The 54,262-nt window shown below is 54.1% G+C and carries 66 protein-coding genes, 1 tRNA gene and 1 pseudogene (1 of these 68 only partly in view); 20 read left to right on the top strand and 48 right to left on the bottom strand.

What is annotated here, in order from left to right; all coding sequences use genetic code 11:
* Positions 1 to 206, bottom strand: partial view of a YfcZ/YiiS family protein gene (locus C1N56_RS06295; protein WP_282954625.1) — the 5' portion only. 91 nt of this gene lie to the left of the window's left edge; 206 of the gene's 297 nt are visible here — the first part of the coding sequence; the start codon lies at positions 204 to 206; its stop codon lies off the left edge, out of view.
* Between the two features lie 358 nt (positions 207 to 564).
* Between C1N56_RS06295 and fadL the strand changes: the two genes are divergently transcribed.
* A complete protein-coding gene (fadL, locus tag C1N56_RS06290; RefSeq protein ID WP_021509151.1) occupies positions 565 to 1,848 on the top strand; it encodes a long-chain fatty acid transporter FadL in 1,284 nt (427 codons plus the stop codon).
* 71 nt (positions 1,849 to 1,919) lie between these two features.
* Here the strand turns inward: fadL and mlaA are convergent, their stop codons facing one another.
* The 10 genes from mlaA to ccmA are packed head-to-tail and all read right to left on the bottom strand — an operon-like array spanning position 1,920 to position 9,679.
* On the bottom strand, positions 1,920 to 2,687 hold the full coding sequence (gene mlaA / locus C1N56_RS06285; protein WP_394517274.1) for a phospholipid-binding lipoprotein MlaA: 768 nt from the start codon (positions 2,685 to 2,687) through the stop codon (positions 1,920 to 1,922).
* A gap of 35 nt (positions 2,688 to 2,722) precedes the next feature.
* The gene (ccmI, locus tag C1N56_RS06280; RefSeq protein WP_021509149.1) at positions 2,723 to 3,934 is read right to left on the bottom strand and encodes a c-type cytochrome biogenesis protein CcmI; all 1,212 of its coding nucleotides are present in this window, start codon (positions 3,932 to 3,934) and stop codon (positions 2,723 to 2,725) included.
* Positions 3,934 to 4,389, bottom strand: a complete 456-nt coding sequence (locus C1N56_RS06275; protein ID WP_021509148.1) for a cytochrome c-type biogenesis protein — start codon at positions 4,387 to 4,389, stop codon at positions 3,934 to 3,936. Before C1N56_RS06275 ends, ccmI begins: the two co-directional genes overlap by 1 nt.
* Positions 4,386 to 4,943 (bottom strand): thiol:disulfide interchange protein DsbE, encoded by a 558-nt coding sequence (gene dsbE / locus C1N56_RS06270; RefSeq protein ID WP_288445139.1) that lies wholly within the window; start codon positions 4,941 to 4,943, stop codon positions 4,386 to 4,388. Before dsbE ends, C1N56_RS06275 begins: the two co-directional genes overlap by 4 nt.
* Positions 4,940 to 6,898, bottom strand: coding sequence for a heme lyase CcmF/NrfE family subunit (locus C1N56_RS06265; protein ID WP_394517273.1), 1,959 nt, complete (start codon positions 6,896 to 6,898; stop codon positions 4,940 to 4,942). Before C1N56_RS06265 ends, dsbE begins: the two co-directional genes overlap by 4 nt.
* Complete coding sequence (gene ccmE / locus C1N56_RS06260; protein WP_021509145.1) at positions 6,895 to 7,380, bottom strand: cytochrome c maturation protein CcmE; 486 nt, start codon at positions 7,378 to 7,380, stop codon at positions 6,895 to 6,897. Before ccmE ends, C1N56_RS06265 begins: the two co-directional genes overlap by 4 nt.
* Positions 7,377 to 7,610: a heme exporter protein CcmD gene (gene ccmD, locus C1N56_RS06255; protein ID WP_031280028.1), complete on the bottom strand. Its 234-nt coding sequence runs from the start codon at positions 7,608 to 7,610 to the stop codon at positions 7,377 to 7,379. Before ccmD ends, ccmE begins: the two co-directional genes overlap by 4 nt.
* Positions 7,607 to 8,347, bottom strand: coding sequence for a heme ABC transporter permease (locus C1N56_RS06250; RefSeq protein ID WP_058782040.1), 741 nt, complete (start codon positions 8,345 to 8,347; stop codon positions 7,607 to 7,609). The genes ccmD and C1N56_RS06250 overlap by 4 nt, the downstream gene beginning before the upstream one ends.
* A gap of 58 nt (positions 8,348 to 8,405) precedes the next feature.
* On the bottom strand, positions 8,406 to 9,065 hold the full coding sequence (gene ccmB / locus C1N56_RS06245) for a heme exporter protein CcmB (RefSeq protein WP_058758454.1): 660 nt from the start codon (positions 9,063 to 9,065) through the stop codon (positions 8,406 to 8,408).
* Positions 9,065 to 9,679 (bottom strand): cytochrome c biogenesis heme-transporting ATPase CcmA, encoded by a 615-nt coding sequence (gene ccmA, locus C1N56_RS06240; RefSeq protein WP_058758403.1) that lies wholly within the window; start codon positions 9,677 to 9,679, stop codon positions 9,065 to 9,067. The genes ccmB and ccmA overlap by 1 nt, the downstream gene beginning before the upstream one ends.
* Before the next feature lie 243 nt (positions 9,680 to 9,922).
* On the opposite strand from ccmA, the gene C1N56_RS06235 reads away from it, so the two are divergent.
* From C1N56_RS06235 to C1N56_RS06225, 3 genes are all read left to right on the top strand, one after another.
* Positions 9,923 to 10,855, top strand: a complete 933-nt coding sequence (locus tag C1N56_RS06235; RefSeq protein ID WP_058758402.1) for a formate/nitrite transporter family protein — start codon at positions 9,923 to 9,925, stop codon at positions 10,853 to 10,855.
* An 88-nt stretch (positions 10,856 to 10,943) separates the two neighbouring features.
* Positions 10,944 to 11,018: transfer RNA gene (locus tag C1N56_RS06230), tRNA-Arg, on the top strand.
* Positions 11,019 to 11,180: 162 nt separating this feature from the next.
* Positions 11,181 to 12,350 carry a tyrosine-type recombinase/integrase gene (locus C1N56_RS06225; RefSeq protein ID WP_394517272.1) on the top strand — a complete coding sequence of 390 codons (1,170 nt, stop codon included), beginning with the start codon at positions 11,181 to 11,183 and terminating at the stop codon, positions 12,348 to 12,350.
* Between the two features lie 3 nt (positions 12,351 to 12,353).
* Here C1N56_RS06225 and C1N56_RS06220 read toward each other — a convergent pair whose 3' ends face one another.
* From C1N56_RS06220 to C1N56_RS06190, 7 genes are all read right to left on the bottom strand, one after another.
* Positions 12,354 to 12,623, bottom strand: a complete 270-nt coding sequence (locus C1N56_RS06220; RefSeq protein WP_394517271.1) for a hypothetical protein — start codon at positions 12,621 to 12,623, stop codon at positions 12,354 to 12,356.
* A complete protein-coding gene (gene umuC, locus C1N56_RS06215) occupies positions 12,617 to 13,882 on the bottom strand; it encodes a translesion error-prone DNA polymerase V subunit UmuC (protein ID WP_394517270.1) in 1,266 nt (421 codons plus the stop codon). Before umuC ends, C1N56_RS06220 begins: the two co-directional genes overlap by 7 nt.
* The gene (locus C1N56_RS06210) at positions 13,882 to 14,121 is read right to left on the bottom strand and encodes a hypothetical protein (protein ID WP_058771615.1); all 240 of its coding nucleotides are present in this window, start codon (positions 14,119 to 14,121) and stop codon (positions 13,882 to 13,884) included. The genes umuC and C1N56_RS06210 overlap by 1 nt, the downstream gene beginning before the upstream one ends.
* 1,096 nt (positions 14,122 to 15,217) lie before the next feature.
* On the bottom strand, positions 15,218 to 18,646 hold the full coding sequence (locus C1N56_RS06205; RefSeq protein ID WP_394517269.1) for a phage tail protein: 3,429 nt from the start codon (positions 18,644 to 18,646) through the stop codon (positions 15,218 to 15,220).
* Positions 18,647 to 18,714: 68 nt separating this feature from the next.
* On the bottom strand, positions 18,715 to 19,449 hold the full coding sequence (locus tag C1N56_RS06200; protein ID WP_394517268.1) for a phage antirepressor KilAC domain-containing protein: 735 nt from the start codon (positions 19,447 to 19,449) through the stop codon (positions 18,715 to 18,717).
* A 72-nt stretch (positions 19,450 to 19,521) separates the two neighbouring features.
* Positions 19,522 to 20,253, bottom strand: coding sequence for a BRO-N domain-containing protein (locus C1N56_RS06195; protein WP_394517267.1), 732 nt, complete (start codon positions 20,251 to 20,253; stop codon positions 19,522 to 19,524).
* Positions 20,243 to 20,416, bottom strand: a complete 174-nt coding sequence (locus C1N56_RS06190) for an Arc family DNA-binding protein (RefSeq protein WP_394517266.1) — start codon at positions 20,414 to 20,416, stop codon at positions 20,243 to 20,245. The genes C1N56_RS06195 and C1N56_RS06190 overlap by 11 nt, the downstream gene beginning before the upstream one ends.
* Before the next feature lie 121 nt (positions 20,417 to 20,537).
* Here C1N56_RS06190 and C1N56_RS06185 point away from each other — a divergent pair, with 121 nt between their 5' ends.
* Entirely contained in the window at positions 20,538 to 20,852 is a 315-nt protein-coding gene (locus C1N56_RS06185) for an Arc family DNA-binding protein (RefSeq protein WP_394517457.1), read from the top strand.
* A gap of 40 nt (positions 20,853 to 20,892) precedes the next feature.
* Here C1N56_RS06185 and C1N56_RS06180 read toward each other — a convergent pair whose 3' ends face one another.
* The 20 genes and pseudogenes from C1N56_RS06180 to C1N56_RS06085 all read right to left on the bottom strand — a co-directional run bounded on the left by C1N56_RS06180 (position 20,893) and on the right by C1N56_RS06085 (position 36,168).
* The gene (locus C1N56_RS06180) at positions 20,893 to 21,546 is read right to left on the bottom strand and encodes a tail assembly protein (RefSeq protein WP_394517456.1); all 654 of its coding nucleotides are present in this window, start codon (positions 21,544 to 21,546) and stop codon (positions 20,893 to 20,895) included.
* A complete protein-coding gene (locus tag C1N56_RS06175; protein WP_394517265.1) occupies positions 21,533 to 21,892 on the bottom strand; it encodes a C40 family peptidase in 360 nt (119 codons plus the stop codon). Before C1N56_RS06175 ends, C1N56_RS06180 begins: the two co-directional genes overlap by 14 nt.
* Positions 21,889 to 22,590 (bottom strand): phage minor tail protein L, encoded by a 702-nt coding sequence (locus tag C1N56_RS06170; RefSeq protein WP_394517264.1) that lies wholly within the window; start codon positions 22,588 to 22,590, stop codon positions 21,889 to 21,891. The genes C1N56_RS06175 and C1N56_RS06170 overlap by 4 nt, the downstream gene beginning before the upstream one ends.
* A gap of 10 nt (positions 22,591 to 22,600) precedes the next feature.
* Positions 22,601 to 22,930 (bottom strand): phage tail protein, encoded by a 330-nt coding sequence (locus tag C1N56_RS06165; protein ID WP_394517263.1) that lies wholly within the window; start codon positions 22,928 to 22,930, stop codon positions 22,601 to 22,603.
* Positions 22,930 to 25,140: a phage tail tape measure protein gene (locus C1N56_RS06160; protein ID WP_394517262.1), complete on the bottom strand. Its 2,211-nt coding sequence runs from the start codon at positions 25,138 to 25,140 to the stop codon at positions 22,930 to 22,932. The genes C1N56_RS06165 and C1N56_RS06160 overlap by 1 nt, the downstream gene beginning before the upstream one ends.
* 346 nt (positions 25,141 to 25,486) lie before the next feature.
* Complete coding sequence (locus C1N56_RS06155) at positions 25,487 to 25,792, bottom strand: phage tail assembly protein T (RefSeq protein ID WP_264251262.1); 306 nt, start codon at positions 25,790 to 25,792, stop codon at positions 25,487 to 25,489.
* A gap of 8 nt (positions 25,793 to 25,800) precedes the next feature.
* Positions 25,801 to 26,196, bottom strand: coding sequence for a phage minor tail protein domain-containing protein (locus tag C1N56_RS06150; protein WP_394517261.1), 396 nt, complete (start codon positions 26,194 to 26,196; stop codon positions 25,801 to 25,803).
* 38 nt (positions 26,197 to 26,234) lie between these two features.
* Positions 26,235 to 26,720: pseudogene (locus C1N56_RS06145) on the bottom strand (phage tail tube protein); the annotation flags it as partial.
* 9 nt (positions 26,721 to 26,729) lie between these two features.
* Positions 26,730 to 27,128, bottom strand: coding sequence for a phage minor tail U family protein (locus C1N56_RS06140; RefSeq protein ID WP_264251254.1), 399 nt, complete (start codon positions 27,126 to 27,128; stop codon positions 26,730 to 26,732).
* Positions 27,125 to 27,685 (bottom strand): phage tail protein, encoded by a 561-nt coding sequence (locus tag C1N56_RS06135; RefSeq protein ID WP_394517260.1) that lies wholly within the window; start codon positions 27,683 to 27,685, stop codon positions 27,125 to 27,127. The genes C1N56_RS06140 and C1N56_RS06135 overlap by 4 nt, the downstream gene beginning before the upstream one ends.
* A complete protein-coding gene (locus C1N56_RS06130) occupies positions 27,648 to 27,935 on the bottom strand; it encodes an ATP-binding protein (protein ID WP_394517259.1) in 288 nt (95 codons plus the stop codon). The genes C1N56_RS06135 and C1N56_RS06130 overlap by 38 nt, the downstream gene beginning before the upstream one ends.
* 25 nt (positions 27,936 to 27,960) lie before the next feature.
* Positions 27,961 to 28,281, bottom strand: coding sequence for a DUF2190 family protein (locus C1N56_RS06125; RefSeq protein ID WP_264251247.1), 321 nt, complete (start codon positions 28,279 to 28,281; stop codon positions 27,961 to 27,963).
* Positions 28,282 to 28,353: 72 nt separating this feature from the next.
* The gene (locus C1N56_RS06120; RefSeq protein ID WP_394517455.1) at positions 28,354 to 30,357 is read right to left on the bottom strand and encodes a ClpP-like prohead protease/major capsid protein fusion protein; all 2,004 of its coding nucleotides are present in this window, start codon (positions 30,355 to 30,357) and stop codon (positions 28,354 to 28,356) included.
* Positions 30,358 to 30,370: 13 nt separating this feature from the next.
* Complete coding sequence (locus C1N56_RS06115) at positions 30,371 to 31,876, bottom strand: phage portal protein (protein WP_394517258.1); 1,506 nt, start codon at positions 31,874 to 31,876, stop codon at positions 30,371 to 30,373.
* Positions 31,876 to 32,088: a hypothetical protein gene (locus C1N56_RS06110; protein WP_136546090.1), complete on the bottom strand. Its 213-nt coding sequence runs from the start codon at positions 32,086 to 32,088 to the stop codon at positions 31,876 to 31,878. The genes C1N56_RS06115 and C1N56_RS06110 overlap by 1 nt, the downstream gene beginning before the upstream one ends.
* Positions 32,085 to 34,184 (bottom strand): phage terminase large subunit family protein, encoded by a 2,100-nt coding sequence (locus C1N56_RS06105; RefSeq protein ID WP_394517257.1) that lies wholly within the window; start codon positions 34,182 to 34,184, stop codon positions 32,085 to 32,087. The genes C1N56_RS06110 and C1N56_RS06105 overlap by 4 nt, the downstream gene beginning before the upstream one ends.
* A complete protein-coding gene (locus C1N56_RS06100; RefSeq protein ID WP_136546088.1) occupies positions 34,184 to 34,720 on the bottom strand; it encodes a DUF1441 family protein in 537 nt (178 codons plus the stop codon). The genes C1N56_RS06105 and C1N56_RS06100 overlap by 1 nt, the downstream gene beginning before the upstream one ends.
* Before the next feature lie 168 nt (positions 34,721 to 34,888).
* Entirely contained in the window at positions 34,889 to 35,185 is a 297-nt protein-coding gene (locus C1N56_RS06095) for a hypothetical protein (protein ID WP_315655132.1), read from the bottom strand.
* A 5-nt stretch (positions 35,186 to 35,190) separates the two neighbouring features.
* Positions 35,191 to 35,754, bottom strand: a complete 564-nt coding sequence (locus tag C1N56_RS06090) for a BRO family protein (RefSeq protein ID WP_394517256.1) — start codon at positions 35,752 to 35,754, stop codon at positions 35,191 to 35,193.
* A 159-nt stretch (positions 35,755 to 35,913) separates the two neighbouring features.
* Positions 35,914 to 36,168 carry an Rz1-like lysis system protein LysC gene (locus C1N56_RS06085; protein ID WP_238561742.1) on the bottom strand — a complete coding sequence of 85 codons (255 nt, stop codon included), beginning with the start codon at positions 36,166 to 36,168 and terminating at the stop codon, positions 35,914 to 35,916.
* On the opposite strand from C1N56_RS06085, the gene C1N56_RS06080 reads away from it, so the two are divergent.
* On the top strand, positions 36,152 to 36,454 hold the full coding sequence (locus tag C1N56_RS06080) for a hypothetical protein (RefSeq protein ID WP_394517255.1): 303 nt from the start codon (positions 36,152 to 36,154) through the stop codon (positions 36,452 to 36,454). The two genes, C1N56_RS06085 and C1N56_RS06080, sit on opposite strands and share 17 nt — an antisense overlap.
* A gap of 311 nt (positions 36,455 to 36,765) precedes the next feature.
* On the opposite strand, the gene C1N56_RS06075 is transcribed toward C1N56_RS06080, so the two are convergent.
* Positions 36,766 to 37,185, bottom strand: a complete 420-nt coding sequence (locus tag C1N56_RS06075; protein WP_394517254.1) for a structural protein — start codon at positions 37,183 to 37,185, stop codon at positions 36,766 to 36,768.
* Positions 37,172 to 37,507, bottom strand: coding sequence for a phage holin, lambda family (locus C1N56_RS06070; RefSeq protein ID WP_238561740.1), 336 nt, complete (start codon positions 37,505 to 37,507; stop codon positions 37,172 to 37,174). The genes C1N56_RS06075 and C1N56_RS06070 overlap by 14 nt, the downstream gene beginning before the upstream one ends.
* Positions 37,508 to 37,657: 150 nt before the next feature.
* Here C1N56_RS06070 and C1N56_RS06065 point away from each other — a divergent pair, with 150 nt between their 5' ends.
* Complete coding sequence (locus C1N56_RS06065; RefSeq protein WP_394517253.1) at positions 37,658 to 38,200, top strand: hypothetical protein; 543 nt, start codon at positions 37,658 to 37,660, stop codon at positions 38,198 to 38,200.
* A gap of 93 nt (positions 38,201 to 38,293) precedes the next feature.
* On the opposite strand, the gene C1N56_RS06060 is transcribed toward C1N56_RS06065, so the two are convergent.
* Positions 38,294 to 38,710, bottom strand: a complete 417-nt coding sequence (locus tag C1N56_RS06060) for an antiterminator Q family protein (RefSeq protein WP_241799010.1) — start codon at positions 38,708 to 38,710, stop codon at positions 38,294 to 38,296.
* A gap of 242 nt (positions 38,711 to 38,952) precedes the next feature.
* On the opposite strand from C1N56_RS06060, the gene C1N56_RS06055 reads away from it, so the two are divergent.
* Positions 38,953 to 40,323, top strand: coding sequence for an AAA family ATPase (locus tag C1N56_RS06055; protein ID WP_394517252.1), 1,371 nt, complete (start codon positions 38,953 to 38,955; stop codon positions 40,321 to 40,323).
* Between the two features lie 606 nt (positions 40,324 to 40,929).
* Here C1N56_RS06055 and C1N56_RS06050 read toward each other — a convergent pair.
* Positions 40,930 to 41,157: a hypothetical protein gene (locus C1N56_RS06050; RefSeq protein WP_394517251.1), complete on the bottom strand. Its 228-nt coding sequence runs from the start codon at positions 41,155 to 41,157 to the stop codon at positions 40,930 to 40,932.
* A 49-nt stretch (positions 41,158 to 41,206) separates the two neighbouring features.
* On the opposite strand from C1N56_RS06050, the gene C1N56_RS06045 reads away from it, so the two are divergent.
* The gene (locus C1N56_RS06045) at positions 41,207 to 41,902 is read left to right on the top strand and encodes a hypothetical protein (protein ID WP_394517250.1); all 696 of its coding nucleotides are present in this window, start codon (positions 41,207 to 41,209) and stop codon (positions 41,900 to 41,902) included.
* Between the two features lie 571 nt (positions 41,903 to 42,473).
* On the opposite strand, the gene C1N56_RS06040 is transcribed toward C1N56_RS06045, so the two are convergent.
* The 6 genes from C1N56_RS06040 to C1N56_RS06015 form a co-directional block, all read right to left on the bottom strand.
* A complete protein-coding gene (locus C1N56_RS06040) occupies positions 42,474 to 44,984 on the bottom strand; it encodes a S8 family peptidase (protein WP_394517249.1) in 2,511 nt (836 codons plus the stop codon).
* Positions 44,965 to 46,002, bottom strand: coding sequence for an AAA family ATPase (locus tag C1N56_RS06035; protein WP_394517248.1), 1,038 nt, complete (start codon positions 46,000 to 46,002; stop codon positions 44,965 to 44,967). The genes C1N56_RS06040 and C1N56_RS06035 overlap by 20 nt, the downstream gene beginning before the upstream one ends.
* Before the next feature lie 707 nt (positions 46,003 to 46,709).
* Complete coding sequence (locus tag C1N56_RS06030; RefSeq protein ID WP_394517247.1) at positions 46,710 to 47,120, bottom strand: ASCH domain-containing protein; 411 nt, start codon at positions 47,118 to 47,120, stop codon at positions 46,710 to 46,712.
* A 105-nt stretch (positions 47,121 to 47,225) separates the two neighbouring features.
* Positions 47,226 to 47,945: a replication protein P gene (locus C1N56_RS06025; protein WP_394517246.1), complete on the bottom strand. Its 720-nt coding sequence runs from the start codon at positions 47,943 to 47,945 to the stop codon at positions 47,226 to 47,228.
* Positions 47,942 to 48,733, bottom strand: coding sequence for a helix-turn-helix domain-containing protein (locus C1N56_RS06020; RefSeq protein ID WP_394517245.1), 792 nt, complete (start codon positions 48,731 to 48,733; stop codon positions 47,942 to 47,944). The genes C1N56_RS06025 and C1N56_RS06020 overlap by 4 nt, the downstream gene beginning before the upstream one ends.
* A gap of 37 nt (positions 48,734 to 48,770) precedes the next feature.
* Positions 48,771 to 48,992, bottom strand: coding sequence for a transcriptional regulator (locus tag C1N56_RS06015; protein ID WP_241799022.1), 222 nt, complete (start codon positions 48,990 to 48,992; stop codon positions 48,771 to 48,773).
* A 117-nt stretch (positions 48,993 to 49,109) separates the two neighbouring features.
* Between C1N56_RS06015 and C1N56_RS06010 the strand changes: the two genes are divergently transcribed.
* The 11 genes from C1N56_RS06010 (at position 49,110) to C1N56_RS05960 (ending at position 54,205) form a co-directional block, all read left to right on the top strand.
* On the top strand, positions 49,110 to 49,790 hold the full coding sequence (locus C1N56_RS06010) for a S24 family peptidase (protein ID WP_338670910.1): 681 nt from the start codon (positions 49,110 to 49,112) through the stop codon (positions 49,788 to 49,790).
* A gap of 766 nt (positions 49,791 to 50,556) precedes the next feature.
* A complete protein-coding gene (locus tag C1N56_RS06005; protein ID WP_394517244.1) occupies positions 50,557 to 50,883 on the top strand; it encodes a four-helix bundle copper-binding protein in 327 nt (108 codons plus the stop codon).
* Positions 50,884 to 51,179: 296 nt separating this feature from the next.
* Positions 51,180 to 51,398 carry a hypothetical protein gene (locus tag C1N56_RS06000; RefSeq protein WP_238561725.1) on the top strand — a complete coding sequence of 73 codons (219 nt, stop codon included), beginning with the start codon at positions 51,180 to 51,182 and terminating at the stop codon, positions 51,396 to 51,398.
* A 55-nt stretch (positions 51,399 to 51,453) separates the two neighbouring features.
* A complete protein-coding gene (locus C1N56_RS05995) occupies positions 51,454 to 51,723 on the top strand; it encodes a hypothetical protein (protein WP_394517243.1) in 270 nt (89 codons plus the stop codon).
* 65 nt (positions 51,724 to 51,788) lie between these two features.
* Positions 51,789 to 51,923 (top strand): hypothetical protein, encoded by a 135-nt coding sequence (locus C1N56_RS05990; RefSeq protein ID WP_394517242.1) that lies wholly within the window; start codon positions 51,789 to 51,791, stop codon positions 51,921 to 51,923.
* Positions 51,924 to 52,196: 273 nt separating this feature from the next.
* Positions 52,197 to 52,802 carry a pentapeptide repeat-containing protein gene (locus tag C1N56_RS05985; protein ID WP_394517241.1) on the top strand — a complete coding sequence of 202 codons (606 nt, stop codon included), beginning with the start codon at positions 52,197 to 52,199 and terminating at the stop codon, positions 52,800 to 52,802.
* Between the two features lie 45 nt (positions 52,803 to 52,847).
* Positions 52,848 to 53,072, top strand: a complete 225-nt coding sequence (locus C1N56_RS05980; protein WP_394517240.1) for a hypothetical protein — start codon at positions 52,848 to 52,850, stop codon at positions 53,070 to 53,072.
* A 124-nt stretch (positions 53,073 to 53,196) separates the two neighbouring features.
* Entirely contained in the window at positions 53,197 to 53,406 is a 210-nt protein-coding gene (locus C1N56_RS05975) for a hypothetical protein (protein WP_394517239.1), read from the top strand.
* Positions 53,403 to 53,747, top strand: coding sequence for a host nuclease inhibitor GamL (gene gamL, locus C1N56_RS05970; protein WP_394517238.1), 345 nt, complete (start codon positions 53,403 to 53,405; stop codon positions 53,745 to 53,747). The genes C1N56_RS05975 and gamL overlap by 4 nt, the downstream gene beginning before the upstream one ends.
* Before the next feature lie 10 nt (positions 53,748 to 53,757).
* Positions 53,758 to 54,006, top strand: a complete 249-nt coding sequence (locus C1N56_RS05965; RefSeq protein ID WP_394517237.1) for an ANR family transcriptional regulator — start codon at positions 53,758 to 53,760, stop codon at positions 54,004 to 54,006.
* Positions 53,990 to 54,205 carry a hypothetical protein gene (locus C1N56_RS05960; protein ID WP_394517236.1) on the top strand — a complete coding sequence of 72 codons (216 nt, stop codon included), beginning with the start codon at positions 53,990 to 53,992 and terminating at the stop codon, positions 54,203 to 54,205. The genes C1N56_RS05965 and C1N56_RS05960 overlap by 17 nt, the downstream gene beginning before the upstream one ends.
* Positions 54,206 to 54,262 lie beyond the last annotated feature (57 nt).

Below are 54,262 nucleotides of genomic sequence, written 5' to 3'. Positions count from 1 at the left end.
AAGCGCGAATAAATCTCGCACGGATCGGACTCCACCTGGCGCGCTTTGGCGCTCAGCTCGGCCAGCATTGCTTCTGCCGCCTGACGGTCAGCGAACACGCCTGACCAGCTGGCGCTGCAATCGGTATTGTCCATCACGGTGCCCACGTCAACGCAGCAGCAGGCTGCCGTTTCGTTCGCACTACAGTTTCTAATGGCATCAGTCATGTTTTTCTCCTGACGATAAATCAACACTATCGGATCATTTTCTGCTGCAAAGTGTACGCCGGATGCCACGTCGCGGCTATCTTCCGCCCGCTAAGTGACGAATATCACACTAAAATTTGATCCAAAACAAATTTGACTCGCTATGCTGGAGCAGAACCGCAAGGATTTTGTTAAGCAGATCTGATTTTATCGATCAAAGCAGAAATATTTTAAAAACAATATTGCAACAAATACACAGGTCGGACCTATACTCGTCGCACTGGTCTGATATGTGTCTGTATCGTCAGTCCCTACAATCCGCCGTCCTTTGTTACGCGACGTAACTACGTTTAATAATAATTCAGATGAGGTTGTGGTCATGAACCATAAGAACCTGTTTGCAAAGTCAGCTGTGGCAGCTGCAGTGGCGCTCGTCTCTTCTCACGTCTACGCCGCAGGCTTTCAACTTAACGAATTCTCAGCAATCGGCCTGGGCCGCGCCTATTCCGGTGAAGGCGCCATGGGTGATACCGCCGCCTCTGCCAGCCGTAACCCAGCCACCATGGCCCTGATGGACCGCCCTTCTTTCTCCATCGGTGCCGTCTATATCGACCCGGAAGTGGATATCAGCGGTAACAGCCCGACCGGCAACAGCCTCAACGCCAGCAATATTGCGCCAAACCAGTGGATCCCGAACATCCATTATGTGCATCCGATTAACGATCAGTGGTGGATTGGCGCCTCGGCCACCTCGAACTACGGTCTGGCCACCGAATTTAATAACGGCTACACAGCGGGCGGCTTCGGTGGCAAAACCGATCTGATGACCGGCAACTTCAACCTCAGCACCGCTTATCGGTTAAATGATAACTTCAGCTTCGGCGTCGGCTTTGACGCGGTGTACGCCAAAGCGAAAATTGAGCGCTACGCCGGTGAAGCCGGTGCCCGCGCCGGTCTGCCGGCCGATACCCAGGTCGCGCACCTGAAAGGTGACGAATGGGGCTACGGCTGGAACGCCGGTATCCTGTATGAAGTGGATAAAAACAACCGCTTCGGCTTCACCTATCGTTCCAAAGTGAAGATCGACTTCGACGGCGACTATAAGAGCAATATCCCGCGCGCCTTCAACGGCACGCCGCAGGCGATTGCGCTGGGTCTGCCGTATGGCACCAGCGGCGCCACCATTCCGGGTTCGCTGACGCTGAACCTGCCGGAAATGTGGGAAGTGTCCGGCTGGCATAAAGTGGCGCCACAGTGGGCGGTGCACTACAGCCTCGCCTATACCAGCTGGAGCCAGTTCCAGGAGCTGAAAGCCACCGGCAGCAACGGCCAGACGCTGTTCTATAAAGATGAAGGCTACCGTGATGCATATCGCATCGCGTTAGGTACCACTTACAACTACGACGACAACTGGACGTTCCGTACCGGTATCGCATTTGATGACAGCCCGGTGCCGGCGGATAAACGCTCTATCTCGATTCCGGATCAGGATCGCCTGTGGCTGAGCGCCGGTGCGTCTTACGCCTTCACGCCGGACGCGTCGGTGGATGTCGGTGTTTCCTATATGCACGGTCAGCACGTGACGGTGAAAGAAGGTCCTTATACCTTTAATTCTGAAGGTAAGGCCTGGCTGTACGGCGCTAACTTTAACTACAAGTTCTGATAATCAGTGCAGCGGCCCATGCGGGTCGCCAGCTGAAAACAAAACGGCGACCTGTTGGTCGCCGTTGTCATTTATTGAGAGTCGATATCTTTTAAATCGTCCTGAATCGCGCTGGCGTTCGGGTTCTCCTCCGGCTTCAGCTTGCCGCCGCTGGCGAGGAAATCGTTACGCTGGAAATAGGCGTTGCGGATAAAGGCGTACGGATCCTGCTGCTGTCTGAGCAGGCCGTCGGAATCAAGCAGCTGCGCGCGCGTTTCCACCCCTTCCAGCGTCCATTTACCGATCGACATTGGCCAGGTAAGCCAGCTCAGCACCGGATAAAGCGTATCGACGTAGTCGCCGCCATCCTGACGCACGGTAAAGCTGCCGTAACCTGGCAGCACCACGTACGGACCGTAGCCAACGCCATAACGGCCCAGCGTGCTGCCAAAGTGGTGCGGCACTTCACGCGCCAGCTGGGGATTAGCTTTGCCGGCGACGTCGATGAAACCGCCGAGGCCGAGCACGGTATTCAGGAGGAAACGGGTAAAGTGAATGCCCGCCTGACGCGGCTCGCCGACCAGAATTGAGTTCACCATGCTGGCCGGTTCATCAAGGTTACCGAGGAAGTTGCTCAGCCCGGTACGGGCCGGCACCGGCACGTAATCACGCCAGGCAACCGCCACCGGGCGCACTACATAGGGATCCAGCACGTTGTAGTTGAAGTTAAACATCGTGCGGTTGAACCCTTCGAGCGGATCGCTGCGCTGCGCAGGCGTCGTCTCGTCGGCCGGTTTGGAACTGGCACATCCCACCAGCAGTAAACTGGCCAGCGCCAGGCCGGTCAGGCGATTATTCATTCTTCTCTCCCTGTGCAGATAAAAGGTGTATCGCTTCAGGGCTGCTGCTGATTGACCTCAACAGCCATCGGCTGGTGACCATCCCAGGGGGTGACCGCGCTTAAACCAAACCAGTCGCCGGACTGCGGATTAGCACTACCATCGCGCGAAATGCGCACCCTGACCTGCACCTGATGCTGCGCCGAAAGCAGGCGATCCGGCATCATGGCGTTGCTGTCATCCAGCGTAAGCGATAGCGGGAAGTGGCTGAGCGGTAAACGCTTTACAGCCACAGGCACCGGTGAAACACCGTCAGACACAGAAATATACAACACTCCGCCCGGCGGTAACATTTTTTCTGCCTCTGGCGTTAAGCTCACCGTCAATGCCAGCTGGCTATTTTGCTGTCCCGCGTCGGTTTTCGCTTGTTCAATGCTGCGCTCTATCATGGTAATGCGTCGATCGCCGGCCGGCAGCAGCTTCAGCATCACCTGCCACGCGCCAATCGCTTCACCATACTGCTGCTGCTCAAAGGCATTGAACGCCAGCAGACTGAGGGTGCGCACGTTGCTGTGGTCGCGCTTCAGCAGGTCTTTCAGCAGCATATTGGCCTGGCGGTTATCCTGCGGATCGCTGGAGCGCGTCAGCACTTCGGCATAATCCTGCTGCAGTTCAAGGTTGTCCGGCGCCAGCTGCAAAGCGTGCTCAAAGGCCTGGCTGGCATCGGTGGCGTTGTTCAGCACCATGCCGAGGCGGCCCAGCATCGCCCAGTCATTGAGGTTTTGCGGATCGTTTTGCAGCGAGGTGCGCAGGCCGAGCTGCAGACGCGCCAGCTCTTCCATGGTCAGCGGCTGCGCATTGGGATCCATCACCCGCGCGCGCAGCGCCGGGTACTCCTGCTGCACGCTCTGCCAGCCCGCCAGCTGGGCGAGGCCACCGGTTTTCAGATAAACGCCCACCGACACCAGCACCAGCACGATCACGCCCGGCAGCAGCACCCAGCGGCTGCTGTGATGCGCGCGTGACGCCGCGTCGCCTGGCACGTCGGTCAGCAGCGTTTGCTGCAGTTCGCGCACCATCTCCGGACGTTCACTGACCACGCCCTCGGCTTCATCATGCTCCAGCTCGCGCAGGCGCTGCTGATAAAAATCGGTGTTCAGGCGATCGCGATCGCCGCTGCTGGCCTGACGCTGCCGCCAGCCGGCACCGACAAACAGCGCCGTCGCCGCCGCCAGTAAAATAATCAGGGTAATCCAGAATCCAGTCATTACGGCTTCCCGTCACGCTTCAGAATCGCCGCAAGGCGCTGTTGTTCATCGTCATCCAGCTCGCTGCGCGCGTTGCCGCGTCGGCTGCGCAGAATAATAATCAGCCCGCCGAGCACCACAAACAGCGCCGGCCCAACCCACAGAATCAACGTCGACGGCGTCACCGGCGGTTCATAAGTGACGAAGTTGCCATAACGCGCCACCATGTAATCAATGATCTGCTGGCGGCTCTGGCCCTGCTTCATCAGCTCATACACTTTCAGCCGCATGTCGGCGGCAATCATCGCGTTGGAGTCGGCAATACTGTTGTTCTGGCACTTCGGGCAGCGCAGCGATGCGGTGAGCTCGCGATACTGCTCCTCCTGCTGGACCGAATCGAACTGATAAGTATCGATCGCGGCCCACAGGCTGGTGCTCAGCAGCAGACCCGCGAGCAACATAAGCAGCTGTTTCATACGCCCGCCTCCTTGCTGTATTTCTGCCACAGCGGCTTCACCTCTTCATTCCACACCCGGTCGTTCATGTCGCCGGCGTGGCGGTAGCGGATAATGCCGTGGCCATCAATCAGGAAGGTCTCCGGCGCGCCGTAGACGCCGAGATCCAGACCGAGCATGCCGTCGCCGTCATACAGGCTCAGCGCATACGGATTGCCGAGCGTGTTAAGCCAGGTGACGGCTTTGCTGCGGTCGTCTTTGTAGTTGAGGCCAACCACGCGGATGCCCTGCTCCGCCAGTGTGTTGAGATATTGATGTTCGGCGCGGCAGGTCGGGCACCAGGTGGCCCAGACGTTCAGCAGCAGCGGTTTGCCATCGGTCAGCACCTGCTGGTTATAGATTTTACCCGGCTGATCCAGCGCTTCGAGTTTAAACACCGGCACCGGTTTACCGATCAGCGCCGATTCAAGGCGCGTAGGATCGTCACCGCTGGCGTTGCGCGTCAGCTGCCACAGCAGCGCCGCCGCCAGCAGCAGAAACAGGACTAAAGGAATAAACAGGATCTTTCTATTCATGCCAGTTCCTCGCGCTGTGCTTTTTTGCGCGAGCGGTAGCGCGGATCGAGCAGGCACAGCAGGCCGCCCACCGCCATAAACACGCCGCCGAACCAGATCCAGCGCACAAAGGGTTTGTAATAAATACGCACCGCCCAGGAACCGTCATCCAGCTCTTCGCCCAGCGCCGCGTAGAGATCGCGCGTGAAGCCGCCGCTGATCGCCGCTTCCGTCATCATGGCGCGCGCTGCGGTATAGAAGCGCTTCTCTGCATACAGCACCGCTTCTGGCTTACCGTTGCGTGTGACATCGATAATCGCCACGCCGCCGCTGTAGTTGGGGCCCTGCAGATTGTGCACGTCGCGGAAAATAAAGTGATAGTTGTGGATATCCACGCTGTCGCCGGCCTTCATGCGCACGTCACGCTCAACGCTGTATTGGGTGCTGAAGGCAATGCCCACCACCGTCACCGCCACGCCAAGATGGCCCAGCACCATGCCCCAGTGGCTGCGCGACAGATGGCGCAATCCCGCCAGGAAACGGTGCCGGTGGGTAGCGCGTTCGTGCAGCTCCATCAGCGTCAGCAGGATCACCCAGATGGCCATCAGCAGGCCAATCACCGTCATCGCTTCGATGCGATCCTGCAACAGCCACGGCAGCACGATCGACAGGATCAGCGTCACCAGCAGCCCCACGCCGAGCCGCTTCCACAGCTTTTGCGGCTCATCGCGGCGCCAGCGCACCAGCGGCCCGATGCCGAGCATCAGCGCGAACGGCGCCATCAGCCAGGTGAACATGGTATTGAAGAACGGCTCGCCAACCGAAATGCTGCCCAGCCCGAGCTGTTTATGCACCAGCGGCAGCAGCGTACCGAGCAGCACCACCAGCATTGCGGCAATCAGCAGCACGTTGTTGCCGAGCAGAAAGGATTCGCGCGACCACGCTTCGCTCTGCACGCGGCTGCGCACCTGGCCCCCTTTCAGAGCGTACAGCAGCAGCGAACTGCCGATGACAATCACCAGGAAGGCGAGGATAAACATTCCGCGCGCCGGATCGGAGGCGAACGAGTGCACCGACACCAGCACGCCGGATCGCACCAGGAAGGTGCCCAGCAGGCTTAATGAGAACGCGGTAATCGCCAGCAGCACCGTCCATGACTTAAAGCTGCCGCGTTTTTCTGTCACTGCCAATGAGTGCATCAGCGCAGTGCCGGCCAGCCACGGCATAAAGGACGCGTTTTCGACCGGATCCCAGAACCACCAGCCGCCCCAGCCGAGTTCGTAATACGCCCACGCAGAACCGAGCACGATACCAATAGTCAGATATACCCATGCCGCGGTGGTCCACGGACGTGACCAGCGCGCCCAGGCGGTATCCAGCCGGCCTGCCATCAGCGACGCAATGGCAAAGGCAAACGCCACCGAGAAGCCAACATAGCCCATATAGAGCAGCGGCGGATGGAAGATCAGCCCGATATCCTGCAGCATCGGGTTGAGGTCGCGCCCATCAATCGGGAAGTTCGGCAGCGTGCGGGTAAACGGATTCGAGGTGAGGATGATGAACAACAGGAAGCCGAGGTTGATCATCCCCATCACCGCCAGCACGCGCGCCAGCGCATCCTGCGGCATGCCGCGGCTGAAAATCGCCACCGCTAATGTCCAGGTGCTGAGCAGCAGCACCCACAGCAGCAGCGATCCTTCATGCGCACCCCAGGTGGCGGCGATGCGGTAATACACCGGCAGCAGTGAATTGGAGTTGGTGGCAACGTAGCCGACGGTAAAATCGTTGACCACAAACGCGTGCACCAGCACGAGGAACGCGGCGGCGATGCACAGGAACATGCCCCAGGTGAGCGGACGCGCCAGCGCCATCAGCCGGCCATCCTGACGCGCTGCGCCCCACAGCGGATAAATACTCAATAACAGCGCTAAGCCCAGCGCCAGACACAGCAGAAAGCTGCCAATTTCCGGCATCATGATTGCGTACCCGCCTGCTGATAGGCCGCTGCCGGTCCGTTATGATTCTTCTTCATTGCGTCCTGAATTTCCGGTGGCGTGTACTTCTCATCGTGCTTCGCCAGCACCTCTTTGGCGTTGACCAGATTGCCGTCCTCCAGCACGCCCTGCGCCACCACGCCCTGCCCTTCGCGGAACAGATCCGGCAGAATGCCTTCGTAGCTGACGCTGACCACGCCGTTGGCATCATACAGTTTGAACGACACCGCCAGCGTTTTCGGATCGCGTTTGACGCTACCGGGCATCACCATGCCGCCGACGCGCAGGCGCTGACCGGCCTCCGGCTTCTGGTGATCCTCACCTTTGCCGTAAAGAATTTCACTCGGGGTGTAGAACAGGTCGATGTTGGAACGCAGCGCGTACATCACCAGCGACGTGGCAAGGCCTAAGCCCACCAGCACCGCCACCACCACATACAGGCGGTTACGACGACGGATATTCACACGGACTCTCCTGCTGCTTCACTGGCAGCTTGTTTAGCTTTTGCCGCGCGGATGCGGCGCTCGCGGGACTGACGCTGGCGAATCTCTGCCAGCAGGCGGCGACGGAACAACACGGTGTGCAGCACCAGACCGATCAGCGGAATCAGCGTAAAACACACGGCCAGCCAGACGTAAAAGGCATAGCCGCCCATGGCGAAAAACTCGCTCCACGATGAGAAGGCAGGCGTCATGCTTTGCGTCCTCCCTGCGCCACGTCAATCGCCCACGGGCGGTGACGCTCGGTAAACAGAATCAGGTTGCGCAGACGCATCAGAGTGAGCGCACCAAACACCAGCAGATAGCCGAGAATCGACCAGCGCAGCGGCGTGCGCATGCTGGGATCGATCGCCTGTTGCAGAATGCCCGACGAGCCCTGATGCAGCGTGTTCCACCACTGCACGGAGAAGTGAATAATCGGCAGGTTAACTACGCCGACCAGAATCAGGATGCCGGCCGCGCGTCCGGCGGTGCGGCGATCGTCGAAAGAGTGATAGAGCGCAATCACGCCCATATAGAGGAACAGCAGCACCAGTTCAGAAGTCAGACGCGCGTCCCAAATCCACCAGGTGCCCCACATCGGCTTGCCCCACGCCGAGCCGGTCACCAGTGCGATAAAGGTAAATACTGCCCCAACTGGCGCCATCGCCGCCGCCGCCAGATCGGCCATTTTCATCTGCCACACCAGGCCGATGAAGGCGGCGATGGCCATCGAGGCATAGACGCCCATCGACCACATCGCCGCCGGCACGTGAATGTACATGATGCGGAAGCTGTTGCCCTGCTGATAATCCGCCGGCGCAAAGCCGAATCCCCAAATCCAGCCGAGCAGCAACGCGCCGACACCCAGGATTGCGAACCAGGGAATCAAGCGACCGCATAGCTGGTAAAGCCGCTCAGGCTTTGCCCACTGGTGTAACCATTTCCACATTGACATTGCTCACACTAAACAAGAATTCGGATGGCGACCTCTCTGCCGGAGGCCCGCCTTAATGCAGACTGATGCGCAGCGCGGCAGCGGTCGCAAACGGCGACAGCGTGGCGCTGACCGCCAGCATGGCGCCGAGGATCGCCAGATAACCGCCGATCGGTAACCCCTGACCGGCCGCATCAATCGCCGCGCTGGCAAAAATCAGTACCGGTATCGACAGCGGCAACACCAGTAAACTCAGCAATACGCCGCCGCGCCGCAGCCCGACGGTCAGGCCGGTGCCAATCGCACCGAGAAAACTCAGGGTTGGCGTGCCGATTAGCAGCGTCAGCGCCATTGCCCGCCAGCCAGCAAAATCCAGCGACAGCAGCAACGCCGCCAGCGGTGAGAGTAAAATCAGCGGCAGCCCGGTAATCAGCCAGTGCGCAATCACTTTGCCCAGCACGGTGATTGGCAGCGGCGTCGGCAGCAACAGCAACTGCTCTAGCGATCCATCGAGAAAGTCGTCGCGAAACAGCCGCTCCAGCGCCAGCAGCGATGCCAGCAGCGCGGCTACCCAGGCGACACCAGGCGCGATGCGCGCCAGCTGCTGCGGCTCAGGGCCAATGCCTAACGGGAACAGCGTAATCACAATCAGAAAAAACCACAGCGGATTAACCACTTCCGCGCCGCTGCGAAAGGCAATCTTTAACTCACGCTGAATAACCCGGCCAAGCATCACGCCCACTCCGATGTAAGACGAATTTTGCGCACGCGCGCCTGGCTGTCCGGCAGGTCCTGATGGGTCGTCAGAATCACCACGCCACCGTTATCGGCATGATCGGCAAAGCGCGCCATTAATTTTTCCACGCCGTGTTTGTCGATGGCGGTCAGCGGCTCATCCAGAATCCACACCGGAGCCGGGCTGAGCCACAGTCGCGCCAGCGCCACGCGCCGCTGCTGCCCGGCAGAAAGCTGAGCCACCGGCACCTCTTCATAGCCCAGCAGATTGACCTGCTCCAGCGCGTCATACAGCGTGTCTTCGCTGCGATCGCCGTGCCAGAAATGCAGATTCTCCCGCGGCGACAGCACCGATTTCACGCCCGGATGATGGCCGAGATACAACAGGTTTTGCTGCCATATTTCGCGCTGCCGGCGAATCGACTGCTGTTGCCAGCGTACTTCGCCCTGCTCTGGCCGGCTTAACCCGGCCAGCAGTCGCAACAGTGAAGTTTTGCCTGCGCCGTTAGGCCCTTCGATTTGCACCACATCGCCCGCCTGCACCTGAAAACTCAGTCCGTGGAACAGGGTTCGCTCATCGCGAACGCAGGCGAGATTAATCACTTCGAGCATAGAAGGGAGATTCATAGCAATAAATGAGGCGGGAATAATACCACACTCAAACCAGGGGCCGAAGTCTGTGCTCAAGCTCCCCCTTCCCCCAAATGGGGTATTCATGCGCATCAGATCAAGAAAGCGCTCAAAAAACCACCTTTGCTAATCTCTTGTTACTCTTAATTTGAATCTTTGTAACATTTCGCCCTTGCTAAAAGCGTCTACGCTTATTACGCACTGGCATTATCACCGGGAGAAAAAATGAAGCCATCGCCATCAAATAACACGCATGACAATGACGTGGACAGTGAAGAAAAAGAACAGGGCACGGATATTGAAGTGGACGAAGACGCCCTGCCCTCGCGGGCTGCGGCGATCCATGAAGAGATTCGGCAGGACGGTGAAAAGGAGCTGGAGCGCGACGGTATGGCGCTGCTGTGGTCAGCGATTGCCGCCGGCTTATCGATGGGTGCCTCGCTGATGGCGAAAGGCATTTTCCAGGTGCACCTCGCTGGCGTGCCCGGCGCCTATCTGTTGGAGAATCTCGGCTACACCTTTGGTTTTGTCATCGTGATTATGGCGCGCCAGCAGCTGTTTACTGAGAATACCGTCACCGCCGTGCTGCCTGTGATGCATAAACCCACCGGCGGCAATTTTATGCTGCTACTGCGGCTGTGGAGCGTGGTGCTGATCGGCAATTTGATTGGTACCGCGCTGGGCGCGCTGGCGTTTAATCATATGCCAATTTTCGATGACGCCACGCGCCAGGCCTTCACTGCCATCAGCGAAAAAGTGATGGAACACACGCCGGGCGAAATGTTTGCCAACGCGGTGATTTCGGGGTGGATCATCGCCACCATGGTATGGATGTTTCCTTACGCTGGCGGCGCCAAAATTGTGGTGATTGTGATGATGACCTGGCTGGTGGCGCTGGGCGATCTGGCCCACATTGTGGTTGGATCGGTTGAAGTGCTGTATCTGGTGTTTGCCGGCACGCTGCCGTGGCAGGAGTTTTTGTGGCCGTTTGCACTGCCCACCCTGCTGGGCAACATCACCGGCGGTACGCTGATTTTTGCCCTGATCAGTCACGCGCAGATCCGTAACGACATGAGCGAAGCGGCCAAAGCCAAAGCGCGAGCCGAACAGAAGCGCAAAGAGAGGCAGGAAAAGCAGAAAAATCAGGAAAAAGCGTGATCGCCACCGCCTGATTGCTGACACTTTGAGCAAACAGGCGGCCCACGGTTAAAATCCCCTGCACGGTGCGCTATACTGCGCGCCGCACGTCTCCTTAGTTAAATGGATATAACGAGCCCCTCCTAAGGGCTAGTTGCAGGTTCGATTCCTGCAGGGGACACCATAACAACCCGAACCCGCCTCAACCCGCCCGAACAAATCCCCATAAAAACATAACGTTAACCCTTTTCAGCCCGAACCAAAATGAACCAAACTGCGTTGACTACACCGCTTTTTTGCGGGCATATTGTGGGCACAATTAAAAATAACCCGGAATTATGCCCACATGCTGACGGTCAGGCAGATCGACGCCGCCAAACCCAGAGAGAAGTCCTATCGTCTGTCCGACGCAGGCGGTCTGTTTCTGTTTGTCCCGCCTACCGGGAAGAAGGTATGGCGGCTCCGCTACCGCTTTGACGGTAAAGAGAAAACGCTGGTTATTGGTCCCTGGCCACACATATCCCTGGCCGAAGCACGCGCACGCCAGGCGGAAGCGAAAATGACCCTGCTTTCCGGCGTCGATCCGGCCCGGCAAAAACAGGCGCTGAAGCAAAAGGAACCGATGCCGGATACCCTGACTTTTGAGGGCATTTTCAGGGAGTGGTATGCCCACAAATCTCAGGTGTGGTCAGCGGGCTATGCCGACGAGTTGTACGGGATGTTCACAACCGACATCCTGCCGCTCATCGGCCATCTCCGGATGGATGAGATCGAGCCAACGCTGCTTTTGAAAGTGATACGACGCTACGAAGACAGAGGCGCTCTGGAGCGGGCAGGCAAAGCCAGAAGACGGTGCGGTGAAGTGTTCCGCTATGCGATCGTAACCGGCCGTGCGCGCTACAATCCGGCCCCAGACCTTATCGGCGCGCAGCAGAGCTACCAGAAAAAGAATTTCCCCTTTCTCACCATGGATCGTATCCAGGCGTTTCACCGTGCTCTTGACAGCTATTCCGGCAGCGTCATTGTAAAAAATGCGGCGCTTGTCCTGCATTACACGGCCCTGAGAACGAAGGAGGTGCGGTTTCTCAGGTGGGAAAATGTCGATTTTGAAAGCCGCCTCATCACTGTTGATGCAGAGATCATGAAAAGCCGGCGCATTCATATCGTACCGATGTCAGATCAGGTGCATGCGCTGATGTCACTGACGAAGAAGCTCACTGAACGTCACACCCTGTGTTTCCCGGGCAGAAGCGATCCGAAAAAGCCCATCTGTGAAAACGCCATTCTGGGCCTCATCCGACGGCTCGGCTATGAGGGTCAGACGACCGGACACGGGTTCCGGCACCAGTTCAGTACCGTAATGAATGAGCTTCACTGGAACAGTGACGCCATAGAGGCGCAGCTTGCCCACGTTAATTCTCAGGGTACGCGCGGGGTATATAACCACGCGCAATACCTTAATAACCGCTATGAAATGATGCAGCGATGGGCTGACTGGCTGGATGGAAGGGAGTAACACTCAGATTATCGGCCGGTTATCCTCCCGCGCCGATATCACTCCCCACGTCTGCACGCCGATGATCGTTATCTCTTCCAGCGCCTCTCCCTCAAACGTTTCTCCGTCTTCGCAGGCGATGTAATTGCGACCCAGCATGCCGAGCTGGCAGATGCCGAAAGCCACAAAGTAGATTGTGTCACCCACTTTTGGCCGAACCGACCTGTCGATTATCGCCACGCCATCACACGTTGGAATGTGAAGCGTTTCAGACGGGCGTGAAATGATCAGCACCGGACCACCGGCAGGTCGGAAACTTTTGTGGTGTATGCCGGCGAAAGCATCTCGCGTTTCATCGCCCATGTGTTCTGTATACCCTGCCCTGCGAACCATAGATTCCCCTTCCCGCTCAGGTTGAGACCATCCATCACGCGCATCAGCGCCTCGCTGTTGGCCTGTGGTTTGTTTTCATCAAACAGATTCAGCTGCGACACGCCTTCGCTGTAAAAATCGCCCAGCATCACACCAGCCTTCATATAGCGGTGTCCTTCAAGCCAGATGCGATCGAGCGCTTCAATGGCCACCCGGATGATGTCGCGCGTGTCGTTGGTCGGCGTGAGCACCTTGCCTGTCGACTGGTTGCCATAGAAGACTTCGCCCACGGCATGGGGACTGGTCCGGACGAACACGGCTATCTGCGAGCAATACTGGCGCTCTCCGCGCAGCTTGCCTGCAGCGCGCGCGGCGAAGGTGCATATTGCTTCACGCATGTCGTCGTATTTGGTGATCCGGGAGCCGAATGAACGGGAGCAGACGATTTGCTGTTTGGTTGGCGCGAACTCTTCCAGTTGCAGGCATGGCTCACCGCGCAGCTCTCTGACGGTTCGTTCCAGCACAACGCTGAAGTGTTTGCGGATGGTGTAGGTGCTTTGCTCTGACAGGTCTTTCGCGGTCATGATGCCCATGGCGTTGAGCTTCCTGCTGATACGCCGGCCGACGCCCCAGACATCCTCAACCGGTACCAGCGCCATAAGCTTGCGCTGACGGTCGATATTCGACAGGTCCAGCACGCCGCCGGTCTTCGTCCACTTCTTGGCGGCATGGTTAGCCAGTTTGGCGAGCGTTTTGGTCTGCGCTATCCCTATGCCTACGATCAGGTGCGTTTCCTGCTTAACGCGCGCCCGGACAGCGCGGCCAAAGTCCTCAAGCGGGTGATTGCGCTGCATACCGTCCAGGCACATAAACGCTTCGTCGATGGAGTAAATTTCCACGGCCGGCGCCATGCTCTCCAGCGTGCTCATCACGCGGTTGCTCATGTCGGCATATAGCGCGTAGTTGGAGCTGAACACCTGCACCTTGTGCCGGCGGAATTCATCCTTCAGCTTGAAGTACGGCGCGCCCATGGGGATTTGCAGCGCCTTGGCCTCTGCCGAACGGGCAATGACACATCCGTCATTGTTGCTCAGCACCACTACCGGCTTTCCCCGCAGATCGGGCCTGAATACTGTTTCGCAACTCGCATAGAACGAGTTCACATCGACCAGGGCAAACATCACACACCGCCATTGGGATTGAACACCTGAAACAGGCGCTCTTCACCGTCGGTTTTGGTGATGTCGCGGAACGTTGTGGTGTGCATCTCAATCCACTTATTGGCCGCCCGCAGCGTGTAATGCCAGTTCAGACGGTCAAGTTCTCTGATGAAGTCGAGTGTGCTGATGGTGTAGCGGCCGGCAGCGTCGCGTTTCACCGCCTGCCGGAAAGCAATCATGATTTCGTAGTCGCGTGGCATGGTCATTTACCTCCGTGATAAATACTGTATGGATAAACAGTAATATCGATCGGTAGAACTGATCAAGCCGCTGCGGTTGGGGTTTTTGTAAAGCCATTGGTGGGCATAGATATTTTTTCTCTCATGCAGGCCAGGATTCAGCACCCTTTATACCCGTAAGGTGCTCAATCCAGAGCAAAAGATAAATTATTATCTATTCCTTACAGACACTGCATGGTGGCGAAGCCAGCACGACTGGCATTCAGGATTTCCCTTTCCCCTTGTTTCAGCGACATATCAGCGCCTGCCGGCCCTGTTCCTGTCAGACACACACCTCCCACTGCCTCCTGACCTGAAAACTTTTTCGTCAGACCTCTGACCAGCAGCGGATGGCTGCCTGAACGCCTGGAATTTTGCTGAGGATGTTTTAGTATTGGCCTGTGACCATCTGTGAAGGCAGATGCTCTGTCATACCCGTATTAAGGCAATGTTGGCTATCCCCCGGATACCTGCTGGGTCCGGGGCTTTTTTTACTTCTGATATCCGGCAAACCGTTTTGACGCCTTTCTTCGGCCGGCTTTTACTGGCTGCGGCCCCATAACGTGCTCATTTTTGCGCACGCGTCGTTAATTTGTATCTATTCTGCCCCAACCCTGTAGTGTGGATGAGCCAGCCTGACTGGCATTCTGGATTACCCTTCCCTTTGAGCGAATTGATGCCTGTGTAACGCAGGCTTTTTTCGCCTGACCCTGGCGGCCGGCCGGCTTTATCGCCTTTCACCCATACTTAAATCCTATAATTACACAATCTTAACGGAAAGTTTTCATGCATGGATTATGATGAACGTGTAACACAGCAATGCTGCTGCGTTCGAGAGTAGTTTCCCTTTATTCCTCAGCCAGGTATGGCTGGATTAAGCTGCTCAACGAGACTAAGCCAACACCAGAGAGGTCTGGCTCGGACCTGATGCCGCCCGACGATCCGTTCGGGCTTTTTTTTACCTGTCGCCACGCATTTCAGACGGCAACAACTCCCCTGCTGCGGATATCCTGCCGCCCGACAGCAGGCATGCGCCGCCCGCGCTGAAGAGCGTACGTTACCAGTTCACAGCCGATGATTATCGCTCAGCGCCCGTGACAAATTGCCGGCCGGCCCGGTAAGCGGTAAACCTTGGTACCTCGCCGGGCGGGGCCTTACAGACAACACCTCCACGACGCCCACTATTACCAATGACCATGATAATCTCATGTACACGCGAACGGCCGATCGCTGGCAAGCGGATGCCATTTAATTTGTAACTCATACCAGGTGATTTACCTTTATTTCCGGTATCAGCGTAAGCAAGCACATGATCTTCATAAAAGGCAGGTTTTGTATGATGCCGGATGATCAACTTAAACTCCTGCCGGTTTTTTATGCACTCTGCGGTCAGCGTCAGATTTGATTCAAAGATGCGATCAAAGGTCTCGCCAGCAATTTTGAACAAAACATGTTCTCCCGCTTTGTCTGACCAGCTAAAGACACCCTTCGGCAAGGTTACGCCACCGGACTGAACATTATATATATCTCCAGTAATCTGTTTCGCATCCAGCACACCCTCGATGGTGCAGCTGTCTCTGATACGAACCTTCTCAAGCTCGCCTGCGGTCGCCCGCAGGGTACCGCTGATATCAGCCTGCTTTGCTGCCAGTTTCCCGTCGGGCGTCAGGCTGAATGAAGGCGGTGACCCACCGCTGGTCAGACTGACAGCACGCAAATGCTTAATGAGTGCTTCCCGGAAGTAAATATCGTTGTGCTCAATGACCAGTGCAGGCACGGTATTCCCGTTTGCCGGATTGACGAAAGCCACGCGATCGGCAGCCATCAGGATCTGGCTCTGCATCCCCTCGGGTTTTTCCTCGATCCCCATGCCGAAGCCGGTCATACAATACTGGCCGTTTTTCATCTGCTCCAGTCTGACCGACCATTGCGAGTTCAGCCGCCCTTCCGTGTCTTTCCAGCTTTTCTCAATTTTTCCAATGCTTGCTGCACCTTCTGACAGCTGCGTCATTGTTGACAGCAGGCTCTGGTCAAGATGCGTGTCGCTGATTTTTCCTTTATAAAACGCCAGATAATCGTCCGCTTTGTCGCTCGGACTGGCGGACTGTTCAGTGAAAGCAGATTTGCCCAGCGCGTTCACGCTACGGATATAGAAATGGTGAACATTGCCCGGCATAAGGCCGTCTTTTATCCAGCAGCGTCCTTCTCCAAGATACTGCGCCTGGGATTCGGCCTGTTGCGCGTCAGCGAGCCGGGTTCCGGAATACCAGAATTCATATCGCAGCGTGCCGTCATAAATCGCCTGATGCGGCACCAGAGAGACCTGAAAGTAGCCCGGCGTTACGTCGATGGAGACGGGTGGCTCGGGCGCGGCAATGGTGATGCCGGTCGAGGCTGGATCACCTTTCTGCCCGGCATCACCGATCGCGGTGACGGTTAACGTGTAGCGGCCGGCGTCCGGCAGCGTGAACAGACATTCCGGGCGTTCGGTTGCACAGCGGAAAACCAGACGGCCTGAGGCGCTCTCGCCGCGCGTCACGCGCACGTCAAAGCGCACGCTGCCGGTTGTCTGCAGGATATCCCACAGCGCTGTGGCCTGAATATGACCGGATGACACGTCCACACGGGTGCGAAGATGCCGGACAGCAGGCGGCAACATTCCGTGCACGCTGGTGGGGGCAGCCGAAAAGGATTTGCCTTCATCCACCCGCGCCTGCTTTTCCGGGCAGTGCTGCAGCGCCGTTACCGCATATCCCCCGTTTTCGCTTTCCCGAATAGCCACGCAGCGGAACAGCCGCTTGCGCAGGGCAGGCTGTTTAAGCCCCCACACGCTTCCGGGTGACACGCTGAGCGATGTCATCCCACTGGGTAACGCATCCACCTGCACACAGTCGTGTTCAGTACGCCCGTGCACGTTGACAGTAAAAGGCTTGCCAGACTCGCTGATCAGATTAAGCGTTGCCCCGCCCTCACCTGAAAGTGATACGGGCCGGTCAAGACGGATGGTTTTCGTTTCCGGTACCACATCCACAATACGGCCGCCGACCGTGGTGCCGGCATAGTCGTTATCGCAGATTTCGAAGATGTCGCCGGGAATATGGCGCAGCCCTTCTGCGCCCACGCAAAAATCGGCGGTCTGGGTTTCCAGCAGCTCCGTCTGGATGATCCATAACCCGGTCCGGTGTGCCTGCCCGCGGCTGGTACACCCAAAGGCATCTATCTTCAGCAGGTTGCGTCCGTAACGCTTTATGGCCGCACTGTCTTCCACCAGCTCAACCGACGGCTGCCAGTTGTTATGGGGATCGATAAAACGCACTTCGACGGCGTTATGGCGATCTTTCAGCGCGCTGAAGCTGTAATGGAACTGGCCGCCCGCCACGCTGGCATTGGTGTAGGTCCAGACAACATCTGAAGGGGCATCCTGAATAAACGTCAGGCGCTGACCGTTCCAGACGGGCATGCAGCGCATCATGGCACAGAAATCACTGATGACATCCCAGGCCTTTCTTTGCTGCGTCAGCCACGCGTTACACCGGATGCGCGGTTCCTTTCCGCCATATCCATCGTTCACGCTTCCATCACAGTATTGTGCGATGTTGTAAAGCGCCCACTTATCAACGTCCGCCATTCCCATACGCTGACCGAGGCCATAGCGCGGATGCGTCAGTAAGTCATAGAGGCACCAGGCTGGGTTATCTGACCAGGCTACAATGAAGTCCCCACTCCACGCTTCTTTTCCATAGCTGCGCGTTACGGGGTTATAATTATTCGGCACCCTGACCAGGCGTCCCCGCATCAGGTAATTGCGGTCCGCCCGCTGGTTGCCTGACTTGTCAGAGTCAATCTTCAGCCCCACGACGGCCGTATTGGGATAGCATTGACGGGCATCCGTGATTTCGCTGTATGAGGCCCAGAATGTCTTATTGAGCAGGCGAGTGTCTTTACTGTCCGGCGTAATGCGCGTTACGCAAACGTCAAAGGGCGTAGGGGGCAGTTTTTCGAGCACGACCGAGAACGCAAACGGCTCGTGCGTGCACCCTTTCACAGTAATTTCCTTTTCCGTTTTGGAGCCACCAGAATGCCGGATAAGGATATTCACGGTCACTGATGCATTACGCGTTTCTCCTTTCTTGTTGACCGAGAAGAGCTGGCGAACGCCCAGCGTCAGGCGAAGCCGGTTAATGTCTTTTCCCTCCACCGTGCGCGTAACGGGATTGAGTGCGGTCACGTCAGCATTGATCAGCGTTTCCCGGGCCGAGGCCTCAAATCCGCCCAGCGGCCGCTGATCCGCTGTTCCGGCATGGAAACGCATGCTGACGCCGGGGATATTGACCCGGCCATCCGGTCCCAGAACAGGTGTACCGTTAACCAGTACGCTTTTGTTGCCACTGACAGGACCGACAATGGGACCCTCACTGATCACATCAATAACACTCAGGACCTGAGACGATCGGAGATTGTCGGGTCTGTCGTGCGGCGTTTTTTCGTGACGATGAAAAATGCTCATAACGTCTCTCTTATAGAAATAAAAAACCCGCCGAAGCGGGTTTATTTAATAACTGTGGGCCAGGCTAATTACGCGACGACCACCTTCATACCGAGTGTTTTCGACAATCTGGTCAGGCCTTTCGCTGTAACAAGCACCTGCTCAATAATTTTTTCACTGCCATCCGGCCGTTCTATTAAGATAACTTTATGCTCCAGCACGCCCGCCTGAATGCGGTCCTGATACGCCAGCCAGGCTTTTCCGCCAGGGCGGCGGTATATCCAGTGATTTTCAGACAACATTTTGAAAAGCGATTTCGGCTGAATCTGCAGGTGCTTGGCCGTGTCAGTAATGCACATGCTGCCGTGAGCTTTTGCGATGCGGTCAAGCGCCTCAACATCAGGTTTCATCTCTTCAACCCTGTGCTCAAGCTCGATGACTTTTTCACTGTACGACAGCAAAGTGCCACGAAGAAACGCGGCATCATTCAGCGCAGCCATGGGATCAAACTCTGGTTGACTCATTGCCTCCAGTTTGTCGACCAGTGAGCGACGAACCGCTTTTGACTCACGGGCAGCCACGCGAAGCGCCTGCTTGATGGACATGGTAATTACATCAATATCTGCGCCGTTTTTGCGACCTACACTTTTTGTGTAGGTCTCTCCATCCAGTTCATCAATCACTTTTTCGATGAATTTATTGTTGCGAACAGCCGGTTCGCCACACGCTTTCCTTGCGCCATTTACCATCTCAAGCAAAGACTGGCTGTTGATGGTTTTCTCCGTGACAACGGATCCGCGTACTGTTAAATTATCTGTTAGCATTGATTGATCCTTGGTCGTTTTAATTGATGTAGACCGCCAGCGCCAACTGGCGGTTTTTTCTTTTGCGCTGTTCTAAGCGCCAAACAATGATGCGTACTTCCCTAACCTCAGCTTGTCCAGTATCCGCCAGTCGCGGTCAGCCTCCCCTGAAATATCAATATGCAACGTTTCGCGCTCAAGCATGGCGCGGGCATTGTTGAGGGTATCAACGTACAGATGCGGCATCGCGCTGAATTCAGCGGCAAGTCTGTGTTCAGCCACTCTGAGCAGCGGCGCAATATCTGCAATATTCCCCAGCATGTTCACTGAATGACTCCATAGCAGGCAGAGAGTGCGCAGTTCCTCATCTGTGAACTGTCTGGATGGGACCTGTTTCATTTCCTGTTGCTCCAGAATATCCAGCACCCAGCGGCGGAATTCCTTAGCGACCGGAGTACGAGCGAACATTGCCAGCAAATGAGCGCCACGAAGAGAGAACACGCGAACCCTCATTCGGCGAGAAGTGCCGTTGATACCATTGGTCATCGATTCAATGACCATTGTCATTCCTGGTGAAAACTCTTCGCTGTACTGGTTAAACAGGTTGGTAACAGACTTGGTGCTGTTGTAATGTAGTGCTTTAGCTACATCAGCAGATGAAAGCCAAATATCTTTTAAATTTGCAACAGGTTTCAGCTGAATGCCGTGGAAGTTGAAATCTGATTTCGCTAAAGTATTCACGTTGGTTTTCTCGCAAAGGTTAACCGGCAAAATAGAGGCCCTGACTGTTAGCGCAGTTGGGGCTTCACTGTTTTTATTGGTCATTGACTCGCTCCTCAAGCAAGCTTTTAGCCAGTCGCTGCACGATAGCTGAGTTAATCGAAATACCATCCATCTCAGCAATGCGGCGGATATCCTCTTTCATCCGTTCCGATAAACGCAGATTGAACATTTCGTTTTTTCTTCCGCTATAAAGTACATCTTGCATTATGCCACCCCTTCAGTGATACCAAATTGGTACTAGAACCAATTTAACACCATTTTAGATAGTGTCAAGTAGGTGCTACTATCAACCTATACGTCTTATGACCTACTTTTCTGATAAAGATATGAGCAATTACCCAAGCCAAGAGATGGACAGATTTAATGTGAGACTACCGGCTGGGATGCGTGATGCCATAGCTGAGCGTGCAAAATCTAATGGCAGATCGATGAACTCTGAAATCGTGCAAATTTTGCAGGATGCCCTAGATTACACGCCAGAAGAGGCTGCATCCGACTCAGTAGATAGGGCTTACTTCACTATGCTAGCCGAAATGAATAATGAAGACCTGGAAGCATGGTTTAAGGCAATAAAAGAGCATACCCGGGTGCTAAATCAGGCCACAGAAATTATAAAAAAACACAATAAAAAGCCCACCTGAGTGGGCTTTTTGCTTTCTTGTTATAGCGCGACCGCATCTCTCAATGACCAATAACAATCACTTTTCCCTCTCCGCTCATATCCCGGGTGGCAATTTCCTGAGATATCACGCGAGACCCCACCCGCATTTCCCCATACAGAACAGGTACTGGCGCGCCCTGTGCCGTCATGTTATCTGTGCCTGAAAACCAGGTACTTTTGTCATTCATGGCCGATGCGCCCGCCGGTCGGGGTGCCAGCAGTTGAGCGGCGCCACCCAGCATCAGGCTGGCACCCAGCGAAAAAGCCGCTCCGCTCAGCGAAAGGGTTGTCGCGCCCACTGTCCAGGCAAACGCATTCAGGCCTGGAATAAATGACGCCGCAATGAGCGCAGCGCCTGCAAAAAGCTGAAGCAGGCCGCGACGGGAAGCGCCCTGCAGCCGGGGTACCAGATGAATCACTGCGCCATCCGGAAGCCTTTCGTGCAGGCGGGCATGGAGCGTGTCAGCATCCGCATCGCTGCCGGCAATACGCACCTGATAAAGTCCTTCGCTGAACAGGCGTCTGAACTCACCGGACTGCATCACCAGTGCATGCAGCGCTTCTGCAGCGGTTGACACATGCAGATCAATGCGCCTGCCAGACCTAGCCAGACTGCCGTAGAGGCATACCCTTACTGGCCGCGTTCTTTCGGAGGGATATTCAGCTGGATGCATTTTTATCTCCAAAACAATAGATGTTGTCACCGCAGACCAGCCACCAGCTGCAGGCGCTGTGCCTCATTGCGGCGCTGTCCGCAGGACTCAGTTCAGGTGGCCCGTGTGGATGGCTGTGAACCAGCGCGATGATCGTGCCGGCAACAGAAATGCTCAGATACTCTTCAGGCGTAATCAGAAAATGCCGGCTGGGCTCTGGGGACGCGTTAACGCAGGGGCGATACTGGCAGCCGTCCGGTGTCAGGATAACCAGACCGCAACACTCCTGTGGATGACACGCCCGGGCGTGAGCGAAGATAGCCTCTGACAGAGGCCCGACGGAGGCTGCATTTTGTGTCGATATCATTCTGTAGAGTAAGCGTTCAGTGAGAGAAAACCGCCAAAGCGCCCGATATTATTTCGTTGCCGGCAACCTGCCGCACAGTTACCACAGTGATCAGGCGTGTCATTGCTTGTGGATTGCACAGGCTTGTGTTTATCACGTGGCCGGGTATACCCACAGTCTTTTGACAAATATTCCCACGGGCAAAGGTCGGCCAGCATGATGCGCCCGGGACACACCAGGCCGTCGGTTTCCGTCGGCACGGCCAGAATGAACCGGGCCGTCAGGGAGGTAAGTTCAGCGAGTTGCTCAATGATATACCGGCTGACCACTTCCTGCTGCGGATCGGCAAAGGGATTGCCGAGCCTGAAATTCCCGGCGTCCAGAAAACGCGCGCAGACGACACGACGTATGACGGTTGCCCCCACCAGGCTCTGATGCGCTTCAGCCAGCCCGGTCACGATCCCATACAGATTCGACACCACGAGTGACGGCCGTGCAGCCGCTCCCCTGCCGTTCATACTGCTCTCTTCGATTCTGACGGGATAAGGACGGTAGCGCCGCTTTTGCCAGAGAACGGCTTTGCCACATTCGTTCTGCTCGTTGCAGAAAAAATAGCGCCTGCCGCCTGTCGCAGTCAGATCGGCTTCCCACAGATCGATCCGGGCAGAAGGCGCTGTCCGAATCAGTTCGCTCAGAGTCTGAGGAGGAAGGGTATTCATCACTGTTACCTCATGCAGGAACCTGTTCAAATTCGCCGGTTAATTCCGTACGCGTTGCCAGCCTTACGATTGACCAGCTCCGGCAGACAAAGATGCCGGTTGCCGGCTGGCCGGGGGGTTGCCATTGAAAAGCCTGGGTTCCCTTGTGCCGGGTAAGAAAACCCTCCACCGCCTGCATAGCGCTGTGAGGACCTGACAACATAATGGTGTAGCGGCTTTGCATCGCATTCAGGCCCTCTGCGCGCCGCTGCTCATACCCGTCACCAAAACGGATGGTCTTTACACGCGGCTCACGCGCTGTACGCATGCCCGGCCTGACCTTCCAGCCAAATGTTTCCATCACCCACGGCCTCCGCTCATCATGCCGCCGTCACGCTGCTGCTGCAGGAAGAAATCCTTCGCGCCCTGACGCCCCATCTCGTACATCATTCTGGCGGCCTCCGGCCCGAGCTGCCCGTTGCGGCCATCGTTGTGAATGGTCACGTTAAAGGTGGGGGCGTATTTCAGACCGGCTGCTGACATCCTGGCCACCACGCCAAGCTTACCGTCAGCCCCGCGACGCAGGGGAAAGATGCCTTCCGGTCCGGCTTCACCCATGACGCCTGCCCCCTGAGCAAAAGCAAACAGTGTGGGGGTACGCACCACCGTTCCGCTGAAGGCGCGAAGCCCCTGAGAATGAAAAGCGCCCCCCTGCGCATGAAATGACAACGCATGTTGCTTAAGCAGTCCGGCGAAAAAATCCACGCCCCTGACCAGCGTCATTTTCATCAGGATCTGGGTGAGCATGCTCAGAATGTTTCGGGTAAAGTCGCGAAAACCGGTCTTCCCCTCGGTCAGCAGGGTACTCAGCTGTGTACTTAGCCCATCCAGCGTTCTGGATGACGCCTGTTTTACCTGGCTGTTGGCATCGAGTGCCGCATCACGGTACTCCGCCCACGCGCCTTTTGCGCCCGCCAGCCAGTCAGCCCGCAGCTTTTCTTCCGCCTGCCAGGTTTTTTGCTGCGCCTTTAGCACCGCAGCGAGCATATCTGGTGCCTCTGCATAGTTAGCACCGAGTCGGGTAACGCTGGCATGCTGCTGCGCCTCACGTGCCGACAGACCGTGTTCAAGCGCCGCGATTTCCGCCTGCCGCGTGCGCTGCTGCTCCGTAAATTTTCCAGCCTGCACCTGAAGCTGATTCATGCGTTCCTGAAGCGCAACTTCATCCCCCATCACGGCCAGTTTTTCCTGCTGAAGCAGGACGCCGGCTTTACCGGCAAGCAGGGATTTTTCCTCATGGGTCAGCTGGCGTTTTTGTGCGGCTTCCTCAAGAACATGAAATTTCGCCTGGGAGGCCCAGAGGTCTTTACGCTGCTGGCTGACAATACCGGCTTCCTGATGCGTCTTCAGAGCCTGTAGTCGGGCCTGCAGTGCCAGCATGTCAGCCTGCGCCCTTTCGCCTGCGAGGGCTGCCGCGGACGGCTGAGGTATGCCCCGCCCTTTTCGGCGACCTGCAGCAAGCGAGTCATAGCGCTGTTTTTCACGGCGCATCGCCTCCTCTTTGACCTCGCGTGACGCCCACGAGTGGCGAATAACTGACAGCGCGCGCTGGTGTTTTTCCTCTTCCGTTTCGTACTGTTTTTTCAGAGTCTGGTCAGCATCGAAACGGCGTTTTTTACGGATTTCCTCATCCTGTGCGGCTTTGTCCCGCGCGGCCTTCAGGTCACGCTGAAATTTTTGTTCTTCAAGCCCGGACAGCCGATCCCTGTCCTGCTGCGTCACCTGAACCCAGGCTTTGCCCAGTGCCCGTCCACCAGCGTGGATCTTTGCGTTCAGTGCGGCAATCTGGTCCTCAAGTGAACGTTCGCGCCCGATGCCCAGCATGGCATCCCAGGTCCCTGCGGCAGTCTCTCCCAGCCATTTCCAGGTTTTTTCCAGCGTGCCAAGGTGCTGCGCCACCTCATCGCTGCGAACACGCAGCGTGTCGGCGTAACGATCCATCGCAAGTGTAGCCGCCTCGGTTTCCTGTCCCTGTTCAGCCAGTCGGGAGATGCTTTCGAGTTCAGTGGCAGTCAGAAAGTGGAGGGATTTATCCAGTTCCCGGACAGCAGTGACGGGTGTATCCTGAAGCCGCGCAAACTGCCGGATAGTCTCTTCGGTGGCCTGCCCGGTCACCGTTTTGAGACGGGCCGCGACGTCAGCGACCTGCCGGAGGTGCTGCCCGTTAAATAAACCCGAGCCGGTGACTTCCGCCAGCACAGAAGCCGCGTCATGCTGCGTAATACCGTTGCCCGCCAGAGAGCGGCTCATCGCCTGAAGCGCTGAGGTTGTCCGGGCGGCATAGTGGCCGGTGAGGATAAGCTTCCTGTTAAAGGTCTCTGCTTCCTGACTACCCTGATACCAGGCTCTCCCCAGTCCCCAGACAGCAGCGGCAATACCGCCCACCATCCCGGCTATGCTCAGACCGCGTAGGGTCATCAGCTTTTCTATCCATCCGGCATTATTCGCAAGCGTAATGCCGGAGCCACGAAGTGCCCCAAAATTGCCCCGCGCCATTTCGCCAAACAACACGCCAAGCTCGCGCCGCGCCGCCGCGCTTTCCAGTCCAAGAGAGTGCGTTTTCTGACGGGCCGACTCCAGCTTACGGATATAGATTTCCGCCGCGTCGCCCAGCCCCAGCTGTGCCGCGCGCGTTCTCAGCATCTCCTCACGTGAAAGCCGTTGTGTGACCAGCTGTGCCTTGAGCTGGCTGAGAAAGCGGGCTTTTGCCTGCGTGGCCTGCACTTCAGCGCGTGAAGCGGAGGAAACCTGCTGCGCAGTGCGCCCGGCCTGCTGCCCCGCGTTTTTCAGCTGGCGTTCGACCCGGCCCATTTGCTCGTGAAACCGGGCAGTCTCAGCCCCAAGGTTTACGACAAGATCAGCGATTTGCTGGGACATGGCGTTCTCCTCCCATGGACTCGGCCACGCTCATCAACATGTCATCAGTCATGAGGTCACCCGTTTCAGAGCGACTGAGCAGGCTGAAATCTTCTGCAGTCAGTCCGCATTCGCCAGTGGCGAGCGCCACCATTGTGCTGCTGAGCGCCGCAAATTCCGCATCCAGCAGGCGATGGCTGAACGGCACCGCGGCAAAATAACGCTGCCAGTCTGCGAGTTCAGAAGACGTCATCTCGCTCAGCATCCGGCGCCAGTCAGGGCGGCGAAACTCATGGGCCAGAAACATGATAAATGTCAGCTCCCGTCCATTGGCTTTACCTTCACGTCATCCTCCCCGGGGCCCGATGGCTCGGGCGACTTTCCATCCCCGTTGAGATCGCTGAGGACCATCACCTTTTCCGCAGCCAGACACAGCGCCTTTTCGGACCAGTCGGCCAGGATCCCCTGAAAAATATCGTTAACGTCCACCTCACGATGACAGTTCCAGATCGCACGCGAGACAAGCCAGGCATACGACTCCGTATTCAGCCTGACAAGGGCTGCGTTCCGGGCTGCGTCAGTGAGGGTCTTATCTTTAACCACGTCAGAACTGGCAAAAAAATCAAAAAACTCGGCGCGCTGCAGCGCTGTCAGTTCAGATAACTCCATTTGCTCAGGCCCGTAATGAAACACGGTCTTTTCCAGAAACATCAGAGGGCTCCTTTCTCAGGGTTATTGTCAGAATGTGGCACAGGTGCAGGCGACTGCGGAATTTCCTCAGCCAGAACCGGACGGCCGCTGTTCGTTACTTTGATGGTTCGCGTGATGACCTCTTTTGCCGGAATGGTCTTGCCCAGGCTGCTGACCCAGCCCCGGAACAGATCGACCGTGCCGTTCGGATAGCGGATTTTGTAATAGCGCACCTCCCCGCTGTGAAACCAGCTCAGTAAATCTTTCTGTCCCTGCTCACCGGGTTTCCAGGCAAGCGTGATGCTGGCTTCGCCGGCCGACTTCTCGCCCTGCGCCGTGGCTTTCCAGTCGGCATTCGGATCGTCGAGCCAGGTATCGTCGTAACTTTCCGCGCTGATTTCGCCAGGCTGAAGCTCGCGGATCTGCGCCAGCCGCGTCCAGCCGTTATCGTCCAGCGGTTTAGCCGTGGCATCTCCATTGCCGGTAAAAATCAGCAAAGTGGTCCCTGCGCCTTTCACCGACGCAAGTGGATTAGGTGTGGCCATAAGGGCTCCTTACATCTGATAGGTAATGAGATAAGTGAGGTCGGCTGATCCCCAGCTCGCCATCTCGCTGTCACGCTGCCAGTCATAACTTTGCGGCATCAGCGCATCGATGACGGACGACAGCGCCGGCACGCTACTGAGCGCGGGCAGAATATGGCATTCAACCCACTCATCGAGTGCCGTATCCGGCTGGGTTGCCCGCAGGAATACCTCAATATGCAGCGTGGCCTGCCAGGTTTCTGCATCCAGGTAGCTCCCGCTGTAGCGCGCGTCTGAGAGATACACCGCCACAGCAGGCAGTTCTTTCTCATCAATAAAAACGGGGCGGCCATCATAAAAGGCCGCCCCGCGGATGTGGGACTTAAGCGCATCCGTAAAAGTGCGCCTGATTTCAGCGTGTTTTTTCACACTCTTTTCCTGACATATAGCCTCAGTTGCTGTCTGAGCGCGCCAGCCAGCTCTGCCTGCATGTCCGTTTTCATCAGCTGCTGGCTTTCTTTCTGATAACGTTCGGTCAGAGGCCCTGATAGCGGGATTTTTACGACCTGAACCGGATAGCGACTGCGGCCGGTCCGCTGCAGGACATGCCAGCGGCCGTTAGCCAGTTGCTGTATAAATGCATTCCGGAAAGTAAACCGCCCGATTTTCAGCACGCTGCCGTGCCGGCCGGTCGCTGTCTTGCGCCGGGACAGCTGCATTCGGGCTGCGCCCAGACTGATCGCGGGCAAATTGCCACGATTAATCAGCAGCCGTGCAGAGGGGGCTGCATGACTGGCCGTGGCCAGCCGGAGTCGGACGCGCTGCCTGATCAGCTTTTGAGGCACGCCGGTCTCGTTTGCGACCTGGCGAGTACTGCGCGTAATGACGCGGCGCGCCACGCGGTTTACCGCCTGCGCCAGGGCCCGGGGCACCAGCTGACGATCGAGTTCATGCAGGTTCATAATCGCCTGCCTCAGTCCCTGCATCGTTCTCCTCCTCCAGCCAGATCTGCGGTTTGTTGTTGTAAAGCTGCCAGCGGGTCACCCTCCAGCGTTTTGTCTGCCATTCAACCCTGTCGTGCCGCCCGGGCTCATAAGCCCTGTCGAAAACAATGAGTGACAGCCCCTCGCCGCACAATGGCCCCATGTCAGCCGTAAAGGCGTGTTCGGCTGCACACATTGCCCGTCCGTTAATCACCACCGGCTGACCAAACCGGCGTGCAGTAACACGGTCCATTCTGTCAGCCAGACTTTTTACCCGGTTATCCAAGCTTAACGGCTACCATGACCGCCTTATCACTGGCGTTTTCCCAGGCGGTACCGATCGGCACAGTACCATCCGCTTTAGCGGCGACAACCTGCTGGCCCAGTTTGGAGACAGGTTTTCCGGCCTGTATGGCGACATCCTTTTGTTTTGGCAGGATGAAAACCCCTTCCGCCAGGCCGGTGCCGGCGCACCCTTTTGGCGTATCGGTGACGGCAATAACAACACGATCTCCCACCTGCACCATATCGCCGCTTTTATAGTCTTCTTTTGCGATGAACGTCAGCGTTTTACCGTCCTGCAGATAGTTCTTTGCCATACTGATTCTCCTTCACGGTCCCTGAGGACCGGATTTCAGACATAAAAAAAGCCCTTTCGGGCACGCAGAGCGTTACGCCACTTTAGGATTAACTTTAGGGTTAACTTCAGGGTCAACTACAGGGGCAACTACAGGGGCAACTACAGGGGCAACGCACTGCACCAGTCCGCGATAGTCAATCGGTGCCACACCAGCATCGATGCGTACTTTCGTGGTAATACCATCCGAGGTGAAGCCTTCAGTCTGGTCAATAAATGGCGTATCCACACCGTTAAGGTAAGCGACCTCAATCGTGTCCGAGCCTTTTGCTGCAGCCAGATAGAACGTGCTCTGGCTGGCGTCATCCAGACGGGGTTCGGCAATGACCGTCGCAAAGTTTTGTACGGGGTTGATGATGCCAGCGTTGGTGTCAGCACCTTTGACAGACGTTGAGCGGATGACCTGACTGGCCGTGGACTCCATGGCGGTTGGCACCAGCACGAAAGCCGGACGGATGTTGAGATGGCGTTCGCCTTCCTTCTGACGGCGCATCAACTGACGGGCCTTATCCAGAGAAATCACATCCATTGAGGCTTTTTCCAGCATGTTGGCATGGCGTGCCTCGTCAAACAGCGGCAGGCTGTCTGACGAAAGTAGCGGGTTCGTGGTCAGAATGGCGTACACCAGATCCGCCACAGTGGCTTTCGCTGCGCGGCCGAGCTTCATGGGGACGTCAGTCAGCATGCTCAGATCGTCATTAATGATGGCCTGCCGGGTAATGCTGAACAGTTCACCATAGGTGGCCAGTGCAATCGTTGCCTGCTTGTCAGAGGTCGTGACGTATTTGTACTCTGCACCTTCGCGAACCTGACGCAGAGAAGGAAAGCCACCCAGCCCCACACGGTGTGCGACTTTAAAGTCGGACAGCTGTCCTTTTTTGGTCCATTCTTCAAACGTTTCCGGTGCGTCCGTCCAGCCCTGAAGAAGGGACTTGCCGGACACATCAAGCATGATATTGCCAAAATCGGACGTGCTGTGCGTAAACGCCAGCCCGACAATCTGCAGCGGGTTATAACTCGCCACACCAAATCCACGCTCAGTCAGAGACAGCCGTGCATGTTCGCGAAGCGCCATGGCGTTGTAGGGATTATCCGCCTGAAGCGGCTCATGACCGGCCCGCGCCATGATAGCCTGTCGGATGCCGTCCCCGGTGAAGTTACCGTTGCCAGCATAAATGTGAGTTGCGGCTGATTTGTTTGAGGGGGTACTGTCTTTGCCCATCTGATTCAGCAGCTTCTCTCGTGCCAGCTCAAGAGTGCACGTCGGATCGGCGATGCACGCTGTCTGCAGTGCCTGATATTTATCGCCAAACATCCCAAACAGATCGTTTAGCGCCCCTGCGCGCGCACGCTGTTCTTCCAGAAACTGCTCACGTAACCCCGTTTCATTTAAAACGGTCTGGGGTGCGGGCTGAGCAGGCTCAGGCGCCACGCTGTTCTGCGGGGGCGTCAGCATAGTGCGAAGGTTTTCTGGCATTTTTTCGTACTCCTCGATACGTTTTGAATCAATGTGGGCCATGGCCTGAACCGCGGGCACCAACTGGTCAGCGAACCCCAGCGAGACACACTGGGTTCCGTCCATCCAGGTTTCCTCTTTCAGCATCCCGGCGATAACCTCCCGGGACAGCCCTGTTTTTGCGGCATACGCCGGAATAAGCACAGCCTCTGTCTTATCCAGCAGTTCGGCGAAATCACGCATGTCATCGGCGTCGCCGCCCGCGACGGCCCAGGGCTTGTGGATCATCATGAAACTGTTCGCCGGCATGATGACCGGATTGCCTACCATGGCGATGACGGAAGCCATCGACGCGGCCACGCCGTCGACATGAACCGTAATCGCAGCAGGGTGATATTTAAGGGCGTTGAAAATGGCGATCCCTTCAAAAATGCTGCCACCCGGCGAGTTGATATGAAGGGTGATATGTTTGATCTCGCCAAGCGCCTGGAGGTCACTGATAAACTGTTTTGCCGGCACCCCCTGAAAACCGATTTCGTCATAGATATAAATCTCTGCCTCAGCTTCGCCCCGTGCGGCCATCCAGAACCAGGATTCAGTCTTCTTCGCCTGTATCGCCTGACGCTGGCTTATCGGCTTTATTTTCTCGGTCACTGCTGACTCCTTTGTCGTTTGCCGGGTCAGTGTCAAACACCAGCCCTTCTTTTCGGTTTTCATCAACTTCCGCTTTGCGGCGGCGTTTAACCTCATCAGGATTACGGCCGCATGCCCGTGCCCAGTCGGATTCGGTTGCCGCCCCACCCCGTATCTGAATTTTCCAGGCTGTCGCCTCTTTCACCGGATCGATCCAGGGCATGCCGGGACCCGAATAAATGGCGTCATAAAGTGTGGAAAGCTCAATATCGGATGGCGGCTTAATAACGCCCGCCGCAACCGCCTGCTTCAGCCATGCGCGATAAACCGGCCGCGTGATGGCCGCAATAAAACAGTCCTGAAGGATGAGATACCCGTCAGTAGACTCCACCAGCTCCTGCCGCTGTGCGCTGTATGTCCCGCTGTAATTGCGGGCAGTGCTGGAAAAGCTCAGACGTGTACCCGCCGCCACCGCCCGTAACTGGCCATTACGGAATGACTCAAGGCTGGTGTTGGGACGGTCTGAGCGGATCATGCCAATCTCTTCACCCGGACGAAGGTCGTCATAAAGCATGCCCGGCTGGATAGTCAGTTCACGCTCACCGCTGTCACTCAGGCTGTCTGAATAGTCCTGACCATCACCCTTTTTGATATACATGCCCAGCGCAGCAGCGATGCGCGCGGCGACCAGTTCGCTTTCTTCGTAATCTTTCAGGGCGCTCAGGCGGATCATTACGCCGGACAGCAGGGTAATGCCCCTCACCTGGTGCAGGCGCCTTGCAAATTTAAGGTGCAGCATGGTGTCAGAGGGCACGTCTTTGGTATCCGACAGCAAACCGCTGACGGGAAGGTTTTTATAGACCTGATACTTCAGCGGTTTACCCCATTCGTTGAGCCAGACGCCCTGAATGAGACCGGCGGCCGGATCGGAGTTCATGGTCACGAAATCGGGCTCAAGCGCCTCAAGCCAGAAGGGTACCCCACCGTCAGCGCTAAGCCCTGTACCATGTCCACTCACCATCTGAGCAAAAACCTCCCCGTCTCTGAGCCAGGTGCGCAGCATCAGACGTTCCAGCACCGGCCGGGAGAACTCACCGGTGACATCAGGCCGAAGTGACCACTCAGCCCATTTTTTACGAATGGATTTAATAAGCTCTGTCGCCACCCGACCATTTTTCAGCAGCGGATGGGGGTCCACGATGATACCTCTTGACCCAATCACGCGTTCTTCCAGCTTGTCCAGTATCCCAATCACCAGGTCGTGGTTTGCATCCAGCGCTCTGGCCTGTTGACGAAGGGAAATAGCACCGGCCTGATTGAGTTGGTTGGCGGAGCGCGTTTCGCGTCTGGCTTTGTGCGTTCGCGAGGGGGTCGCGGCTTCATAGGCGCGGATCTGCATGCGGGCACGCAGCCTGGCGGCCTTCCACGACGGCGAAAAAAAGCCGATTGCCTGATCCAGAAGCGACATCAGAACCTCGCCAGGCGATAGTCTGGTTGCCCGGTGCGCTTCTCAAGCAATCGGGTCAGACGGCGTTCCCACTCCTGCCGCCCGTCACGAATCGCTGTCAGGTTCTCCATGGTCATGGACTGCCCGTTCAGCATGATAGTTTTGCCGCCCAGAACGGCAATTTCTGCCTCGGTGTAAGCACGGATCATGGCTTCCACATCGCCTTGGTTCATACCCAGCCTCCGTTTGTAATCCAGGGATTGTTAGTCATATCGGTCGTCGTGCCTGATGTGGATGTGTGGAGGCGGTTATTCCGGGGGGAGGCCTCTCGTTCCGCAGCGCTATCGGTCTCACTCTCTTCAATCCACGTTTCCCGGCGCGCCCATGAAGGAGCATCAGGCCATTTGATTTTTTCGTACCCATGCAGCATCACCAGCGCCTCGGCATAGACAAGCAGGTCAAATCCTTCATTGGCTCCGCGCCCCGGTTTACGCCATCGGCCATCAGGCGTGCGCTCTTCATAGGTGAGCTCGTCATAAAACCCGCTGCCGATCCACGCCGGGAAATGGACATAACCTGGTCCCGGCGCGTCGCGCCACAGCGCGTTGTTGACGCGGTCCTTGAGCGCATCCGTCTGGAGCAGGTAGAGGGGAACATCGCCGGCGGCATTTGCCCGCCGGGCAGAACGCCCGGTATTGTCAGGCCAGGTCCTGGTGATCAGCTTTTCCCGCTTGTGGCTGTCGCCCTTAAACAGGTAAACCCGCTTTCCCTCGCCCTCCCGGCGGCATTTACGCCAGAACCGATACGCATTATCAGTGACGCCATCCTCACCGCCGGAGTCCACCGCCATCGCCATGAGTGACATGCGCTTTGACGGGTCGCCGGCCAGCTGCCATGTTTTGTGCAGCACATCCGGGATAAGCAGATCCCAGTCTTCAGGGTAACTGGCAGGATCAAGGCGGCAGCTTTCTCCTCCGTCGTCGTAGCGCTGCGAATGGCGGAGGCTATACCGGTCAACGATCCACCGTTCTCCCATGCTGCCGTAGCCGGTAACCTGTACCACGAACCGACGATGCCGGCCGCCCTGAACGTCCACGGTTGCCACCAGAAAGTTCACGCCGTCCGCAACGGTTCGCTCGGGGATCTCCTCAGCCCGCTGTTCCAGAAGCTCTCCCCTGCGCTGTTCAAACGCAGCCCGGGGAAGATAAGGCCGGCCAAAGTCAGTGTTGACGACCGCTTTGAGCGTTTCTTCGCTACCCGTTTTCTGATAGTCCTGTTCAGCAGTGAGGTATTTAAAAACCAGTTGTGCCCAGGTCTGATAGGCCGCCGCCGGTCCCTCCATCCAGAACGAGGCAATCCTCGACTGACGCCCCTCCCCGGTCACGTTCCCGTCGCGATCAATCGCCTCGCCATCCCTCAGCCAGACCCCGCGGATATTCAGTTCCCGTTTCATCTCCGGGGGGATAATGTGTTGACAGGCCGGGCACTGCAGACGTGCAGCCTCACTGGCCCGCACCAGGTCGATATCATCGTGATAGCCCATGAGATTGGCCATTTCTGGCTGAAAGTATTCCCCGCAGTGTGGGCAGGGCCAGTACCAGCGTCGGCGATCGCCCCGGTTATACAGTGACAGTATCCCGGTTGAGGGGGGCGCTTCGTGAGGGGTTGAGGCTTTCCATTTTGTATCGCAGATATCCCGGCCGGGTGAGCTTTCCACCAGCGTCATACCAGCAGACATAAAGGTCGTGGTTCGTTTGGATGCAAGAGAGAAGCCGTCTCCCTCGCTGTCGATGTCCTCCGGAAAGCGGTCGTAATCGGTCAGCGCGACAAACCGGTAATCCGACGACGACAGAATATTCACTGAAGGCCAGCCGATTTTAAGAAATGAGCCGTCTCTGAACGTCTTGTCATGGACATTATTATCGTTGCGGCGGGGACTCATTCTTTTCCTGACCGCTGCGCTGCTTCTGAAGGTTCTGTCCAGGCGCTTTTTAGAATGTTCCCGGGCCTTGTCCTCCGTCATCTGCACGACGAGCATGTCTGAGGGATCGCAGACAATCGTATAAACAATCCAGCCGTCAATGAGGCCGATCGTTTTTCCGGTACGGGCCGGACCGACAAAAATCACCGCATCATATTCACGCGATGTCAGGCAGTTCATCGGTTCGATGATATAAGGGGTCAGCTCTGGCTCCCAGGGAACCGAGTTACCGGCACCTTTGGGAACACGCATGAATTTTCTCACAGCCTCTGAAACCGGCATGCGACGTGGTGGGGAAAACCCTGCCGCGATGTCCCTGCCAGAATTTCGGGCTGATGAAAAACTCATTATTCCTCCTCGTGGCTTTCTCCTTGATCGCCCGGCATTAACTCCGCAGCACAAGCCTCATATGATTTTTCCTGGAGGGTATACCGCAGGTCATCGATTGATTTCTGTACAACGCTGACAGCCTGTGGTGAAAGGGCACAATCGCGCTCGAGAATATCCGGAATAGTCTCCAGAACCTGCACGACAGCCTTTCTCATTGACGAATAAACAACGACCACTTCATCCACAGGGATGAGTTTGCGCTGCTCTTTTTCCAGCTTGATCCTTTCATTTTCTGACTGATACCAGTCCTTTCTCTCTTTCGGCTCCATCCGGGACGGATCATGAACGGAGTCAGCGGTTTCACACTTCACGCCGAACAGGGCCGGTCCGACATGCTGCAGCGCATATACGGGATTACCCCTGGCTGTCGCAGCCACCGGAATGTTGGCGGCGAAGAGGCGCTTTTTTACGGTGTCACGGTGCAGTCCGAAAGCCTCAGCGATCTTGAACACGCTCCAGTGATAAGCATCACCGATTCCACTTACATTCGACATAGGCAGCTCAACCTGGCAGGTGAAAACCAATTTTATTTAGTAAATTCATGATATTACGAACTGGTCTAATGACACCCCCATAAAAAAAGTGTACAGGTTATCTTAAAAATTATTCATTATTTTCATAGAGTTAAGAGACCTGCCGCCGCCACCATGAAAATGCAAAAATCAGCCGTTTTCCGCGGGGCCGCCGCCTCGTGGACAGGGTACTCCGCCGGGAGGACCCGCAGGTTCAGCGCGCAGCGGGGGATCATTTTTCTTTTTGCCCTGACTTTTAACCGCCCACGCTTTCGCCACGCTCAGACATTCGTCGAATATCTTATTTTTTCCTCCGCACGAGCCAGCGCGACGGTAAAATTTCAGCGCCTCGCGCGCCCCGATATTTGCGACGTTACTGGCGAAGCCCTGACGGGTGAGCTCCGAGATGATGTGTTTCTCCAGAAACTGAGCCGGCGTCAGATTCATGATGTCTACTCCAGAGAAAACTCGCCCAGATCCGGAATGACCATCTGCGTAAGACTAAGAGCCAAACGCGTCGCTTCTTTCACTCGTTTGATATCGCGCTTACGCTGCGCCATGAGTCCACTGCCGCGCTGCCCCCGTAAGGTGAACGATTTCTGGTCAAACACTGCTATCGCATCGTGAAGTTTCTGCCCCGTGAGGCTGGCAAGTTCGTTAACAGGGAGTTGCCCTAACTCAATACCGGACTCTTTTTCTGCCAGGTTCAGCAGCCAGATACGCAATTCCTTAGCGACTTTGGTACGTGACACCATGCCAATAAGATGAGCACCACGTGGAGAAAACAGCCTTACCGAAATTTCACGTAAGCTATTGTTTATTCCATTCTTCGTCACTTTGGTCCGCATTGTCATGCTGTTTGAAAACTCGGCTTCATGGCGCTGAAAGATTTTGTTTACCTGTTTAGCATCGTTGTATCCCAGCAACTCAGCGAGGTGATCAGCCGTGAACCAGATTTTCCCGTCACCGTTATCAAATGGCACGACACTGTGATTGTTAAATGTCAGTTCATTCATTTCGGATACCTACAGAAAAGTGAGCCTGTCGCACAGAGAAACCGCCCCAGAGAGGTCCGCACCTATACGGGATCTCTCAGGCTCACTTTTCTGTAGGCTCTGGGTTAATAGCTGCGCGTACGAGGCGCATGGATTTATTGATGGAGAAGTAGAGCCCTGCTATTGCGAGGCCCGACTTTCTTCAATTTTCCGAATCGCTGCCTTATCCAGGTTGCAGTTCTCAATGACAGTAAGAAACTTTTCATTCAGCTCCAGACTGTCACCGTATGTCATGGGCTCTGGGATATCAGGAATTTCACAGTCCACCAGCAATTGCGGCGGGATTGGTACCACTTGAGTGGGCACGAATTCTGTCTCTGTGCGCGCGCAACTGGTCAGCAACAGCGGCAGGCACAGGATGGTGAGCACAGGCATCTTCTTGCATCTCCTTCCTGATACGGATAATGCGCTTCTCGCTTTCAGCAAAATTGCTTCGCCTGTCTTCATGCGTGATACGGGCTATATCCTGAAACAGTATGACTGCTGCCAATGTGCTCTTAAGGACGGACTGAGATTTCAGCTGTTCTTTACGGGCGACATGCTCTGCCTTTTGAGCCTGGAGCATTCCATTATGAAAATGGTCGGTAGCCCAACTGAGTATAAGAATAAAAATAAAGAGCAAGCTGGACAGGCATCTGTTCACTTCACCACCAGCGTATAGCCCATATGAAGATAGAAATCGATATAAGGCGAATTGCGAAGGCAGCCGCTTTAGTTATTTCAGGGTTATCTGGTGCTTCCGGTTCGAGACCATTTTTCATAATTACCCTCAACATAATTCGTTTATAGTTCACCTATGTTCATCGTTAGTGGTGTAACGCTGGAAAGCAGAAGCCCCGTGGTGTTTCAGCACCCCGGGGCTTCGTTATGTATAGCTATATCTGAAAGTATTTACGTCACAGTGGCTCACTCGCTAGCAGGCCAGATAAGCCCATCGCCAGGAAAATGAACCACAGAAAGGGATTTCGCAGATTACTCATGTGCGAGTTTCTCTGCCCTTTGAAGCACTGAAGCATCGTATGGCTGATATCCGTTTTCGTGAACGATAATGGCCTGGACAAGTTTCAACATCGTTGCGCTGTCCGTTACGTCAATTTGCTTGTCTGCAGGAATGCCGGTCACTGTAACCACGCTATTTATGTAGGCCTGAGTGTCATTTTCTTCTGGCGGTGCCCAGCGATGAATGATACCCGCGATCGTATTGAGACCATGCTGCTTTTGATAGCGTTTCAGAATCATCATCATGGCCCGAATACCGTATTCCGGGCTGACGAACTGGCAGAACGCTTTGTCTGTTTGCTGTAACTGCGGAACGAGTCCCCGCCAGTGATCTCCCCATCGTATGTTGCCGGGATTATTATTACGAATCCCGCGGGCATTATTCGCTTTCATTTTTATCACCGAGACGATTATTAATAAAACGCAAGGCAAAAGCGCGCAGGGAATCTACCCCGATGAAGCCGACAGCGCCGCCGATCGCGATGGTTGCCGTTCGCGGCCAGTCGAGATAAGCCAGTCCAGAGGCGACGGTTAATGTCAGCGCACCACACAGCAGACCTTCGAGGATCATTCTTTTCCAGCCTCCGCCGGTATAAGCGATACGCAGCACAGCCATAAACATCGCCAGCAGAATAGCCCCAACAGGCGTTTCTCCCCGCCACCAGCTTTGTATCAGCGCTTCTAAAGCTGGCCAGCTATTCAGATTGTTGTGCATTGATTCTCCTCCTGACTGACCAGAATCTGTAAAAGAAACGCCTGCATAAGCAGGCGTTTATGGCATAGCATCCTGTTTTGGCTTTGTTAAGTTGCGCAGCAGGCGATACCCGGTTAAAAAAAACCGGACAAAAGCTAATCAGGGTAAACAATGCGTCTTTATCACGGCACATCATTCAGTGCCTCTCAGAGCATTATCAGCTCAGAAAAAATTCTTCACGAGATTAAACGGACTTACGATGAATCATCTCCCTTCCCCACAACGAATGGCCTCGTCTACCTGACGGATAATATTGGTTATGCGATATACGTGGCTAACAAAGAGGCTGTGTTCCGCAGGGACAATTTTCTTTCAGTGTTCGAAGTGGAAGTCGACGAGACCGAACTGTTACCGGATTTCGACGAACTTGATTACGTCTACGGAATTAAGCGTGTGGACGCTGCAGGTTTCACGTATTCAGACTCGCTGGAAAAGGCACAGTCCTGTTGCACCGCCCGTAGTCTGCATCTCTTTGCAGACATCAGGAGACAATTAGTTTTGCCCTCAAGCATGAATCTGAAGCATGAGCTCCTGACACTGACGCGCGAGCTCATCACGCTGCGCAAACACGGCAATCACCGTGAAGCCTGTGACAAACTTCAGTTATACCCCTGGCATATCTTCGCCGCAGTCGCATCACCGGAAAATAAGTAATTTGAGGCAAGCGCCAGGACGCTTGCTTTTCAACATTAATCCGGTTGCAATGCGTGAAGCTGATAAACCGATGCTGAAAGAATACGCAGACTTTTACGTACGTAAAGCGGGTTCACAGGAATAAGCGTCCGGCACGCGGTGTACAAACCGGTCCATTTCAAGTGGCGCATCGAGTATGACGAGCATCCCCTCAATAATGCCTTCGGCTTTCTGTAGTTTCTTTCCTATGTGTCCATCTGAACAGTGATGTTTTCTCGCCAGCGAGAGGAAGGTATGGCCAAGAATGTAATAGTCCACCAGCAGGTCATGCAGGTCTGCATTTCTGGCATAAAGTTTAGCGACACAACGACTGATTATCAGCCCATCCTCATCACAACATTGAGGGCGTGAGATCACCTTATCTGGAAAGAGCCCGGTAAATCCGGCTGCAACCCTGTACCAAGATATTTTTTCCGGGTTATTTGTAACCCAGGCTCCCCAGTGTTCAAGCACTTGCTGAATATCGCGCATGTTATCTCCCGGATTGAAATGGAGGGTAAAAATGGACGCCAGATTACCGCGTGATTTAATCCTTACTTAAAGGCCTGAATTATCTCACACAACGTACAACAGCAAAGTCCTTTTAAAAAAGCGCGTCAGGGATACAATGCATCGAACTCTGATGTGCGCCTTGTTAACAGACTCCGGTGTTGTCCGGTTACCTGAAAATATTATGAATTGTGTTAACCCCTGATTTCTCTGAAGGAATACTGATGTCTATACAGAATTTATCTTGTCAGGAATTTTACGAGAAACTCAATAAAGTCATCCGTCCTTCGGCCCCCATTTCCTCTTACGAAATGCTTTTCGGTCGTGAGAAACAGGTCCATGAAATCGAAGCAGCCCTTTATGTCGATGGTCGCCACGTATTCATCTATGGTGACCGTGGCGTGGGTAAAACTTCGCTGGCACAGACGGTGGCGATAAAGCTTCAGACGCATAATGACCCCATATTTGTCGGCTGCGAGCCTGGCTCAACGCTCAGCTCCATTGTGAACGACATTTTGCTCAAAGCAAAAGTCTCTGCAGAGCCGGTGTCTGAAACCACATGGGGTGCCAGTGTCAACCTGATGGAGACAGGCCTGTCCGCACAGCAGAAGAAAACAGAAAAGCCCGTCGTGCATGAGGTGAATTCTGTCTCGTCTGCGGTGATGGCGCTGTCCGGACTGTCAGGCAAGCACTCACCCGTGCCGCACATTGTGATTGACGAATTCGACCAGATAGCAAGTATTGAGGAAAGGCAGAATTTCGGGCGGCTTATAAAAGCCCTGGGCGATCAGAACCTGAGTCTTAAGCTTATCTTTACGGGCATCAGTGATTCTCTACACTCACTGATTGGCGGACACCTGTCCTGTGAACGCCAGATCCACCAGACGCCACTTGAGGCATTGCCCTTGAGTGGAAGGGATGAAATTATCGACAGAGCATTTGGTGAATTTGGCCTCACTCTCAGTCAGGATGTGAAATTCAAAATTTCCGGTCTCAGTGACGGTTATCCGCACTATGTTCATCTGCTTTGCGAAAAAATACTCCAGTGCGCTTTCTCCAGAGAGGAAGAGGTAAAGCAGATTGATCAGACGTTGTTTCTGGAGGGACTGAGGGACGCAGTGAGCTCAGTGGCAGAAACACTGAAATACGATTATGTTCAGGCAACTCACTGTCGTGCAGAGTACTTTCACCATATGCTGTGGGCGATGGCTGACTCTGGCGATCTGCAGCGGGAAAAGAAAACCATCTTTTACTCATACCATCATATCTGTGAGGCACGTGGCTACAGCCAGCTTGAGAGTAAGCAGTTTGACAGACAGTTTTCAAAGCTGAAAACGCAGGCGTTCGGGCGGGTCATTATCCCTGCCCTTAAGGGAAGAAAAGGCTGGTTTCGATTTAAAGAAAATATGTTGAGGGGCTACGTCAGGATGATGGCTGAACTTAATGGTGTAACACTGGATTTTGACCGTCGGTTCACCGCAAACGAGCCCTCTGCGCAGGCCGTCTCTTACCGTACGGCGTCTCACCAACCGCTGACACCTGTAGAAAATACGTTGTACCGTCGTGAGCAAAGACAGCTGAAAAACCGGTCCTGAGATTACGCCAGTTGTTTGTCGTTCCGGGCCAGCAGGGGTTCAGGCATAATCAGGCTGAACCCGGGCAAAACATCCCCAAATGTCCTCCTTAAATAGAGAACGGTCACTCCCTTATTCAAATCCGGGTCAGCCAGATGTCCGGCATCCGGGTTGAATAGACACACTGACAGCGCACCCTTTATCCCCTGCAATGCACGAATTAGCCTGTACACGCTCAAATCGCCGCTCTGATTTCCCACGCCGTAATTAACCTCCCTACCCCTGATATTACTCCTTCTCACTTATTCCGGATTACAGGGCTCAATTGTATTCACCACTTTTCAAATAAGTTTATCAAATCAGTATTTTTTATTTTTTGGAGTGTTTTATAAAAAAATTAATCTGAAAGATGTGTTTTTCGGATTTACTTTTGATTATCTCACACCATGAAACAACCTAATATCTAAAGTTACACGGAAAGCACCTCACAAGACTTTTAATTAACCGCGAGATAGATAAGATAGGTCCCGCCTTAATGGCAAACGTCAGGCCAATGTCCGGGGAAAAGAGACAGCGCCTTAAACCCTTAGCCTGTGCCTCCCTCACAGTGTTTGTGAGGGAGTTTTTTTAGGCTGTCGCGTCAATAACGTCGACAAAAAGAAAGGAGGAGCCGTGCGATTTTTCATCCGGGCCTGGATAATTGCCTCGACCTTTTACACGATATTTGATGTCACTTTGCGTTTGTGCCATCTCTATCCTGGCGGCACCAACTTCATTATGGTCATGGGAATATTTATTAACATTGCGATGAATAACCTCATCCTTGAAACCCTTTTTGGGGAAGAATAAATCCATTTACTTTTGGCGGACGCGTGTCGTCTGCCCTTGCACTAAGGTGATAGCCATGAATAATCATGTTACCGGCAGTTCTGATTTCCCCACCATTGAGGAGATCAAATATGCGAGTATAGCCGAGAGGAAAATCAACTGTGTGGTATACACCGGCGCGATACCTCTGATATTCCTTGTTAACCCCAAAGGAATTGATTTGCGCGCCATACCGATAGCCTCTGGTTATGGCATGATTTTCTTTCGCCCCGGCGCTGAGGAGGAGGCGCAAAAAATCAGCAATATCTTCGACGACTTTGACCACAATTACGCGAACTTTCTGGCGGCAGGGTGGCGCGGGGTTGACGAGAAGTCATCTCGTGAAAAAGCGGGCGATACGAACAGTCCGAAAAAATGTGCCGGCTATTCTGTCCCCACAGGGATAGATCCGCATGAAGGCATCGAGTACGCACTGATGCAGAAGAAACTGAAGAGCGTGGCGCACTTTGAGTACTTCGTTCCAGTCGAATTCATCACAAACCCGTTAGGTCTGGAGATGAAACATGTTGATTACAAGGAGGGACTGGGCCGGATTTATTATTTACCCGGCTTTGAAATCAGCGCCACAGAACTCAAATATGAACTCAGTAAGGATGCAGACCCATTCAATGAGCATCGCATCAGACTGGTCGGCCGCCTGCTGGGCTACCAGCATACTGACATTGAGCAGTTTCTGGCGTTCGTGCGTGCAAGAGAAAAATTTTACTCCTGACAACGCGACACATTAAGCGCCTGAGCGCCTGGTTGTCCCAGTCGTGCCGTTAAGAAGACATGCATTATGGGAAAGAGAGTTTCCATAATGCATGTCTCCCGAAGAACCTGATTCGTACACACAGGCGTTATCGGATTGACGAACCATAGCAATAACACTGTTACTCCAGTCGCTTATCCGACGATCGCTATTCCAGCAAATTCTGCATGACGGTTCTTCCTTAATCCGTTTGGCCATCTAATAGAGCTCTACGCGGCATTTTCCACACAACTCTGATTCGCTTAGGCCCTGTAAGCACATCTCGCAGTAGAGGCTTGCATCCATAAAATATTCCGCGTTATTTTTCTAAGGATAGATCTCCGGATTTTCATACAGTTCATGGCGTGCACTTTAGCGCATGACGATGTCATAATTGTATATTCATCCGGTAAGCCTGCAGCGCCATTTGATTAACTGCTTGGATGATGGCCAGAACGGTGTGAAGCTGGCGCGAGCAGTTTCATTCCAAAGGACAGACACTGCTTCATTATTGCTATCCACATTTACGAACTGGTATGCAAGCAAATTGTACTTAAGATGTTATCTCGATACTGCTTGCTACTAATGCTTCTGCCTTGATCCTAGTAGGCGTAAGCAGATCTATATCTGTGCTAGGCACATGTATTGAGACGATTAGACTATAGCGGGCCTCTGAATCATAACGCTCCAGCGCTTGGCGGGTTTTCCACCAACCCTGCCCCGGTAGTATCGCCAAGTAGCCACAGTTAGCCAATTCAGCTGCGGTGCCGCGCCATATATCCTGATGCAGCGAACCCTTATGACGGAAGCGTGAGCCAAGTTGCCAGTTGCCATCGCTTCCCGACACTACGGAAATACCTTCTTCGGTTTCAGCGGCTGCATTAATCCGCATTCTAAACTCATCTAACTGCTCGGTTGGACGCTTCATGGCAAACCGGAGACGGTGTGATGGGTAATAAAATTTGGAAGCCGAGCCCCGAGCGGATGGATTTGGTTCAATGAAATACGACAACGTTACACGCATTTCCACCGGCACGTTCTGCAAAGCTAGCAGCTCATCCTGAGGCCATGGCAGTGCATGCAGATTCATCTCCCGCGTTTTAACCCCACTAGAGGTGCGGTGATAAGGAAATAGGCTGCTCTCTTCGATCATTGCGAGACTGTTATTCGTGCTCCAAATGGCCAATTCAAGATCGGGAACACCCCATCCACAGTGCCGGATCAAAGTAGCATATCCCGCCTGATTGACAGGTGGGTACATATTAAGCATTTGGTCAGTCCAGCGGGCTGAATGTGTTATCAGTGCGCGGATCGTTTCTGGCCGCAGTTTCGGGAACTGCGTCATTAGTTGTGCTGCCATCCTTGCCGCCAGGGCAGATGCAGCACTGGTAGCATTTGTAGTCGAGAAAAGACGGCGATGATGAAAGGCATCGGCAGTCAGTAACTCTAAGCATGCAAAATTATCCGCAAAGTTACCATTTGATGCGGCGTTGCCACCTTCAAACACCACGTCAGGCTTCAATGGCCATACACTATCCCACATAGTAGAAGTTGATGTGAAAGGGCTAAGTCCCCCTGCAGGTGCTAGCGGTCGAAAATCAGCTTCATCGATAGAGTTTTTGTGAGTGCAGGCTCCAATCGTGAGTGCGTTCCAAGACTGTGCAGGGTCATGGATCTGGTTAACCGAAAGACCGGAAGGATAAGCCAGCCAGTGGTCGCGATTAAAAATGTTACCAGCAGAGAGAACGAAAAGGCGTGGGAGGGGCTGTTCAGCACCCAAGTCTGCTGCCAGCGAGTCAACCATTGCAGACCACGCTGAAGGACGGCCATAATCACGATAGTCCGTGGCTGTAACTGCGGAGCTGAATACCCGGCGCCGGTTGTTCATAATCTCAGGGCGTGTCACCGCTTCGCTGAAGAGATAGGCGTGCTCATGCGCGCCACCCATTGCACAATTACCCTGCATACTCGCGAGTTTAACAGACTCCAAACGATGATTAACGGTAAGAGTTCCTTGTCCGGTCAATATGTCAAACATGTCGCCATATAGAGCAACACCCGCCAGTCCAGTGCCATGGTTATCGCGATCGTCAGTCCCCCAGGCTTCATTAGCTGTATAAACATCATTTTCAGTGACCAAAGGCGCGATTAGGGGATGCGCACGGTTAAGTCCTGAATCAAGTAGACACACATAGGGCACATCCGACTCTTCTGGCAGTTGAAGGCGTGACAACGTTTCATCAGCCCAGAGCTGCTGCTCGGTGAACGTTGAACTGGTAAAAAACTCTGCCGTATCTTTTGCTCGTCGAAGCTCAGCCACACAGTTTAGAAGGAGCGTTGATTGAGAAAAGTCTCGCTGAGAACCGAACATCCAGGTTACTGTCCGTTCAGGAAACTCGACGGAATGTTCGCTGACGCGGCACTCGCAGGCGCTAGCCACATTATGAAAATCGGTAAGAACTGCCTCACGATTTCCGCGCACTGGTAACCATACTTCCCACCAAAACGCCTCTTCAACATTCTCAGGCAAAAGATCCGGTTCGTCAGACCATAGAGAGCGGATAGTTGAAAGCCTGATCGCCGATAGCGTATTTATTAACGCTTTCCGATCAAGTGAAACGTTATCCGCCCGGCGTCGGTCAGCCAGATAATCATTCAAATAGTTTTCAAAATGAACAATTTTTCCATCAGGAATGAAAACGTTTGCTGAGGTAATATTTTCATCTACATGAAGACTCAGGAGCTCGATGCGCTTTGCTTGATCGCGCCCCCTTTCTGAATTCAGACTTTCAAAAGCTAATGCCACGTCAGGTTGACCAACAAACTCTACCTGAACGCCAATGCCACTCTGGATCCCTGCGGCCATTTGCATCGACTTAGCTTGTGCAGCTATTGCCTTAATTTGCTGCAAATCTCTCATCAGCATATTTCCGTGGAGATGGCGCTCTCTTTCAGGAAGCTCGGGCGTAGAAGCACCTCCCTTTGACGGCGAAGTGAATGGTTCTTGATGAGAAGTATTGGAAAGAATAATGTGACGCTGTCGGTTAGCGGCTGGTTCCGTCATGATTTACTTTATATTTTCCATTATTTGTAAGAGCCAGGCTAACCTGATGGCGTTCTTCCAAGGCACGTCTGAGCAGCGCTAGATCCACACTATTTCTGTCACTCATCAGCGCTTCTTTAATAGACTCATCGGCCGCGCGGCAGATTTCAGCATAGCTGAGACCAATGAGTAAGGTGTCCAGGCCTGCTTTTCGGAAAGGTTTCGGAATAAAGGATCCTAATCTGGCGCGCAGCAACTCAATCGCCTGATCTGGAGTGGGCAGATGATATTCAATCACGTCATCGAAACGTCTGAAAAGAGCGTAATCAAGAATTTCAGGATGATTCGTCGCAGCAACGATTACACTGTTTGAGTTATCCTGCTCAATCATCTGCAAAAAACTGTTCAGCACGCGTCGAATCTCACCGACGTCGTTAGCAAGTCCACGTTGTGAGCCAATAGCATCAAACTCATCGAAGAAATAGACTCCGCGTATATCAGCCATCGCATCAAAAACTTGACGAAGCTTAGCAGCTGTTTCGCCCATAAATTTGGTGATAAGTGCATCAAAGCGTACCTGGAATAGTGGTACACCGAGCTCGCCAGCAAGAGCGGACGCAGTCAGGGTCTTTCCCGTCCCAGGAGGACCAACAAGTAAAACTTTGCGGCGGGGTGAAAGACCGTGCTCACGTATGCGCGCCATCATTCGCTGTTCACGAACGAGTCGATGCAACTGCGTTGCAGCCGAATCACTAAGCACCATATCAGAGATACGATTGCTAGGTTCACTGACACTCAACAGGTTACCCAACTCAGTGCGAGACTTCGCTGCATTTGACAATGGCACGAGCTTTCCGCTTTTATCAGCGGCTAGCTTCGCCTTACCTTTATCAAGCATACTTAGGAGTTCTTCTGCTAGTCTGCCGTGACCTTGCTTAGCTTCGTGCGCAGCAACCTGCATAGCCACTGAATAAAAGTGACCATCATCGCGACTTATATGCGATTTGATAAGTGCTTTAAGTTGGTCTGCGCTTGCCACGTTTTTAATCCTAATTTATGCATAAATAGGGCAAAAATGCCTTACATAGTTTAGCAATGAAGCCGATCCCGGTAAATGACATTCACTAAAATTGCAATAACAAACTATGCACTTTAATGCATAATTTTTGCCCAAAAATCAATCATATCTAAAGTCAGCAGAAACGTAAAAATTTTTATAAAACAAAGCGCTTACAAATCCGATCCTAACAATTTGAAGCTAAATTTCTGATTCCTCACTCATAGCGGACTAGGTGCACCATGACTTCTGTTGCTCTCACCTATGTCGCAATCCATCCAGAATCTCATAAGGCAATCAGGTACAGCATTAACGTTACGTCACGGCGCTTTGCTCACCTTACACTGGCGTCCCTTCACAAGCCTTTGAGCTAATTTCAAGTCCACGGCGCCTGCCTTAACCTTTCACCTCCGATCACCAGAATGCGCGTAAATCAACAATCTGGGAGGGGTATCTCACTGCAGCCTTCATCGCAACGGGATAATTCGGTGTCCATAATCGTGTCATATATCTCGCGAGCCAGCATGCTGATTGCTTGCAGCCGATTTTGATATCCTTCGGGTAGCCAGTAGCTGACGACCAGAATACATTCATCAGCAGCTCGACAGATGAATTATCATTGCATTTATTTCTGACGCAGATGCGCCTGCCAGAATCGTGAATTAAGATGACAGAAAATTCATCACGTCCTACAGCACTTCAATCAGTTCAAATTCTTCAGCGACTAGCTCCATATCATTAGAAAAATGCCCTTCATTAGAGAAAAACCGCTTATGTTCTTTTTGCCAGTATTCCAGGCTTAAGTCTCCCTCTCCTTCCTTGCGGGCGAGCTCTAAAGTAACATCACAAAAACGCACCAGTTGCATTGAAATCAGCCGTGTGACGCAGACCGGGACGTTCTGACCATTGAGGATGATGGTATAGCTCCCAATCTTTGGCGCAGACTTTTCGTTCTGGTATGAGGTAAACGCTCCGCAGGAGGCCGTTTTCATCCCGTTTTTAATCAGTGCTGCGAGCTCACTGGCCAACTCTGGACTGTCACCCATTTGGCCAGCCTCAGCACCTGGATACTTAACTTTCAATTCTTCAACCGTAACCATTAAGGGTCCTTCCTGACCGTAGATGAATGCTAAATGTGTTTTAGCTATTACTGTCCGGACACTAACAGCGATGCGTTCTCATTAAAAGTGGGATTTGCTGCCCAATCATGCCGACATATCACCTTTTTGATTTGTCCCATCTGCTTTAAGCAGCGCCTTCATTTGCCCAATATATGCAAGCGCTGTTTCACTGTTTACGGGCACGTAGAGCTTTTCAACCTGAGGGCGTGGCGGTGGAATGTATTCGCCTGCCAAAATCCGTTTGGCCATCTTATGGAGTTCGGTACGGCATTTTCCACGCAACTCTGATTCGCTGAGACCTTTTAAGCGCATCTGGCTGTACAGGTTCGTCACCATCCAGTAGTGCGCATTAGCCTGCCATGGATAAGCTTCCGGGGAGCGATACAAGCCGCGTCGTGCACTGTAGCGCATGACCATGTCATACAGCGCATTTTCATCCGGTAAGCCTGCAGCGCCACTTTCACCCTCTTTGCACCAGCTGATGAACTGTCCTGGGGATGGCCAGAACGGGGAACAGCTGGCACGCGCTCGTTTCATGCCGGCCGATATTTGCTGTCTGGACGTGATGCCGTTTTCGACGAATGCAGCCACCCACTGACGCTTTGCTGCGGCTTCGTCGCGGGGGTTTTTCAGCGTTGTGCTGATGGATGCAGGGAAGACCAGCTTAAGCGCGCTGAAGAGCATGTCCACCAGCTGCTCAATGGCTGAGCTAAAACCGCGATTGTCAGGCTGCGCGCTGCTCCCCTCCGTTCCTGGCACTTTGCTTTGCAGCAGTTCATCGAAAACGGCTTCACGATGCGTCATATGAAATTATTCTCCCACTCGCTGAGATCGTTCCAGTGGGGCTGGTTTACAACGCCCGTCAATGGCTGACCGCGCCAGGCTCCCTGTTTGTTCTGGTAGCTGAGTTTCTGGCTGGCTGTGATAAACCAGTTCCTTGGTTTTTCATGCGTGAACTCGATATCAAGTTTCCGCAGCTCGTAAACCAGATCCACGTTTGCATAGAGCTTCTGCCACGATGTGAAATCCGCGTGGTTGAGCTTCACGATGTTGCCTTCGAAGGCGTATCGCGATCGCGGTATAAATTCCGCATTCGTTGCGTCAGCAACGGGTGTTATGTATTTAGGTTCATTGACTGGTTCAAAAGAGTGACTGGTTATGGGGTCAGGAGCTGCCCCACCCCCCCGGGCAGCTCCTGACCCACCCCCGGTCATCTCCTGACCTACCCCCCGGGCATCTCCTGCCCCACCCCGGTCAGCATCTGACCCACCAGTTTCTTTCCGTTTTTCCCTGACTGAATTTCCCTTCGAAACGATTTCCACCGGTTTATCCAGGGTGATGTGAAACAGGTTAGACTGGTTTAACACACCATTTTTACGGAACTCCCGGCGAACCAGGCCCATATCTTCCAGCGCTTTGATATGGCTTTTAACCGTGGATCGGCCAATCTCACACTGATCAGCGATATGTTGATAGGAAGGCCAGCATTCACCTTTGTCATTTGCATTGTCTGCAAGCTTAATCAACACCAGTTTTCGGATGGGATTTCCGACTTTGATGCTCATCGCTTGAGCCATAAGTGTCATGCTCATAACAGCTCCGTTTCGAATGGTGTCTCGATGTTCACGATTAATCGCGTGAATAGAAAACCAGACTTTCTTTGGTTACAGGTTTACGAGGTACAAACTCTAAGGAAGCATTCTCTATCTTTTGGGCTTTCATAGGCGAAGCCCTTCGAAAGCCATACGCAAGCAGATCCAAATACCCCACTGTTGTGTTGGCTTTTTCGGCCAGTAAAGCCCATTCTTCTTTGCTGGCCTCTTTACGCCAGCGCAAAAGGTCGTTACTCATAACTTGTCCCTCCTGAGTAAATGAGCAACCAGACGTTATCAAATAGATAAATAACATGCAATGCGATTTATCATTATGAGCATTTATCATATGGATAAATCATGTGAGAATTCCGGGATGGAAAATAAAGAAATCAGAAAACTGAACCTGTCGCAGCTTCTTGAAGAGCATATGAAGCAGCCAGAAGCTACTAAAGCATCCTTTGCAGAGATGTGCGGTCTCAATCCCGCTCAACTCAGCCAGGTACTAGGAAACGATGCTTTCAGAAAAATTGGCGACAGGCTTGCACGGCGAATAGAGACTGGCCTCGAGCTTCCAACAGGATGGCTGGACAGTCTTCATTCCAAAAGCGCTGAAGTGGATGAACTGGAGATTGCAGGCAGACCCGTGAATGGTTTTGTCAAAGTTGCTGGCGAAGCGTGGCTTGGCACTGATGGTTCTGTCGATATGATCGAGCAACCAGGTGGATGGTTATGCATCTGCAGTCAGGATAAAGAGGCTTTTGGCTTGAGGGTAAAAGGCGACAGCATGTGGCCGAGAATTCAATCGGGTGAGTTTGTCGTTATAGAGCCAAACACGCCTGTACAAGTCGGTGACGAGGTGTTTGTAAGAACCAAAGACGGCCGCAACATGATAAAAATCTACAATAAAACCAGAGATGGCTCTTATCTCTTAACAAGCATCAATAATGAGCACCGACCAATAACGCTAGATGCGAGTGAAATTGAGCAGGTACAGTATGTTGCTGCCATTTTAAAGCACACGCGTTTTTTTGAGCATCCGGATCCATCCTGCTGACTTCCTGACCGTCCCGCCTAACTAATAGTTTCATTCCTAACCCGCACTGAGCGGGTTTTTTGTCAGAAAAACCAATAACTTCAAAATGATAAACATGACAACTCATAATTTATCAATTTGATATTGACAGGTATTTATCTTAGCGATAAGGTTGGTTCACTTTAGCTTTACAGCTTTAAGCTAAGTGATCTTTAACAACGAGCGGGAAGCTCTACGGCAGGTGCCGAGAACGCACCGAACTTCAGGTTACTGAGTGCATTGTTGCGACTGTGCAGCCAGTAACTTAACGGGGGGATGTATGGCAATTATCAGCTATGGCAGATCTGTTAAACCTGTGATGAAAGACAACGCCAGAACACGCCGACATAGGCGTCGTATGGTTGAAGCCATTGAGTGTCGCAGGATTGAAGTGATTCTGGCTGCAGAGCTGGGATGGAAACCACCAGCACGGAATGCGGAACTCAGCCGTGCTGAAAACCATTGCAGGCGAGTATCCACCGATCGCATCAGTAAGGCAGTGGAGACGGAAACGGAGTACCACAAACAGATCCTGGCTGGCGCTTCCAGGTACAACCTTGGTGACGTTGACAGAGGCATATGCCTGTCAGGTGTGGCTTTTTACCGTGCCGGCCATCGCAGAGTCCGTAAGGATGCTACACACATTGTCGGATAAACGAAGTGCTGAAAAAGTTATTAACTAATTCCACATTTGCATAATCAAGGATTTTTTCCAGGCTTAACAGACAATCCAAGACCAGGAGGAAATATGTCAGAGCAGTATAAAAAATGCATCGAAGCCTGTTATCTGTGTGCTGCGGCCTGTGATAACTGTGCGGCATCATGCCTGGAAGAAAAAAATCTGGAAATGATGCGTGAGTGCATCAGGATGGACATGCAATGTGCGAATATCTGTCGGCTCGCCGCGCAGTTTATGGCTCTCAAAAGTGAATCAGCTAAACAGCTATGTCAGTTATGCGCTGAGATTTGCCAGAAATGCGGTGACGAGTGCGGTAAGCATCAGCATGACCATTGTCAGGCGTACTCAAAAGCCTGTCACCAATGTGCTGAACAGTGCCGTCAGATGGCCGCTTAAAGGAAAACAGCTCACTTCATCTAACCCGCTTCGGCGGGTTTTTAATGGGAGCAGCTGACGCCTGTTCTGTGCCATGTCAGAAGCATTTGCGTAGACATTCACAGATAAAAATCACAGGCATGTAAATAAAAATACTAGAGGACAGTAGAGGAGGCAGACGGAACATTATCGCAGCACAAAGCGTAGTGATTTTTTAGTCAGTACTAGCTAACCCTGCCCCTTTCTCAGGTTGAACCAATAAACAGTTAAGACAGCCGCATACGCGGCTTTTTTTTCGTCCAGACCCGGAGAGCACCATGCATAAAAACAAATCCTCTGAAGCAGTGTCTCAGGAAGAGATGCAACGCCTCACCCTCACCCACATTCAGGCGTATGTGAATGCCTGCCATTGCCAGACCCGCAGCGATGTGCTTCTGGCGCTGGAGCACTGGCAACACACCGGCGCTAATCTGGCTGAGTTTATCAGGACCACACGTATCATCGTGATAGATGATCAGGGTCACCATGAGTTCTGATGCGAGAACACGTTAACCCCGCCCGTCAGGGTATTCATTTGACCCGGAGGTCATCATGCAGAACCGCGAAGCAGCACAACACGTGACAGAGACCATGCTCGCCGTTTTTAACACTCTTACGACGTCAGTCCAGCGAATCAATGCCCTGGTGCAGGAAGGGAAAGTCAGTTCGGCCGAAGCAGACCTGTATCGTCAAAGCGTCATGGGCCCGCTGGATAAGATGCTGGTATCCACCTTAACCTCCGTTTTTGAACGCTATCCAGAGCTGCGTCCTGCCAGTTCCTGCGCAATCTCTCATGAAGGTAAGGGACAGCATGGCAGCTGAACACCTGAGCACAACGTTAAAGACCGCCCGCTGTGGCGGTTTTTTTATGCCTGAAGGAGGCCTCTGTGGTGATTCAGATCGATGATGGCCGGTACACCTTTACCGCCGGCGTATTAAACCGAAGCCGGCAGTTTGTCAGCTTCAGCGAGGGTGTTGCCTGGGTGTTCGTGCAGAAGCTGGCCGCCGCCTGCGCCGCTTAGATGAGGTTTCCGTGATGTCCAAGCCTCATGTACCCGACCGGATATCCCGGCGCGCAAAACAGCAGCTCAAAAAGTGGCGTGCCGGTCAGATCCATGCGAGACGCACTTACCGTGAAAAGTATCTGTCGCTGCGCGTTAACCCGCAATGGCGCCTGCTTTCACGCAACAACGGTCGGAGCTGGGAATTACTCAGCTACGCCGATTATGACAAACAAATCTGAACCGGCATTGTCATTCGTCAACCGGCTATACCGGCCAGAGAGGAAACGCATTATGGAACCGGACAAACTAAACCATCACCTTGAAGAGCATAAACGCTGGCTTGTAACTGCGGGCGCGGAGGGTAAACGGCTCAACCTGAGCGGTCAGTGCCTGGCCGGTGCCGATCTGACCCGGGCCAATCTTGAACATGCCCTCTTCTACGGGGCCGATTTCGAGCGCGCCCAACTGCGAATGGCAAACCTGCGATACGCGGCCCTGGACAGGTGCAATCTCTCCTTTGCCTCACTGTTTCACGCAAAGCTCAATCATGCGTCGATGAATCATGCAACGTTTCTGTCGACCGATCTGCGTGTGGCTGACCTGCGGGATGCCCGCCTGAACGGGACCGATCTGCGCGGCGTGATAACGCTGACCACGAGGTTGCCGGAAAAAACCTGGTTAATCCTGGGCGAGATCTACGACATCCAGATCACCCACGGCGACTGGATAAAAGCAGGCTGCCAGATGCATACACCAGCGCAATGGCGTGCATTCAGCCGCGGGGACATCCTGAAAATGGATGGGGAACGTGCGCTCAGCTTTTACCCGCGCTTGCTGGATATTCTCGATTGTTATCTCGGTATGGGTGAACGGCCTGACTGGGTCTGCCAGCCGTGACTGACAGCTTTTCGGTATTTTTATTCATCCAGAGGAATGACAGCCATGAAGATTCAATACAGCGCGACGCCCACGCACGCCACGCTCCTGATCAAAACCAGCGTTTTTCGTGCGTGGTTGCATGATCGCGTGATCAGGGCAGCACTGATGGCCGCGCCGGATGCCCGCGTCACCCACACGGGCACGTTTATTATTCATACGCGCATCTCCGGCGATCCGGCACAAATTCTCAACGCGACCCGCGCTGCCCGTCGTGAAGAAGAAGGATAACGGCGGGCTCAGATACCGGCTTTTCCCGAAGTCGTAACGCCTGCGTCAACCCTACCACTTCGCTCTACTGCCGGACGTATCGGCACTCATTCTCGTAAACTGACTGTTCCAAGGAACATTTCCCATGATGCAACAACACATCAGGGGCGATGCCGCTTTTGCTCGCCCTTTTCACGCCATCCGCGATATTGAGTTTGACCGGAAGAACATTCTGACCAGCGCAAGCTTTTCCTCTTCCGCGCCCCCCGCATTGCCTCCCCTGCCCCCTCTGCCAGCGCTGAGGAAAAGTCTGAACCGTGTTGTGCGTATTCTGGTGCAGGAGGGCAAACCATGATGCCGATTGTCCAGCTGGAACATCGCCGACAGGAACTCAGCGAGGAAGAGCGGCAAATTATTGAAAAAGAGCAGTGGATTGATGATGAAACTGCACGCCTGCTGCAGCGCTTTCCTCCTTACCTTTCCGGCTTTCGTCACTGGCGGCAGGACGCCGAAGTGAAGGCGTGCTGTGAACAGGCCGATGCGGAGGAGGCGTATCAGTATTTCATCTGGCAATTGGCTTATGGCCAGGCGCAGCGCAATTACCCGCCTCTCAGCGATGTTGAACTATCCACCAGCCGGGCCTGTCGGCCGGGCGTCTCATCCGGCTTAACAGGCCAGATGCCGCGAGCCCGTTAAGGGGGACACCATGAATAAAGACACTTCCCGGCAGAAGCCTGCGCCTTATGTACGGCTGGCCATTATTGCTGCAGAAGCTGAGAACGCCGGCGCTTACGGATTTGCCGCAGCGGCATGGACGGCGGCTGCCGGACTGGCACGACGTGACGCTAATAGCCGGTGGGCAAATGAACGCTCAGCGCTCTGCAATAACGCGCTGAAGCGTGACTGGGGGCGCATTGATAGCCAGGAGGAGGAAAGACATGACGTGGTTTCCTGATCCCCTTTGTGAGCAGCCAGCAGTCGCTGACGGGAGCTTTCTGACCATCACCCTGCTTATTGCGTCAGGGCTTTTATTTCAGATTTGCATCACCGTTTTCGCGTTTTATCCGGCACTGACCCACCGTGCCGACGGTGTAACGCCAGGGAGAGGTGATGGCATCTGCAAAGAGGAGGAATCCATTGAAAACCGATCATGAACGGAGGTTTAAATCGATGCGCCAGTTAGGGTACATCTACATGGTTGCGGTAGCGAT

It is taken from the genome of Pantoea sp. SGAir0175 (genome assembly GCF_043547855.1).
This window is presented reverse-complemented; position numbering and strand designations above follow the sequence as displayed.

Bases quoted from the DNA above. Each gene is read 5' to 3' on its own strand.
- fadL (WP_021509151.1), top strand. From the start codon at position 565: ATGAACCATAAGAACCTGTTTGCAAAGTCAGCTGTGGCAGCTGCAGTG.
- mlaA (WP_394517274.1), bottom strand. From the start codon at position 2,687: ATGAATAATCGCCTGACCGGCCTGGCGCTGGCCAGTTTACTGCTGGTG.
- ccmI (WP_021509149.1), bottom strand. From the start codon at position 3,934: ATGACTGGATTCTGGATTACCCTGATTATTTTACTGGCGGCGGCGACG.
- C1N56_RS06275 (WP_021509148.1), bottom strand. From the start codon at position 4,389: ATGAAACAGCTGCTTATGTTGCTCGCGGGTCTGCTGCTGAGCACCAGC.
- dsbE (WP_288445139.1), bottom strand. From the start codon at position 4,943: ATGAATAGAAAGATCCTGTTTATTCCTTTAGTCCTGTTTCTGCTGCTG.
- C1N56_RS06265 (WP_394517273.1), bottom strand. From the start codon at position 6,898: ATGATGCCGGAAATTGGCAGCTTTCTGCTGTGTCTGGCGCTGGGCTTA.
- ccmD (WP_031280028.1), bottom strand. From the start codon at position 7,610: ATGACGCCTGCCTTCTCATCGTGGAGCGAGTTTTTCGCCATGGGCGGC.
- C1N56_RS06250 (WP_058782040.1), bottom strand. From the start codon at position 8,347: ATGTGGAAATGGTTACACCAGTGGGCAAAGCCTGAGCGGCTTTACCAG.
- ccmB (WP_058758454.1), bottom strand. From the start codon at position 9,065: ATGCTTGGCCGGGTTATTCAGCGTGAGTTAAAGATTGCCTTTCGCAGC.
- ccmA (WP_058758403.1), bottom strand. From the start codon at position 9,679: ATGCTCGAAGTGATTAATCTCGCCTGCGTTCGCGATGAGCGAACCCTG.
- C1N56_RS06235 (WP_058758402.1), top strand. From the start codon at position 9,923: ATGAAGCCATCGCCATCAAATAACACGCATGACAATGACGTGGACAGT.
- C1N56_RS06225 (WP_394517272.1), top strand. From the start codon at position 11,181: ATGCTGACGGTCAGGCAGATCGACGCCGCCAAACCCAGAGAGAAGTCC.
- umuC (WP_394517270.1), bottom strand. From the start codon at position 13,882: ATGTTTGCCCTGGTCGATGTGAACTCGTTCTATGCGAGTTGCGAAACA.
- C1N56_RS06210 (WP_058771615.1), bottom strand. From the start codon at position 14,121: ATGCCACGCGACTACGAAATCATGATTGCTTTCCGGCAGGCGGTGAAA.
- C1N56_RS06205 (WP_394517269.1), bottom strand. From the start codon at position 18,646: ATGAGCATTTTTCATCGTCACGAAAAAACGCCGCACGACAGACCCGAC.
- C1N56_RS06200 (WP_394517268.1), bottom strand. From the start codon at position 19,449: ATGCTAACAGATAATTTAACAGTACGCGGATCCGTTGTCACGGAGAAA.
- C1N56_RS06195 (WP_394517267.1), bottom strand. From the start codon at position 20,253: ATGACCAATAAAAACAGTGAAGCCCCAACTGCGCTAACAGTCAGGGCC.
- C1N56_RS06190 (WP_394517266.1), bottom strand. From the start codon at position 20,416: ATGCAAGATGTACTTTATAGCGGAAGAAAAAACGAAATGTTCAATCTG.
- C1N56_RS06185 (WP_394517457.1), top strand. From the start codon at position 20,538: ATGAGCAATTACCCAAGCCAAGAGATGGACAGATTTAATGTGAGACTA.
- C1N56_RS06180 (WP_394517456.1), bottom strand. From the start codon at position 21,546: ATGCATCCAGCTGAATATCCCTCCGAAAGAACGCGGCCAGTAAGGGTA.
- C1N56_RS06175 (WP_394517265.1), bottom strand. From the start codon at position 21,892: ATGATATCGACACAAAATGCAGCCTCCGTCGGGCCTCTGTCAGAGGCT.
- C1N56_RS06170 (WP_394517264.1), bottom strand. From the start codon at position 22,590: ATGAATACCCTTCCTCCTCAGACTCTGAGCGAACTGATTCGGACAGCG.
- C1N56_RS06165 (WP_394517263.1), bottom strand. From the start codon at position 22,930: ATGGAAACATTTGGCTGGAAGGTCAGGCCGGGCATGCGTACAGCGCGT.
- C1N56_RS06155 (WP_264251262.1), bottom strand. From the start codon at position 25,792: ATGTTTCTGGCCCATGAGTTTCGCCGCCCTGACTGGCGCCGGATGCTG.
- C1N56_RS06150 (WP_394517261.1), bottom strand. From the start codon at position 26,196: ATGTTTCTGGAAAAGACCGTGTTTCATTACGGGCCTGAGCAAATGGAG.
- C1N56_RS06135 (WP_394517260.1), bottom strand. From the start codon at position 27,685: ATGCAGGGACTGAGGCAGGCGATTATGAACCTGCATGAACTCGATCGT.
- C1N56_RS06130 (WP_394517259.1), bottom strand. From the start codon at position 27,935: ATGGACCGTGTTACTGCACGCCGGTTTGGTCAGCCGGTGGTGATTAAC.
- C1N56_RS06125 (WP_264251247.1), bottom strand. From the start codon at position 28,281: ATGGCAAAGAACTATCTGCAGGACGGTAAAACGCTGACGTTCATCGCA.
- C1N56_RS06120 (WP_394517455.1), bottom strand. From the start codon at position 30,357: ATGGCCGCACGGGGCGAAGCTGAGGCAGAGATTTATATCTATGACGAA.
- C1N56_RS06115 (WP_394517258.1), bottom strand. From the start codon at position 31,876: ATGTCGCTTCTGGATCAGGCAATCGGCTTTTTTTCGCCGTCGTGGAAG.
- C1N56_RS06110 (WP_136546090.1), bottom strand. From the start codon at position 32,088: ATGAACCAAGGCGATGTGGAAGCCATGATCCGTGCTTACACCGAGGCA.
- C1N56_RS06105 (WP_394517257.1), bottom strand. From the start codon at position 34,184: ATGAGTTTTTCATCAGCCCGAAATTCTGGCAGGGACATCGCGGCAGGG.
- C1N56_RS06100 (WP_136546088.1), bottom strand. From the start codon at position 34,720: ATGTCGAATGTAAGTGGAATCGGTGATGCTTATCACTGGAGCGTGTTC.
- C1N56_RS06095 (WP_315655132.1), bottom strand. From the start codon at position 35,185: ATGAATCTGACGCCGGCTCAGTTTCTGGAGAAACACATCATCTCGGAG.
- C1N56_RS06090 (WP_394517256.1), bottom strand. From the start codon at position 35,754: ATGAATGAACTGACATTTAACAATCACAGTGTCGTGCCATTTGATAAC.
- C1N56_RS06080 (WP_394517255.1), top strand. From the start codon at position 36,152: ATGGTGAGCACAGGCATCTTCTTGCATCTCCTTCCTGATACGGATAAT.
- C1N56_RS06085 (WP_238561742.1), bottom strand. From the start codon at position 36,168: ATGCCTGTGCTCACCATCCTGTGCCTGCCGCTGTTGCTGACCAGTTGC.
- C1N56_RS06075 (WP_394517254.1), bottom strand. From the start codon at position 37,185: ATGAAAGCGAATAATGCCCGCGGGATTCGTAATAATAATCCCGGCAAC.
- C1N56_RS06070 (WP_238561740.1), bottom strand. From the start codon at position 37,507: ATGCACAACAATCTGAATAGCTGGCCAGCTTTAGAAGCGCTGATACAA.
- C1N56_RS06065 (WP_394517253.1), top strand. From the start codon at position 37,658: ATGCGTCTTTATCACGGCACATCATTCAGTGCCTCTCAGAGCATTATC.
- C1N56_RS06060 (WP_241799010.1), bottom strand. From the start codon at position 38,710: ATGCGCGATATTCAGCAAGTGCTTGAACACTGGGGAGCCTGGGTTACA.
- C1N56_RS06055 (WP_394517252.1), top strand. From the start codon at position 38,953: ATGTCTATACAGAATTTATCTTGTCAGGAATTTTACGAGAAACTCAAT.
- C1N56_RS06050 (WP_394517251.1), bottom strand. From the start codon at position 41,157: ATGGATTTATTCTTCCCCAAAAAGGGTTTCAAGGATGAGGTTATTCAT.
- C1N56_RS06045 (WP_394517250.1), top strand. From the start codon at position 41,207: ATGAATAATCATGTTACCGGCAGTTCTGATTTCCCCACCATTGAGGAG.
- C1N56_RS06040 (WP_394517249.1), bottom strand. From the start codon at position 44,984: ATGACGGAACCAGCCGCTAACCGACAGCGTCACATTATTCTTTCCAAT.
- C1N56_RS06030 (WP_394517247.1), bottom strand. From the start codon at position 47,120: ATGGTTACGGTTGAAGAATTGAAAGTTAAGTATCCAGGTGCTGAGGCT.
- C1N56_RS06025 (WP_394517246.1), bottom strand. From the start codon at position 47,945: ATGACGCATCGTGAAGCCGTTTTCGATGAACTGCTGCAAAGCAAAGTG.
- C1N56_RS06020 (WP_394517245.1), bottom strand. From the start codon at position 48,733: ATGAGCATGACACTTATGGCTCAAGCGATGAGCATCAAAGTCGGAAAT.
- C1N56_RS06015 (WP_241799022.1), bottom strand. From the start codon at position 48,992: ATGAGTAACGACCTTTTGCGCTGGCGTAAAGAGGCCAGCAAAGAAGAA.
- C1N56_RS06010 (WP_338670910.1), top strand. From the start codon at position 49,110: ATGGAAAATAAAGAAATCAGAAAACTGAACCTGTCGCAGCTTCTTGAA.
- C1N56_RS06005 (WP_394517244.1), top strand. From the start codon at position 50,557: ATGTCAGAGCAGTATAAAAAATGCATCGAAGCCTGTTATCTGTGTGCT.
- C1N56_RS06000 (WP_238561725.1), top strand. From the start codon at position 51,180: ATGCATAAAAACAAATCCTCTGAAGCAGTGTCTCAGGAAGAGATGCAA.
- C1N56_RS05995 (WP_394517243.1), top strand. From the start codon at position 51,454: ATGCAGAACCGCGAAGCAGCACAACACGTGACAGAGACCATGCTCGCC.
- C1N56_RS05985 (WP_394517241.1), top strand. From the start codon at position 52,197: ATGGAACCGGACAAACTAAACCATCACCTTGAAGAGCATAAACGCTGG.
- C1N56_RS05980 (WP_394517240.1), top strand. From the start codon at position 52,848: ATGAAGATTCAATACAGCGCGACGCCCACGCACGCCACGCTCCTGATC.
- C1N56_RS05975 (WP_394517239.1), top strand. From the start codon at position 53,197: ATGATGCAACAACACATCAGGGGCGATGCCGCTTTTGCTCGCCCTTTT.
- gamL (WP_394517238.1), top strand. From the start codon at position 53,403: ATGATGCCGATTGTCCAGCTGGAACATCGCCGACAGGAACTCAGCGAG.
- C1N56_RS05965 (WP_394517237.1), top strand. From the start codon at position 53,758: ATGAATAAAGACACTTCCCGGCAGAAGCCTGCGCCTTATGTACGGCTG.
- C1N56_RS05960 (WP_394517236.1), top strand. From the start codon at position 53,990: ATGACGTGGTTTCCTGATCCCCTTTGTGAGCAGCCAGCAGTCGCTGAC.